Source organism: Streptomyces sp. NPDC041124 (assembly GCF_055592385.1).
This window is the reverse complement of the sequence record NZ_JBVIYR010000009.1, coordinates 1-48,799: the sequence shown is the minus strand read 5'-3', so window position 1 is coordinate 48,799 and position 48,799 is coordinate 1. Positions and strand designations below refer to the sequence as shown.

33 protein-coding genes are annotated in these 48,799 nt (G+C 73.6%); 11 read left to right on the top strand and 22 right to left on the bottom strand.

Annotation, left to right across the window (positions count from 1 at the left end):
* The 6 genes from ACZ6A9_RS23970 to eccD all read right to left on the bottom strand — a co-directional run.
* Nucleotides 1–1,395, bottom strand: a 1,395-nt coding sequence (locus ACZ6A9_RS23970) for an AAWKG family protein (protein WP_468988759.1), incomplete at its 3' end; no start/stop codon positions are given.
* A 12-nt stretch (nt 1,396–1,407) separates the two neighbouring features.
* Nucleotides 1,408–1,854, bottom strand: a complete 447-nt coding sequence (locus ACZ6A9_RS23965; RefSeq protein WP_468988757.1) for a type VII secretion system-associated protein — start codon at nt 1,852–1,854, stop codon at nt 1,408–1,410.
* 28 nt (nt 1,855–1,882) lie between these two features.
* Nucleotides 1,883–2,203, bottom strand: coding sequence for a WXG100 family type VII secretion target (locus ACZ6A9_RS23960; protein WP_228971183.1), 321 nt, complete (start codon nt 2,201–2,203; stop codon nt 1,883–1,885).
* Nucleotides 2,204–2,273: 70 nt separating this feature from the next.
* Entirely contained in the window at nt 2,274–2,624 is a 351-nt protein-coding gene (locus ACZ6A9_RS23955) for a hypothetical protein (RefSeq protein ID WP_159535891.1), read from the bottom strand.
* 360 nt (nt 2,625–2,984) lie between these two features.
* On the bottom strand, nt 2,985–4,457 hold the full coding sequence (eccB, locus tag ACZ6A9_RS23950) for a type VII secretion protein EccB (RefSeq protein ID WP_468988755.1): 1,473 nt from the start codon (nt 4,455–4,457) through the stop codon (nt 2,985–2,987).
* 17 nt (nt 4,458–4,474) lie between these two features.
* Nucleotides 4,475–5,872: a type VII secretion integral membrane protein EccD gene (gene eccD, locus ACZ6A9_RS23945; RefSeq protein ID WP_468988753.1), complete on the bottom strand. Its 1,398-nt coding sequence runs from the start codon at nt 5,870–5,872 to the stop codon at nt 4,475–4,477.
* Between the two features lie 341 nt (nt 5,873–6,213).
* Here eccD and eccCa point away from each other — a divergent pair, with 341 nt between their 5' ends.
* Nucleotides 6,214–10,164, top strand: coding sequence for a type VII secretion protein EccCa (eccCa, locus tag ACZ6A9_RS23940; protein ID WP_468989293.1), 3,951 nt, complete (start codon nt 6,214–6,216; stop codon nt 10,162–10,164).
* Nucleotides 10,165–10,367: 203 nt separating this feature from the next.
* On the opposite strand, the gene ACZ6A9_RS23935 is transcribed toward eccCa, so the two are convergent.
* Entirely contained in the window at nt 10,368–11,570 is a 1,203-nt protein-coding gene (locus ACZ6A9_RS23935; RefSeq protein WP_468988751.1) for a S8 family serine peptidase, read from the bottom strand.
* A gap of 74 nt (nt 11,571–11,644) precedes the next feature.
* Between ACZ6A9_RS23935 and ACZ6A9_RS23930 the strand changes: the two genes are divergently transcribed.
* Nucleotides 11,645–14,980 carry a right-handed parallel beta-helix repeat-containing protein gene (locus ACZ6A9_RS23930; protein ID WP_468988748.1) on the top strand — a complete coding sequence of 1,112 codons (3,336 nt, stop codon included), beginning with the start codon at nt 11,645–11,647 and terminating at the stop codon, nt 14,978–14,980.
* A gap of 54 nt (nt 14,981–15,034) precedes the next feature.
* Here ACZ6A9_RS23930 and ACZ6A9_RS23925 read toward each other — a convergent pair whose 3' ends face one another.
* The 6 genes from ACZ6A9_RS23925 to ACZ6A9_RS23900 all read right to left on the bottom strand — a co-directional run bounded on the left by ACZ6A9_RS23925 (nt 15,035) and on the right by ACZ6A9_RS23900 (nt 22,740).
* Nucleotides 15,035–16,312: a hypothetical protein gene (locus ACZ6A9_RS23925; protein ID WP_468988746.1), complete on the bottom strand. Its 1,278-nt coding sequence runs from the start codon at nt 16,310–16,312 to the stop codon at nt 15,035–15,037.
* Nucleotides 16,313–16,365: 53 nt separating this feature from the next.
* On the bottom strand, nt 16,366–19,884 hold the full coding sequence (locus ACZ6A9_RS23920) for a hypothetical protein (RefSeq protein WP_468988744.1): 3,519 nt from the start codon (nt 19,882–19,884) through the stop codon (nt 16,366–16,368).
* Complete coding sequence (locus tag ACZ6A9_RS23915; RefSeq protein ID WP_468988742.1) at nt 19,881–20,546, bottom strand: type VII secretion system-associated protein; 666 nt, start codon at nt 20,544–20,546, stop codon at nt 19,881–19,883. Before ACZ6A9_RS23915 ends, ACZ6A9_RS23920 begins: the two co-directional genes overlap by 4 nt.
* Nucleotides 20,543–21,595 (bottom strand): sugar-binding transcriptional regulator, encoded by a 1,053-nt coding sequence (locus tag ACZ6A9_RS23910; protein WP_468988736.1) that lies wholly within the window; start codon nt 21,593–21,595, stop codon nt 20,543–20,545. The genes ACZ6A9_RS23915 and ACZ6A9_RS23910 overlap by 4 nt, the downstream gene beginning before the upstream one ends.
* Nucleotides 21,596–21,764: 169 nt before the next feature.
* On the bottom strand, nt 21,765–22,457 hold the full coding sequence (locus ACZ6A9_RS23905) for an NADPH-dependent F420 reductase (RefSeq protein ID WP_468989290.1): 693 nt from the start codon (nt 22,455–22,457) through the stop codon (nt 21,765–21,767).
* Nucleotides 22,458–22,527: 70 nt separating this feature from the next.
* Complete coding sequence (locus tag ACZ6A9_RS23900) at nt 22,528–22,740, bottom strand: EF-hand domain-containing protein (RefSeq protein ID WP_468988732.1); 213 nt, start codon at nt 22,738–22,740, stop codon at nt 22,528–22,530.
* Between the two features lie 178 nt (nt 22,741–22,918).
* Here ACZ6A9_RS23900 and ACZ6A9_RS23895 point away from each other — a divergent pair, with 178 nt between their 5' ends.
* A complete protein-coding gene (locus ACZ6A9_RS23895; protein ID WP_468988730.1) occupies nt 22,919–23,560 on the top strand; it encodes a GNAT family N-acetyltransferase in 642 nt (213 codons plus the stop codon).
* A 21-nt stretch (nt 23,561–23,581) separates the two neighbouring features.
* Here ACZ6A9_RS23895 and ACZ6A9_RS23890 read toward each other — a convergent pair whose 3' ends face one another.
* From ACZ6A9_RS23890 to ACZ6A9_RS23875, 4 genes are all read right to left on the bottom strand, one after another.
* Nucleotides 23,582–24,190, bottom strand: a complete 609-nt coding sequence (locus ACZ6A9_RS23890) for an ATP-binding protein (RefSeq protein ID WP_468988729.1) — start codon at nt 24,188–24,190, stop codon at nt 23,582–23,584.
* A gap of 179 nt (nt 24,191–24,369) precedes the next feature.
* Complete coding sequence (locus ACZ6A9_RS23885) at nt 24,370–25,137, bottom strand: enoyl-CoA hydratase/isomerase family protein (RefSeq protein WP_468988727.1); 768 nt, start codon at nt 25,135–25,137, stop codon at nt 24,370–24,372.
* Nucleotides 25,138–25,237: 100 nt separating this feature from the next.
* Nucleotides 25,238–26,479, bottom strand: a complete 1,242-nt coding sequence (locus ACZ6A9_RS23880; RefSeq protein WP_468988725.1) for a L,D-transpeptidase — start codon at nt 26,477–26,479, stop codon at nt 25,238–25,240.
* A gap of 162 nt (nt 26,480–26,641) precedes the next feature.
* Nucleotides 26,642–27,868: a L,D-transpeptidase gene (locus ACZ6A9_RS23875; RefSeq protein WP_468988721.1), complete on the bottom strand. Its 1,227-nt coding sequence runs from the start codon at nt 27,866–27,868 to the stop codon at nt 26,642–26,644.
* A gap of 191 nt (nt 27,869–28,059) precedes the next feature.
* On the opposite strand from ACZ6A9_RS23875, the gene glgX reads away from it, so the two are divergent.
* A complete protein-coding gene (gene glgX, locus ACZ6A9_RS23870; protein WP_468988718.1) occupies nt 28,060–30,321 on the top strand; it encodes a glycogen debranching protein GlgX in 2,262 nt (753 codons plus the stop codon).
* A 15-nt stretch (nt 30,322–30,336) separates the two neighbouring features.
* On the opposite strand, the gene ACZ6A9_RS23865 is transcribed toward glgX, so the two are convergent.
* From ACZ6A9_RS23865 to ACZ6A9_RS23850, 4 genes are read right to left on the bottom strand one after another with little or no spacing between them, the layout of a single operon-like run.
* Nucleotides 30,337–31,023, bottom strand: coding sequence for a response regulator (locus ACZ6A9_RS23865; protein ID WP_468988716.1), 687 nt, complete (start codon nt 31,021–31,023; stop codon nt 30,337–30,339).
* Nucleotides 31,013–32,266, bottom strand: a complete 1,254-nt coding sequence (locus tag ACZ6A9_RS23860) for a sensor histidine kinase (RefSeq protein ID WP_468988715.1) — start codon at nt 32,264–32,266, stop codon at nt 31,013–31,015. The genes ACZ6A9_RS23865 and ACZ6A9_RS23860 overlap by 11 nt, the downstream gene beginning before the upstream one ends.
* 41 nt (nt 32,267–32,307) lie before the next feature.
* On the bottom strand, nt 32,308–33,057 hold the full coding sequence (locus ACZ6A9_RS23855; RefSeq protein WP_468988713.1) for an ABC transporter permease: 750 nt from the start codon (nt 33,055–33,057) through the stop codon (nt 32,308–32,310).
* The gene (locus ACZ6A9_RS23850) at nt 33,054–33,956 is read right to left on the bottom strand and encodes an ABC transporter ATP-binding protein (protein ID WP_468988711.1); all 903 of its coding nucleotides are present in this window, start codon (nt 33,954–33,956) and stop codon (nt 33,054–33,056) included. The genes ACZ6A9_RS23855 and ACZ6A9_RS23850 overlap by 4 nt, the downstream gene beginning before the upstream one ends.
* Before the next feature lie 244 nt (nt 33,957–34,200).
* Between ACZ6A9_RS23850 and ACZ6A9_RS23845 the strand changes: the two genes are divergently transcribed.
* From ACZ6A9_RS23845 to ACZ6A9_RS23820, 6 genes are all read left to right on the top strand, one after another.
* The gene (locus ACZ6A9_RS23845) at nt 34,201–36,009 is read left to right on the top strand and encodes an ABC transporter ATP-binding protein (protein WP_468988709.1); all 1,809 of its coding nucleotides are present in this window, start codon (nt 34,201–34,203) and stop codon (nt 36,007–36,009) included.
* Nucleotides 36,006–37,856: an ABC transporter ATP-binding protein gene (locus ACZ6A9_RS23840; protein WP_468988705.1), complete on the top strand. Its 1,851-nt coding sequence runs from the start codon at nt 36,006–36,008 to the stop codon at nt 37,854–37,856. Before ACZ6A9_RS23845 ends, ACZ6A9_RS23840 begins: the two co-directional genes overlap by 4 nt.
* Nucleotides 37,857–37,888: 32 nt before the next feature.
* Entirely contained in the window at nt 37,889–39,610 is a 1,722-nt protein-coding gene (locus ACZ6A9_RS23835) for an ABC transporter transmembrane domain-containing protein (RefSeq protein WP_468988702.1), read from the top strand.
* Nucleotides 39,607–41,376 (top strand): ABC transporter ATP-binding protein, encoded by a 1,770-nt coding sequence (locus ACZ6A9_RS23830; protein ID WP_468988699.1) that lies wholly within the window; start codon nt 39,607–39,609, stop codon nt 41,374–41,376. The genes ACZ6A9_RS23835 and ACZ6A9_RS23830 overlap by 4 nt, the downstream gene beginning before the upstream one ends.
* Before the next feature lie 266 nt (nt 41,377–41,642).
* Complete coding sequence (locus ACZ6A9_RS23825) at nt 41,643–43,688, top strand: M4 family metallopeptidase (RefSeq protein WP_468988696.1); 2,046 nt, start codon at nt 41,643–41,645, stop codon at nt 43,686–43,688.
* A gap of 72 nt (nt 43,689–43,760) precedes the next feature.
* Nucleotides 43,761–44,282 (top strand): DUF1990 family protein, encoded by a 522-nt coding sequence (locus tag ACZ6A9_RS23820; RefSeq protein WP_468988693.1) that lies wholly within the window; start codon nt 43,761–43,763, stop codon nt 44,280–44,282.
* A 279-nt stretch (nt 44,283–44,561) separates the two neighbouring features.
* Here the strand turns inward: ACZ6A9_RS23820 and ACZ6A9_RS23815 are convergent, their stop codons facing one another.
* Nucleotides 44,562–47,210 carry a glycosyltransferase family 1 protein gene (locus ACZ6A9_RS23815; RefSeq protein ID WP_468988689.1) on the bottom strand — a complete coding sequence of 883 codons (2,649 nt, stop codon included), beginning with the start codon at nt 47,208–47,210 and terminating at the stop codon, nt 44,562–44,564.
* Nucleotides 47,211–48,082: 872 nt separating this feature from the next.
* On the opposite strand from ACZ6A9_RS23815, the gene ACZ6A9_RS23810 reads away from it, so the two are divergent.
* The coding region (locus ACZ6A9_RS23810; protein ID WP_468988688.1) for a maltotransferase domain-containing protein at nt 48,083–48,799 on the top strand (717 nt) is incomplete at its 3' end.

The following is a 48,799-nucleotide window of genomic DNA, read 5'->3' as shown; positions in this document are numbered from 1 at the left end:
CTTCTCCCTCTCCGCCTCCGCCTTGGCCTCGGCCTTCTCCTTCTCGCCCTGAGCCTTGGCTGCCGCCGCGTCGGCCTCCGCCTTCTTCTTCTCGGCGGCGGCCTCTTCCTTGGCGGAGATGTCGGCGAGGGAGCGGTCGTCCCTGTCGGTGATGCTGGAGTCGAACGCCTTCTCGGCTTCCTTGAACGCCTTGTTGATGGCCACGATGGCCTCGGCGCCCTTCGTGCTGAGCCAGTCCTGCACGGACTGCTCCCACCGCCGCACCGCCTCGTCGGCGATCGCCTTCCACGTGGTCATGTCGCTCGGCTTGCCGTACGACTTCTCCCCGATGACGATCTCGTTCCGGAAGCCGTCGGTCGACACCACGTAGTTGTTCCAGGTGGTGTACGGCCCGGAGCCACTGGACACCGTGTCGATGTCCGTCTTGTCGAACTGGGTGTCGAAGAGCTTCAGCCGGGCGTCCTGCAGCATGTCGTAGAGCCAGCGCTGCGGATTGCTCTCGGCCCTCCACGCCACCCACGCGTCGCGCAGATTCTGCGCCTGCTCGAGGACGACACCCTGGGCCGCGGCCAGCGCCCGGGCCGGCTCGGACCTCACCGTCACCGTGTCGATGGTGACCGCGGAGCCCTCACTGCCCTTGCCGTCGAGCTGGTCGGCGTAGCCTTCGTAGTTCCGGGCCAGCTTGTGGATGAGCTCCTTGAAGATGGCGGCCGAGGTGCCGTCCCAGGCGTCGCTGCCCTCTCCGATGTTCTCGGTGTCCCAGGTGCCGATGGTGACCGCGCTGTCCTCGAAGAACTTGACGACCCGGTCGAACGCCTGGGCCGTCTTCGTGAAGCTGAGCAGGTCGACGTAGGTGTCGTCGCCCACCTTGATGCCGCGGTTCTCGAAGCCGTGGGTGGAGTAGGGCCACATCGTCAGCTGATCGAGGGCGGCCTTGGAGCCGTAGACGTACTGGACCAGGGCGCTGGTGTCCCAGTCGAGCTTCTCGCCCTCGCTGTTCGAGCCGCCCTTGTCCATCAGGACCTTGCTCGTCTTCTCGAACTTCGCGATCACGTCCTCCCCGCTCGGGGGCGCGGCCGAGGGCGTGGCGAGAAAGGTGATGTACACGCGGTACTGGTAGAGGTAGCTGCCTTCGGAGACGTCCGTGCCGTTACCGGCCGGCTGGTAGTACGGGATGGTGTAGTTGGTGTTGTGCGTACCCCAACCGCCCGAGGACAGAAAACCCGATGAATATCCCGGACCGCCCTCGTCCTCCACCCGGACGTGGATCATCGGGATGTCGTCGTTGCCCTTGAGGGTGTCGAACAACGTCTTCCGCTCCGGCAGAACGTAGCCGGTGAGCAGGTCGACTGCTTTCTTCCAGTAGTCGTCGTTGTTGTCCTCGGGGTTGGCCATCGCCGAACTCCGCTACTCTTCCTCTTCGCCGCCACCCGGATTGTCGAGATCACTGTCGACATCTTCGAAGATGTCCATGAACTCGTCCGCGGTGATGTTCTCGAGATTCTTGCCCTGGGCCTTGGCCAGCTCGTCGATCGTGTCCCACAGCGCCTGTTCGAGGTCCTCGAAGAGAACCGTCTGGTCCTCCAGGATGCGCTCGACCTCGCCCGCGCCCTGCCGGATGACCTTGTTCAGGGCTCCCCCGCCGACCACGCTGTTCTCGTCGGCCATGGGGCCGATGACGAGCGGCTTCGAGGACAGGATCGTCGTGGTCGAGATGCTGTCCGCGATGAACGAGATCGCCGGTCCGGCGGTCGGGCTGTCCTTGAGGATGTTCTCCAGGGACGTCCGGAAGCCGTCGATCTGGTGGTTGATGAAATTCTTCAGGAACGTGCTGTCGAGGACCGTGACGGCCATGTGATCACCCTTGCGTCACCGGCCGGCGTCAGCGGCTGCCGATTCTGATGTCGCCCCACCGCTGGGAGAGGTTCTGCTCCGTGTAGCGGTAGTTGGAGGAGATCTCGGTGAGCAGACCGGAGTGGTTGGCGAGCAGCGTCTTGATGTTCTCGACAGCGTTGTCCCATTTCGCCTGGACCTCGCTGTAGACGTCCCTGTCGTCACCGATCCAGCTGTTGCGGAGTTCGGCCAGCTCCATTTCCAGGTTGGCCAGGATGCTCATGATCGCCTGGGACTGGCCGACCATGTCGTCCGCAGCGCCTTCGGCATGGTTGTAGTCGACGTAGATGTAGCCGTCGGAGAAGTCCATCGGAGTCCTCGATTCACCGGGAGAGCGACGAAAGGGGAGGGGAGTCGGTGGCAGGCGGGTGCACCGGGGATCAGTTCGACGACGTGTTGGTGCCGTTGAGCTCGTCGAACACCTGCGTGGAACGCGAGTACTCCGCGTCGATCGCGTCACTGGTGGATCCCTGCACCAGCCCGTGCTCCCGGAGCGTGCCGTTGAGCTCGTCGACCATCCGGTCCAGGTTGATCAGGATGGTGTCGACGTGCTCGTCCCACTGCTCCAGCAGCTTCTTGTACTTTCCGCCGTCCACGCCCCCGTAATTCGAGGCGAGCGTGTGCGATGTCGACTGGACGTCCTGCTGACAGCGCTGAACACCGGTGAAGGCCTGTTCCAGCGCCATGATCCCATTACGGGTGGCGCGTTCCTCGGACTGCTGCATGGCCATGTGGAAACTCCTTTTCGGCGGAACTCACCGGGCGGCGGTCCCATGTCACCCCGCGGGCAGACAGGGTGTTCCCGCGGGCGCAACCGAATCGCGGGGCGATGGGACGGCCCGATGCTATGCAGCCCTCAACTTGTTTGGCAATTGCCACCGGAACCGCGAAGTCCACTACCCGCGGGCTCAGTTGAGCGGAAACCCGGAATTCGCTCCGCTCAGGTGAGCGACGCGGTGAATACGGCCGGACAGAACGGACGTCGGAGACGCGGTGAGAGACGTCGCCGCATTCCCCGATGGACGTGAGGTGACCGTGGGGCGCCGAGAATTTCCCTGCCGGCCGCCGCCCGGTCACCCTGCGCCCGCCCGCTACGGCCCGGGGCACCGCAGCGTCACCCGGGCCCGCCCCTCCGACGCCGCCTCGGGCGTCAGGTCCGGACCGCTGGGCAGCATCGCCAGCATCGGGGCCGGCATCGCGCGCGCCGCGGCGCCCTCGTAGCCCAGCGCCTTCACCGCCTCCTGGGACAGCAGCCGGTACTTCACCCCCTCGTCCGTCACCAGGTACGTGGTGTCGCCCAGCGCGCTGCCGCTCGCGCTCGACGCCCGCACCAGCGCGCCCTTTCCGGCCCGGACGGCGATGGAGTCGACCTTCAGGCAGCCCGGTTCCGTCTCGGGCGCCGGCGGCTGCACGGCGCGGGGCAGGGCGTCCGAAGGGAGCACCGACGTGCCCACGCGCACACCGGAGTCCGTGGAGTCGACCTCCGCGCAGGCCACGGAGCCGGCGGCGACGGTGACCGCTTTCGGCGGCCGTGCGGGGAGCCCCGCCGTCCCCGGGTTCTCCGTGCCGGGCGCGAGGTGCCCGGCCAGGGTGTCCGCGCCGAGCGTGCCGACGGTCGCCGGGCCCCCGCCGTACGCCTTCTCCCGTGTGCGCGGGTCGCCCAGCAGGAGGGCCGTCCCGGTGTCGGTGAGCGGCACCAGACCCGCCCGGGTGAGCAGGTGGTGGCGGGCGTCGGAGCCGGGGACGTCGACCTGGAAGAGCTGCCCGATCCTGGTGCTCCGCCCGGCCAGTTCGGGTCCCTTCCCGCCCCGGCCGGGCACGTCGGCGGGGGCGAGGTCGGGGCCGAGCGGGAAGGCGTCGAGGAACGCCGCGGAGACGGGACGCGGGGTGACGTCGCCGTAGCCGAGGGCCGCGGCCGCCTTCGCCCGCGCGTCCAGGCGCAGCCGGCTGCCCTGCCACAGCAGGTACGTGGCGTCGTCCGGTCCGGCGACCAGCACGCCCTCGTCCTCGCCCAGGCGCCTGCCGCCGGGCACGTCCTGCGGGGCGTCGGCGCCGAGGGCGAGCGTCGTGGTCGCCGTGACGACGCCCGTCGTGCGCGGCGTGACGTCCGAGCACACCAGCCACGGCGTGCGGTCCAGGTCGCCCGTGCCCGGCAGCGCCTCGGGCGCGTCCGGGATACCGACCGGCGTGCCGTGCGGGGTGCCGGCCAGGGAGGACGTGCCCACCGTGGTGACACCGATGTCCCCGCCGCTGACCAGCCGGACCGAGGCGTAGTTGCGCACCGGACGCAGCCGCCCGTCCAGGTACAGGTAGCGCGCACCGGTCTGCTTGTCGACGACCAGGTTCTCCCCCGACCGCCAGGAGTCGTTGCCCCCGGGCCGGAGCAGCCCGAAGACGAACGCCCCGGCGCACACCAGCACGGCGATGATCACGCCGATCGCGGCGCCGCGGTTGGTCCGGCCCAGGGGGCTCTCCGGGGCGTCCGGCTCGGCGCGCAGCATGGCCGAGGCCAGCCGCCCCATGATGAACAGATGCGCCTGTACCTGGTCGCGTTTGCTGTGCATGTCGCCGTTCTCCCGGGTCAGCCGTTGATGCCGCGGAGCCAGCCGTAGACGCCCATCGACCAGAGCGTCAGCGGCAGGATGCTCAGGGCGGCGAGCGAGTGCAGCAGTTCGGCCGCGCGCCCCCAGTACGGGACGAGCCGCCGCCCGGGCACGGTCCACGAGGCGATGGTGATCGCGGCGGCCAGCCCCATCAGACCGGCCGTCAGGGTCAGCCGGTCCACCGGGGCGAGGGAGCGCGCGGAGACGGACAGCAGCAGGACCACGCCCCAGGCCCCGGCGATGGTCAGGGCCAGCCGCTGCCACACGTTGCCCAGGCCCCTGCTGTGCAGCAGCAGCAGGAGGGAGAGGGCGACGACGGTGAGGATCTCCGCGAGTTGCGGGTCGGCCAGGAGGGCCGCCTGGCAGGGCAGGCACACCAGGCCGATGGCGCCGTAGAGGGCGGTCATCCAGCCGTCCGCCAGCGCCGACCGCGCGTCGACGTCGGAGGAGGAGTAGGGGTCGATGCCCTGCTGGAGCTGCTGGACGTTGGTCGGCAGGGGCGGCATCCGCATGCCGGCCAGACGGAACGACAGGGACGGCACGAACCCGCCGAAGAGCACCACCACGACGGCCACCACACCGGCCGCCTGCTGCGGGGCCAGGTCCAGGGTGATCAGGGCGGCGCCGAGCGCGCCCGCCGCCGCGACCGAGGCCGCGCCGATGAAAAGCGCCGGGTACACGCCGACCGCCGCCAGGGCGAGCACCGCGCCCGCGCCGCCGGCCGCGGACGCCGCCAGCAGCCGGGCGCCGAGGACCGCCTCGCCGTCGGCGCCGCCCAGGTCGCCGCCGGGCAGCAGCCAGCCCGCCAGCGCGAAGTAGGGGGCCGCCATCAGGCCGAGCACCGCACCGGCCCCGGCGTCCCCGACGGCGCGGGAGGCGGCGCCCGCCCCGGCGATCAGCAGCAGCCCGGCGGCCGCGGCGGCGACCGCCCGTATCCAGCCCGCCGTCCCCGGCGCGGCCAGCAGCACGAGGCCCAGGGCGAGGGTGGCAGCGGCCAGTCCGCGCAGCAGGCGCCGGCCCGCCTCCGCGCTCCAGCCGTGCGGTCTGCGGTTCATGCCGTCGGAGATGCCGTCGACCAGGTCGTCGATGTGCACCGCGGGCAACTCCTCCGTGCGCGGGCGGAGATGAAGCTCCTCTCCGTCCCGCAGACCGAGGGAGTCCAGGGTACTCTCGGGGTCGAGCGGTGGACCGCCGAGGCGTTGGAGCACCCAACCCCCGTGCTCCAGGCCGGATTCCTCCAGGTCGTCCCCTCCGTACGCGATCACTGTGGGCAGCAGATCGGCGACGGGGACGTCGGAGGGCACGGCCAGGTCGACGGTCCTGGCCGGGGCACGTACGGTGACGCGGCACAGACTTGCCGTCTGCATCTCAGTCATGGGTTCGGGGTTCACACTCTCTGGCGGGCCACGGAATGCGCGGTGGCTGGAAGGTGACAGTGGCACACCGGCCGGTCGCCGAACGCGACGGAAAAGTCGGACGGGGCATGCGCCGACGAGTTTGACCGGACGCCGGGCTTTTCGCAACACCACGCGGTGAGTTCAGCTTCACGGAACCCCGTGGACATTTTCCCGCCGCCGTCGCGCGGCATTCTGACCCTTTACGAGTGACCCGCGACGTTCCCGCGGGGTTTCCCTGCAATTCCTTCCGAAATCATGGAGGAGGACGTTCGTTGAGCGTGATCCTGTTCCGCCGGCCGGCCCGCCGCAAAGGGCCGGAAATGCCGTCGGGGGAACTGAGTCTTCAGGAGCCTCCGACACTTCCGGAAGTCGTGCCGGACAGTTCCGCGGTGTGGACGTATCTGCCGATGGCGCTGATGTCGGTCTCCATGATGCTGATGTTCATGCGGCCGGGGATGAGCCGGGACAGCGGCGGGTTCATCTACATCGCGCTCGGGGTGATGGTGATCGCGTCGGCGGGGATGATGCTGGGGCAGGTCATGCGCCGCAACGGGGAGCGCAAGCAGCGGCTGAAGGGCGAGCGCCGCGACTACCTGCGCTATCTGGCGCAGACCCGGCGTGTGGTGCGGGCGTCCGTCGTGGAGCAGCAGCGCGCCCTCGCCTGGCGCCATCCGGAACCGGAGGCGCTGTCGTCGCTGGTGCGCAGCACCCGGCTGTGGGAACGGCGGGCGTCGGACGAGGACTTCGCCGAGGTGCGCATGGGCGTGGGCGACCAGCGGCTCGCCCTGCGGCTGACGCCGCTGTCGACCAAGCCCGTCGAGGATCTGGAACCGCTGTCGGCGCACGCGCTGCGCAGCTTCACCCGGGCCTACTCCACCGTCCGGGACCAGCCCATCGCCATCTACCTGCGGGCCTGGTCGAAGGTGCTGTTCCGCGGCGACGAGGAGCGCGTACGCGCCCAGGCGCGCGCCCTGATCGCACAGTTGGCGGTGTTCCACTCCCCCGACGACCTGTGGATCGCGCTGTGCGTCTCGGACGAGCGGCGTGCGGAGTGGGAGTGGGCGAAGTGGCTGCCGCACGGTCTGCACCGGCACGAGGAGGACGGCGCCGGACCGGCCCGCATGATCGCCTCGGCCTTCACCGAGCTGGAGAACCTGCTCGGCGCGGAATTCCTGGAGCGGCCGGGCGCCGACCCCGACGCGGTCCCGGGGCGTGAGGAGCCGTACACGGTCGTCGTGATCGACGGCTGCACGGTGCCTGCGGGGCACCGTTTCGACGGGCCCGGCTTCCGCAACGCGGTGGTGCTCGACCTCACCGGCGCGCTCGCCTGGAAGCCCGGCCGGACCACGCTGCGCCTGGAGGTGGACGAGGGCGGGGTCGCGCTGGTGCGCACCGACCGCGACCGCAAGGAGCAGTCGACGGTGCTCGGCCGGCCCGACCGGCTGGGCACGGTGGGCGCGCTGGCACTCGCCCGGCTGCTGGCGCCGTACCGGATGAGCGTCGGCGGCGACGACTCCAAGCCGCTCGCCGACGACGTCGAGCTGACGTCGCTGCTGAACATCCCCGACCTGCACCGGCACGACCCGGCCACGCTGTGGGAGCGCTCCACGGGCAGCGCGCGCCTGCGGGTGCCGATCGCGGTGAGCGGTGAGGGCAGGCCCGTCGAGCTGGACATCAAGGAGTCCGCACAGGGCGGTACCGGACCGCACGGCATGCTCATCGGCGCCACCGGCTCCGGCAAGAGCGAGCTGCTGCGCACGCTGGTGCTGGGGCTGGCGCTGACCAACTCCTCCGAGACGCTGAACTTCGTCCTCGTCGACTTCAAGGGCGGCGCCACCTTCCTGGGCCTCGACGAGCTCCCGCACACCTCCGCGGTCATCACCAACCTCGCCGACGAGGTGGCGCTGGTCGCCCGGATGCAGGACGCCCTGCACGGGGAGCTGATCCGGCGGCAGGAACTGCTGCGCGCCGCCGGGAACTACACCTCCGCGCTGGAGTACGAGAAGGCGCGGCAGTCCGGGACGCCGTTGCAGCCACTGCCGAGCCTGTTCGTGGTGGTCGACGAGTTCAGCGAACTGCTCGCCTCGCACCGCGACTTCATGGAGCTGTTCGTGATGATCGGCCGGCTCGGGCGCAGTCTCGGGGTGCATCTGCTGCTGGCCTCTCAGCGGCTGGACGAGGGCCGCATGCACCAGCTGGAGAGCCACCTGTCCTACCGGATCGGTCTGCGGACGTTCTCCGCGATGGAGAGCCGGGGCGTGCTCGGGGTGCCGGACGCCTACGAGCTGCCCGCGCAGCCGGGCGCCGGATTCCTCAAGAGCGGTGTCGACGCGCTCACCCGGTTCCGGGCCGCGTACGTCTCGGGGCCGTACCAGCGGCGCCGGGCCGTGGCACGGGCGCAGGTGGCGCGGCAGGTGGTGCCGTGGACGGCGGAGTGGGTGGTGCCGCGCGCGCCCGCGGACCCGGACCCTGCGGGCGGACCCGACGAGCCGGAGACGGACCCGGGGGCGGACGGCGAGGGGGACGGCGGCGGCGAGACGCTGCTGTCGGTGGCCCTGGACCGGCTGCGCGGTGCGGGGCCGCCCGCCCACCAGGTGTGGCTGCCGCCGCTGGAGCGGCCGGCCACCCTGGACCAGATCCTGCCCCCGCTGGCACCCGACCCCCGGTACGGCCTGACCACGGCGGACTGGCCGCTGCGGGGGCGGCTCACCGTGCCGGTGGGCGTCGTGGACCGGCCCTTCGACCAGCTGCGCGACCTGCTGACCGTGGACCTGTCGGCGGCCGGCGGCCACGTGGCCATCGCCGGGGGCCCGCAGAGCGGAAAGAGCACGCTGCTGCGGACGCTCATCACGGCGCTGGCACTCACCCACACCCCGCGCGAAGTGCAGTTCTACTGCCTGGACTTCGGCGGCGGCACGCTGGCCTCGCTGGACGAGCTGCCCCATGTGAGCGGGGTCGCGGCCCGCGTGGACACCGAGCGGGTGGGCCGTACGATCGCGGAGGTCACCACGCTGCTCGCCCGGCGGGAGCGGTTCTTCCTGGAGCACGGCATCGACTCCATGGCGACGTACCGCAAGCGGCGCGCGGCGGGCGAGTTCCCCGACGAGCCGCACGGCGACGTCTTCCTGGCCATCGACGGCTGGGCCACCGTGCGCCAGGACTTCGACCGGCACATCCCCACCTTCAACGCGCTGGCCGCCCGCGGGCTCAACTACGGCGTCCACCTGATCGTCACCACCGCCCGCTGGGTGGAGCTGTCGTCCTCGGTGCGCGACCAGACGGGGACCCGGCTGGAACTGCGGATGGGTGATCCGATGGACTCCCAGATCGACTCCCGCAAGGCGGCGACGATCCCGCGCAGCGCGGGGCGGGGGCTGACCCCGGACAAGCTGCACTACCTGTCGGCGCTGCCGCGCGTCGACGGGGTCGAGGACGCCGACGACCTCGCGGACGGGGTGGCGGGACTGGTCGCCGCGATCGCCGAGAACTGGACGGGGCCGACCGCGCCGCGGGTGCGGATGCTGCCCGCGAAACTGCCCGCCGAGGAGCTGCCCCAGGCGGAGGGCGAGCACGGGCTGCGGATCGCGATCGGCCTGGACGAGAACGAACTCGCGCCCGTGTGGCACGACTTCACCGAGAACCCGCACCTGATCGTGGTGGGCGACACGGAGAGCGGCAAGACGAACCTGCTGAAGCTGGTCGCGCGGGGCATCACCGAGCGGTACACGCCCGCCGAGGCGCGGATCATGACGGTGGACTACCGGCGGGAACTGGTGGAGAGCGTTCCCGAGGCCTACCGGCTGGGGCACGCCGTGTCGCTGGACATGCTGCGGGACCTGGTGGACGGGGCGGCGCGGGCGGTCAAGCAGCGGGTTCCGGGAGAGGACATCGCTCCCTCGCGGATGCGGCTGTGCGACTGGTGGCAGGGGCCGCGGCTGTTCATCCTGGTCGACGACTACGACATGGTCGGCGGCGGGCCGATGACGCAGCCGTTCGCTCCGCTCCTCGACCATCTGGCGCTGGGACACGAGGTGGGGCTGCACCTGGTGGTGGCCCGGTCGTCGGCGGGCGCCGGGCGAGGGCTCAACGAGGCGTTGCTGCGGCGGCTGCAGGAGGTGAACACGCCGGGGCTGCTGATGTCGTGCCCGCCGAGCGAGGGATACCTCTTCGGGAGCGTGAAGGGGCGGGAGCTCGTGCCGGGGCGGGCGGTGCGGATCGCCCGGCGCAAGACCCTGCAGGTCCAGACGGGGCTTGTGGAGGGCGCGTGGTGAGGTGTCCGTGTCCGCACCGGGTTCCCGCACCACCGCCGCGATCCGCGGGCAGTCGTGCCGCGGGGCGGCACGGGTGGGCGCGACGGCACCCGGCAGGCGCCGGGTTGCGCAGTCACCCCCCGGCCCACCGCTACGCCGTACGTCCCGGACACCCCGGGCCGGGCGAGTGGGGGCCGGCCCGGGTGGACGCGGTGACGATCTCCTCAGGAGGGTGTCGGGGGGCGCCAGTTGCGGGTGCGGCCTCGGGGGACGACGGCGGCGAGGGCCGCGAGGAGGAGGACCGTGGCCAGGCCGGCGGCCGCGATCGTCAGGGCGCGGTTGCGGGGGCTGGGGTCGGCGGGGGGCGGCATCCGTGCGGCGGCGGGGGCCTGCGCCCGGGGCCTCGTGTCGTCCCGGATCAGCGACAGGGCCGCGTACGGGTCCAGGCGCGGGGTGTCCGACGGATAGGCGGTGTCGAGGAGGCGGCGGGTGACCTCGGCCGCGGTGAGGCCGGGGTGGTAGGCGCGGACGAGGGCGGCGGTGCCCGCGACGCCCGCCGCGGCCAGCGAGGCACCGGAGCCGATGTAGTGGCCGGCGCCCCGGGGGCCGACGCTGACCATCTCGCTGCCCGGCGCGGACAGGTCGGGCTCGTGGGCGGGCGGCGCGTTGTCCTGCCGTACGCCGCCGGGACCGAAGTCGACGACGGCGAGCACGCCGGGCGCGGCGGCCGGCCAGTACGGACCGTCCGGCACCTCACCCCCGGGCCCGAGCTCCTCGCGGGGCACGGCGTCCGGCGCGGCCGGGGCGACGACCAGCGCGTCGCGCCGGGTGGCGTGGGCGACGGCCGCGGTGAGTTCGGCCCTGCCGGTCCGCAGGGCCTGCCCGACGTAGATGACCTGCGCCCCGCGGTCCGCCGCCGTGCGGATGCCGGCGGCCACGCGTGCCACGGAGGGCACCCCGCGGTCGTCGGTGCCCGGCAGGGCGAGGATCTCCGCCCGCGGGGCGACCCCCGTGATGCCGCTGCCCTTCTCCGGTGCGGCGGCGATCAGGCCGGCGGCGAACGTGCCGTGGCCCACGCAGTCCTCGTCCGCCCCGCCCTCGGCCTCCACCCTGCCGGACAGGCTGGGGACGCCGGAGGCGACACCGGTGTCGACCACGGCGACGGTCACCCCGCCGCCCCGGGAGATCCGCTGGGCCCGGGAGAGTCCGAGCGCCGTCTGCGACCAGGCGGCCCCGGTGGCGGTCCGTCCCGAGGCCCCGGTGCACGGATTGTCCTCGCCGAGCCGGACCGGCAGCGGCGGCAGCAGCGTGGCGCCCGGGGCGTCGGCGGCCCGCGGGGCGGCGAGGGCCGGCCCCGAGGTGACCGACAGGAGCACGGCGACCGCCGGCACGAAGCCCGCGCTCCGGCGTCTCATCACATTCCACATGAACCGCATGATAAGCACACGAAATGTACGGCGCACCAACGCCAACGGCACAGCAGCACAAGGAGGTTCGAGGCGTGGCACGTCACATACTCACCGTCGGCCCGGAACGGTCGGACGGCTTCCGGACGATCGGTGAGGCACTGGAGCAGGCACGCACCGGGGCCGTGATCCGGGTCCGTCCCGGCCGCTACGCCGAGAACCTCGTCATCCGGCACCGGGTGACGATCGTCGGCGAGGGCGAGCCCGGCACCGTCGAGCTCTGCCCGCGGGACGGCACCGCCGTGACCCTCATGGCCGACGCCGTGATGCTCGGCTCGCTGACGCTGCGGGGCCGCGACAAGGAGGCCGCGGTCGTCGACGTACCGGCCGGTCAGGCCGCCCTCGACGGCTGCACCGTGACGGGGTCCGGATGGACGGCGCTGCTGGTGCGCGGCAAGGGCTCGCTGGCCGCCCGCGGCTGCCGCGTCAGCAACCCGGGCGGCGCCGGCCTCGTCGACTCCTCGGAGTCCGAAAGCGTCGTCGAGGACTGCGTGTTCGAGAACTTCGGCACCTCGGCCGTGGTCATCGGCGAGACTGCCGGGCCCCTGGTCCGCGACTGCCGCATCCGGGGCGCGCGGGCCAACGGCGTCCTGGCGAACGGCGAGGCCCGGGGCACCGTGCAGGGCTGCGACATCTCCGGCACGGACAAGCCCGCCATCGCCCTGGAGGGCCACAGCTCCACCCGCGTGGTCGGGTGCAGCGTCCACCACACCTCGGTGGGCCTGCTGGTCACCAGCATGTCCCGCCCGGAGATCGTTCAGACGTCGTTCGAGTCCATCGCGCAGAGCGGCGTGGTCGTCTCCGCCGGAGCGGATCCGCACCTGAGCGGGTGCGTCACGCGGCGCACCAAGAAGAGCGGACTGCTCGTCCTTGACCGCTCGCGCGGCACGCTGGAGGGCTGCTCGTTCCACGGCTCGGCCGAGGCCGCCGTGCGCGTCGTGGAGGGCAGTGCCCCGCTGCTGCGGGACACCGTGGTGAGCGACTGCGCCGACACGGCCGGGGCGGTGCAGCTCTGGGACGACTCAACGGCCGAGTTCGAGCGCCTGGAGGTGCTGGACGCGGCCGGCGTCGGCATCTCGGTGCGCTCCGCCGCCGACCCGCTGCTGCGCCACGCCCGGGTCGTCGGCGCCGGCGGTCACGGCATCGAGTTCACCGACGACGGCCGCGGCCGCCTGGAGCACTGCGCGATCGAGTCCGCGGGGGGCTGTGCGCTGAGCATCGACGACGACGCCGACCCCGCGATCAGCGACACCGTGCTGAGTTCGGCCGCCCGCTCGGGCGTCCTCGTCGGCGAACGCGGCCGGGGCACCCTGCGCGACTGCGAGATCGCTGACAGCGCGGACGCCGGGGTCGGGGTGCGGGACGGTGCGGAGATCACCCTGGAACGGGTGCGGGTGCACGGCTCTAGGGCCCACGGCGTCCAGGTGTCACGGGGTGGCAGGGCCGTGCTCGACGCCTGCGAGGTCTCCGGCAGCACCGGCGACGGCGTGCGCGTCGACAGTGCCGAGCCGGTCGGCCTCACCCGGTGCGTCGTGCGCGACAACCGCGGTGCGGGACTGCGCCAGAGCCGCGCGGGCGAACGGCTCACGGTCGAGCTGCTGACCAGCGCGGACAACGGCCTGCCGGACAGCTGGGGCGACTCGGCCGCACCGGCCGGCGAGGACGGCGCCCCGGGCGGGCCCGGCACCGAGCCGGAACCGCAGGGCCCACTGGCCGAACTGGAGGCGCTCGTCGGCCTGGAGAACGTCAAGCACCAGGTGAGCACGCTGGTCAATCTGAACCAGCTCGCGGAGCGCCGGCGCAGGCTCGGCATGCCGGTCCCGTCGATGAGCCGGCACCTGATCTTCGCGGGGCCGCCCGGCACCGGCAAGACCACCGTCGCCCGCCTCTACGGCAGCATCCTCGCCGACCTGGGCGTGCTCAGGAGCGGACACCTGGTCGAGGTCGCCCGCGCCGACCTGGTCGCCCAGGTCATCGGCGGGACGGCCATCAAGACCACCGAGGCGTTCACCAGCGCCCTCGGCGGGGTGCTCTTCATCGACGAGGCCTACACCCTCACCGTCGAGGGGACGTCCAACGACTTCGGCCGCGAGGCCGTCGACACCCTGCTGAAGCTCATGGAGGACCACCGCGACGACGTGGTCGTGGTGGCGGCCGGGTACTCCGAGCAGATGGAGTCGTTCCTGACCGCCAACCCCGGCCTCGCCTCCCGGTTCACCCGCACGATCGAGTTCGGCAACTACGCGGTGGAGGAGCTGGTGACGATCACCGAGAGTCTCTGCCACCGGCACCAGTTCGAGCTCGGGCCCCTGACCCGGGAGGCCCTCGCCGTCCGCTTCGAGCGGATGACGCGCGACGCGACCTTCGGCAACGGCCGTGCGGCCCGGGGCGTGTTCGAGGACATGGTGGACCGGCAGGCGTTCCGTCTCGCGGCCATGACCGACCCGGCGGAGAACGACCTGACGCTGCTCCTGCCGCAGGACGTCGGCGACGCGGAGGCGGCGGCCGTCGGCGGCGGCGGCACGGCCCAGGACGCCGGCGACGCGTCCGACCCGATGGCCGAACTCACCGCCATGGTGGGGCTCGCCGCCGTGAAGCGGGAGGTCGCCGACCTCGTCAGTCTGCTCACCAACGCCCGGCAGCGGGTCGCCGCGGGGCTGCCCGCCCCCCGCATCAGCAACCACCTGGTCTTCAGCGGTCCGCCCGGCACCGGCAAGACGACCGTCGCCCGCCTCTACGCCAGACTCCTGCACTCACTGGGAGTGCTCCCCCGCGACTCGGTGGTGGAGGTGGCGCGGGCTGACCTGGTGGGCCAGTACGTCGGCCACACCGCCCAGCGCACCAAGGACGTCTTCACCAGCGCGCTGGGCGGGGTGCTGTTCATCGACGAGGCCTACACCCTCACCCCCGAGGGCTCCTCCAACGACTTCGGCCGCGAGGCCGTCGACACCCTGCTGAAGCTCATGGAGGACCACCGCGACGAGATCGTGGTCGTCGTCGCCGGGTACACCGGGGAGATGGAGCGCTTCCTCGCCTCCAATCCCGGACTGACCTCCCGCTTCTCCAAGTTCGTGACCTTCGAGGACTACAGCACGGACGAACTGGTCACCATCGTGTCCCGGCACGCCGAGGCCTCCGGGTACGAGTGCGCCGAGGCGACCGTCGAGGCGCTGCGCGCGCATGTGGACGGCATCCCGCGCGACCGGTCCTTCGGCAACGCGCGGCTCGCCCGGCAGCTGCTGGAGTCGATGATGACGAGCCAGGCCCGCCGGCTGGGCGGGCTGCAGTCGCCCAGCCTCACCGACCTGACGACCCTGCTGCCGGAGGACCTGCCCGTCCGGCAGGCCCTGGGGCAGCGGGCCGCCCGGTGACGACGGACGCCCGCCGGCCGGTGCCGGCGGGCGTCCGCTGCGCTGTCGCGCCCCTCAGAGGTTGAACTTGACGCTCTCCAGCCACACGTCCGGCTCCAGCGACCCGCCGAACCTCCAGCCCTGGGACGACTCGCACAGATAGGCGCCCCAGTCGTGCCCGCCGAGCTTGTGGTGGTGGCAGACGTTGCCGTCGTCGACGCCGATGGCGAAGCCGCTGAGGTGGGGCGCGTTCGGGGAGTCGCTGCCCAGCGTCAGGTCGGTCCCGTCGGCCGCGCCCGACCACGCGGTCGTCCATCCGTCCTTCTGGACGTACTCGTTGGCGTTCACCCTCTTGGCGCCGACCACCGCGATGTTGATGGCCGTGATCGGCAGCCCCTTGCCCGACATGGCCCCGTCGCACCTCGGGTTCGTCCAGCCGGCCCCCTTCCGGTGGACCCGGTAGCAGATGTGCCGGCCAGGGTTCGACGCGGCCAGCCGCTGGACGGCGTAGGCGGCGGTGTTCGGCGGGAGCACGGGAGCCTCGCGCTCCGCGACCCGGGTCTCCGCCTTCTCCGTGCTCTTCTTCGCCTTGGGCGACTCGCTGACCGGGGCCGTCGAACTGACCACCGGGGGCGCCTTCTCGACGACGTGTTTCGGCTCGGCGGACGGCTTCTTCGCGGAGGGCTCCGGCGTGGGCTCCGCCGGAGCGTAGTCGCCCTTCGGCACCTCCAGGGACTCCTCCTCCAGCAGCGTGTCGGACCCGGCGGCCACCGCCACGTCGTCCTTCTTCTGCCGCGAGTCGTCCGTGGCCCAGATCAGCAGCGGCACGGCGAGGAGGACGACGCCCGCGATGCCGGCCGCGGCGAGCAGGGGCTTCTTCGGCTTCCCCGACGGCGGTCCGTCCGCACCGGCGGCGGCGGTTCCACCGACCCCGGCGACCCCGCCGGCCGCGTCGGCCGCGTCGGCCGCGGTGTCCGGGGCGGCCCGGACGGCGGTGGCCGGCTCGGCGGCGCTCTCACTTTCCGCCTCCGGCCGCTGGGGAGCGGCGGACGCGCCGGGTGCGGCGGCCGCGGCAGGTGCGGCGGCCGTCACGTCCGGTCCACCGGCCGTACCGCCGGTGGTGGCGGGCCGCTCGGGGGCGGCCTCGCCCCCGGCGGCGTCCGGGGCCGGTCGTGCCGTCTCCGCTCCCTCGGCGCCGCCCTCGTCCGGCTCCGGTGCCGCCGTACGTCGCGCGGCCGGCGCCAGCATCGGGCCGGGGTCGGCCGCCGCCGGCCCGAGGGAGACGGCCCTGCGGACGGACGAACCGCCCGTGCCGTCGGGCCCGTCGGGGGGCGATTGATTACGACGTGCCATCGTTCTCCTTGAGATGTGGGGGTGATGGGTGGTGGTGCCTTCCCCGTCGCTCGCTATCCGTCCTGGCCCACGGGCCCGGAACAGCGTTCCGGCCACTGGGGACCGTCACCGACGCGGAAGCCCTTGGCCAGTGCCTCCTCGAGGTGGGTGAGGGCCTTGAGGTCCAGGCCGCTCAGTTCCTCCGACCCGTCCATGTAGGCGGTCGCGTTCCCGGGGAGTTCACGCAGCAGTACGACGGAGGGGCCCGCGGACGCGGTCCGCACCCCCAGCACCCGGAAGCCGGTCCCCGGCACGAAGACGATCTCCTCGTGCTCCTCCGTGGAGCCGTTCGGCCGGTCGAGCAGTTGCCGTACCTTGCGTCCGGTGACGGACCAGATCGCGTAGCGCACGGGGGACCCGGCGGGGAGCGCCGAGGCCGCGGCCAGGGCGCTGACCGGGGCGGCGTCCTGCAGCAGCGTGCCGGCCGCCGGTTCGGGGCCGTCGGCGTCCCCGCCGCGCAGGGCCACGCCCCGGTAGGAGGGCAGCCGGCGCAGGGCGGACGCCAGACAGCCGGCGTAGGGCAGCAGGCGTCCCTCGCCGGTGTGCAGGTCCCGGATCAGCTCGCGGTGGTGCAGCGGTCCCTCCGCCGCGGTGAGGTAGGCGTGGGCGGCGACGAGATCGGTCCGCGCCGCCTCCAGTTCGTGGCCGCGCAGGACGGGCATCCGCGTGAGCACCCGTGACACGGCGGCGGCGTGCCCCTCCCAGGCGCCGGCCGCGGCGTCCCGGAACGCGGCACGCTCGGCGGCCCCGCTGACGTGCCCGGGCACGAACGGAAGGGCGGCGCGGTCGGGGGCGGGCGCCCCACCGCCGGGCCCGCGCGGTCCCGTCCCCGCCCCGGCACGGCCACCGCCCGGTTCCGGGCCACTGCGCTCACTGGTGGTTCCGGGGCGCGGCCGGGCCGGGGAGGCGGACCGGGGTTCCGCGGCTCCCGGACCCGTACTGCCGTCCGGCGCCGCACCGGATCCGGAAGCCCTCCGCCCGCTCCCGACGCCGTCCCCGGCCTCCGGTGACGCGGCGGTCACCGCCCCCTCCGCGGACCGCCCCTGGGGACCGGACTCCGAGGACGCCGCGGTCACGGACGCCCCGGCCACCGCTCCCTCGGGTCCGGCGGCCCCGCCGGGCGGAAGGGGATCCGGCGACGGTACGACCCCTCCGGCACCGGCGACCGGCCTGCCGGGAGTGTCCGCGTCCACCCGGACGTCCGGGGACGCGACAGGCCCGGCGGCCGGAGGACCGTTCACTGCGGCGGCCCCGCCACCCTGCGGGGCGTCCGGGGACGGGGCAGGCGGCGGCACCGGCGCCCCGGACCCGGGAGCCTGTGGACCGGCGGCGGTCACACCGCCGGGGCGGGCCTGTCCGCCCCCGGGTCCGGTGGCCGACGGGCCCTTCCCCGCGGCACCTGGCCGCCGACGGACCGCTCCGGCGCCGGGTCCGGCGGCCGGGAGGGCGGAGGTCGTACCGTGCCCCTGAACCGCCTCACCGGGCGCCGAAGCCCCACCGGATCCGGTGTCCCGCGGGCCGACGGCAGCCCCGCCGGCCCCCCGGCCCACCCCGGCGCCCGACCCGTCCGCCGGCGAAGCAGCGGCCGCATCCACCCCACCGGGCTCGACAGCCCCCGGGCCACCGGCCCCCGCACCGGGTCCCCGGCCCACCCCGGCCCCGGACCCGGTGGCCGGCGAGGTGGCGGCCGCACCCACTCCACCGGCCGGCGAAACCTCACCTGTCCCACCGGTCGACGGGCCGACGGCAGTTCCCACCGCCCCCCGGTCCGCCCCGGCCCCGGACCCGGTGGCCGGCGAAGCAGCGGCCGCACCTGCCCCACGGGCCACCCCACCGGACGGCGACGACCCACCGGGCCCGACACCCCCCGGACCACCGGCACCCGCACCGGGCCCCCGGCCCGACGCACCGGGCGGCGCAGCACGGCCCGCGCCGGCGCCAGGCCCGGTGGCAGGCGGGGCGGCGGCCGTGCCGGGAGCGCGGGCCACGGTCGGCAGTGCTCGGCCGCCGGGCCCGTGGGCCGCCCGTCCGGACGGCGGGACGCGGCCGGGCTCCGCGGTCGTGCCCGGCCGGCCGGCGGCCGGGCCGGGGCGCGCGGCCCGGCCGGCGGTGACGTAGCGGATGCCCGGTATGCCGTGTTCGGCGGCCAGGCGGCGCAGGCCGCTGTCGCCCGCCAGGAGCCGGCCACGGACCAGCAGGGTGGTGCGCGAGCGGACGTCGGTGCCGAGGCCGCGCACGAGGAGGGACAGCGCGGGCAGCAGGGAGTCGTCCAACGGCTGCCCCGGCATGCCCAGTTCGATGGCGCACACCTCCGGATCGACGGCCGGTCCGAGCGGCCCCGGACGGGGGCCGTCCGGGGTCCACAGGGCGAGGCCGGCCCGGGTCACCGTCGCCTGCCAGCGGTCCGTCAGCCGTACGGTCCCCGGCTCGCCGCCGCCGAGGATCCAGTCGGGCGGGTGGAGCTCCGTCGGCCTGGGTACGGGAGCCCGCCCCGCGGAGTCGACCGGCCCGCAGACCACGGACGACACGAACGGCCGCCAGCTCGGCCTGCCGTCCAGTCCGACCAGCGTCGGCCGGGGAGGCGTTCCGGGGGGTGCGTGGTCGTCGAACAGCGGCAGGCCGGTGAGCACCTCCACCTCGGTGCCCAGCAGATCGGCGACCGACTGCCCGAGCCGCAGCAGGTCGCGCCGGCCGCCGGGCGCGAGCCGGGCGCGGGCGCGCTGCGCCTGCGGCAGTCCCGCGAGGACGGCGGCGACCTCGTCGGCGGCGACGTCCTCCGCCCGCGGGGCGCCGACCAGCACCGTCAGCCGCTCGACGTCGAGGGGCACGGAGAAGCACAGGTCGTCGGGGGCCGGTCCGGGCGCCTCGGCCGGGCGGATCACCACGCCCGCCGGGACACGGTCCACGACACAGCCGCCGGCCGTGCGCGCGGGCACCCCGTCCAGCGCCTCCTCCCAGACGGGCGCCGGGGCACGCCGGCCCGCCTTCCGGGGTTCGGCGCCGGGTGCGAACCGCCACCACGCGCATCCGGGGCGGGAGTCGCCGTGGACGAAGAGCGCTCCCCCGGGTGTGATCAGGACGGCCCCGTCGGGAGCCGTGACCTCCAGCCCCCAGGCGTCGGCGATCCTGCGCGCGACGCTGGGCCGGTCCGGCCGGTCGTCACCGGCGCCGGACATCACGAGCCGGACCCGCTCGGTGCCCCGTGCGCGGAGGGAGTCGAGCAGCGCTCCCAGCCGCGCCCAGTGGTCGGCGTCGGGTCCTGCGCCCCCGGCGGCCGAGCCCACGATCACCGTGACGACGTCCTCCTCCCGCCCGACGGCGCCCGCCACCTCGGCCACGACGTCCAGCGGGAACGAGTCGTCCTCGACCGAGCGCACCAGCAGCACGCCGTCGACGTCCTCGACCGGCGGGCCGCCGACACGCCGGTTCCCGGTGCCGCTCGCGCCGCCGGCCGGGCTCGCCGTGCCGTGGCGGCCCGTACCGGAGCCGGACCTGCGTCCCCGGCCCGGTATCACGGACGACCAGCGGCTCACGCGTCCGTCCCCCGCACCGGGTGGACGGCCTCGGTCAGCAGCCGCGCGGTACGGCCCGGGGGCTCGGCGGCGGAGGGCCGCGCCCCCGCGCCCGCACCGCCTTCGACCGCGTCGCGCACGGCGCCGGGGTCCAGCAGCATGCTCACCGCGGCCGAGGGGTTCAGGTACAGCACGTGTCCTTCGGGGACGCGTCTCACGAGGTCGTCCGCGCCGACGAGTTCGAACGCGAAACGCCCCGCGGTGTGCAGGTACACCGACGAGGTGAACACCGGCACGACCGGCGTCCCGTCCGGGGCGGCCGCGCTCAGCGGGCCGCCGCCCGGCGCGGTCAGCACGGCCACCTCCCGTCCCGCCAGCGCCGCCGGGACCGCCTCGCCGGGCCCGTATCCGGTCGACGCGAGCTGGACGGCGCGGTCCACCTCGTCCTCCGGTTCGGGCCAGCCGAGCGCACGCGGCGACGGCCGGTAGGCGGGGTTGTCCTCCCACTCGGCGATCTCGCCGTCGGGGCCCGACCGCCACCGGCCGGTCATCGCCCAGTCCGGGGGTTTTCCCGGTCCTGACCACATCGGGTCGACCACCCCGAGCCAGTGGTCGGGGGCGAGGCGTCCCGCCTCGCGGATGTCGTCCGGAACGGGCGGAAGCGCCTCGTCCTGCCGGTTCATCGGTGTCCTCGTTCGGTGCGTGGGGACGGCGGCGCCGCGGTCCGCGTGGTGTCTGCCGGGTCGTCGTGCCGCAGGAGACGGCGCACGGTCGCGGCGTCGGTGACGACCGCCGTGAGCAGTCCGGAGCGCAGGGCGGCACGGACCGCCCCGGTGCCGCGTCCGGCGTCCGTGACGCCGATCCGTTCCGGGACGCCGCGGAGCCGGTCGGCGCCGACGGCGATGCTGCGGGTGTCGAGGGTGGTGGGCAGCGTCCGGCCGTCGGCGTCCAGGAGCAGGCCGGCCACGTCGGCGCGGGCACCGGCCTCGCGGAGCGCCTCCCGCTCCCGCTCGGGCAGGGCGTCGTACACCGGGGAGTGGGGCGCGTCCCAGGCGCGGACGCCGACGACGGCCTTGGTGACCAGGCCGAAGCGGTCCAGCGTCTCGGCGGTGGCGGGCTGGCTGCGCAGGACGGCGGCCGTCGCCGCGTCGGGCAGCAGGAAGGGGGTGTGGAGCGGGAACGCCCTGCCGCCGCCCGCCTCGGCCGTGCGGCGGACCGCCGCGATCGCGGTGTCGTGGGCGAGGTCCCGTCCGTGGACCCCGGTCAGCTGGACCACGTCGCACGGCGGGAGCCGGGTGACGGCCTCGCTGAGCGCGTCCGCCGCGTGGCTGCCGTCCAGGCCGATGACGTCGCCCTCCTCGGCGATGTCGGAGAGCAGCCGGGCCGCCGCCGTGGCGAGCCAGCGGACGCCCCGGCCGCGGTCCGCCGTGGGCGGCGTGCCGCCTTCGCTGCGGGCCAGGTCGACGACGATGCCGTGCCGGAGTCCGTACCGCTCGGCGAGCGCCCTCCCGAGCGGTACGTCGATCTCGGCCGGGACGGTGATGTCGATCCGCACGATGTCGTGGGCCACGGCCGCGTCGAGGAGGCGGGCCACTTTGAAGCGGCTGATGCCGAACTCGTCGGCGATCTCCACCTTCGACCGGTTCTCCAGGTAGAAGCGCCGGGCTACGGCGGCGGCGAGGAGCGTGTCGATCGGCGCGGGTAACGCCATCAGCTCGGCCGGTTCGGCCATGTCGTCTCTCCGCGCTCTCACGTGTTCGCCAACTACCGCCACTTCTACGGCTAGTTCATCTGTGCGAAGTGAGCGGAACATGACGGGCAGGCGACGCGGGAGTGACACAAGGGGCCTCAGTGGCGTCCGGGAACGAACTTTCCGGACACCGCCCCTGAACGACGCCTGGTCAGCCCCGGAACTCCGGCTTGCGTTCGGGGGACGCCTCGGCCAGGGCCCTGGTGACCGCCTCGGTGCCCGCGCGCAGGCCGTAGACGGGGGTGTCGGGCTGCTGGCGCCAGGAGTCGTCGATGCCGCCCGCGTCCACCGTGTCGAAGCCGAGCTCGTCGATCAGCGCCCGGACCGTCCGCTTGGCCGCCTCGTCGTCACCGGCGACGGGGAGGGCCATCCGGCCGGGGTCGCCGGCGGGGCGGTGGCGGTCCAGGATGTCCTGGGCGTAGGTGCCGTTGAAGGCCTTGATCACGGCGTGGCCGATCTGGCGTTCGGTCCAGCGGCTCTCGGTGAGGCCGTCGTCCTCGATGCCGGCGATCCGGCCGTCGCGCTGCCGCGGGTAGTAGTTGCCGGTGTCGATGACCGCCACGCCCTCCGCGGCCCCGTCGAGCAGGCCGGACGGCAGGTCCGGGACGGCCTTGAGGGGAACGGTGACGACGACGACCTCCGCGCCGCGCGCCGCTTCCTCGGCCCGTACCGGCGTCGCGCCCGTCTCCTCGGCCAGCTCCTTCAGCGTCTCGGGGCCGCGGGAATTGGCGACGGAGACGTCGTGGCCGAGGGCCGTGAGCCGCCGCGTGAGGTTCCCGCCGATGTTGCCCGCGCCGATGATGCCGATCTTCATGTCGCTCGCCTCGCCCTTCCGGGGGTCGATGTCCGCTTCGGTTCCCTGCGGGAACCGCGTGACCGGCACCAACCACCCGGACGGGCGGGCTATTCCGGACCTACTTGTTCAAGTGGGCCCAGAACTCGTCGAAGGACAGGACCTTGTCACCGTTCAGGTCGCGGGACTTGATCAGGGCCTCCGCGACCGTCTCGGTGACGTTCCAGTCCCCGCCCTGGGCCAGGGCGGTCTTGAACTCGGCAGCGGTGATGAATCCGTCCCCGTCCGTGTCCATCCGATCGAACTGCTTGCGCGCTTCCTCGATGTCCGCCACCGGTCCGCCCCTCGTCTCGTGCTGTGTCTCGTACGGTGTCGTCTTGTTGACGCGGGTCAGATTATCCGGCGGTCCGGAACGGCGGTGCGGCGCCCACCTGATGGGGGGTCCGGTGCCGGCGCCGATCGTCCGGGGAAGTCCGGGCCTTCCGGTGAGTGGAGACGCGAGGAGCACGAGGGTGGCGGACGGGCTGAGGAAGATTCTCGACGGGGCGGCGCGGGGCGTCTTCCCGGCGGCGGACGGGGGGACGACGGTGGTGGCGCAGCCGTCCGCCCGGGACGCGGGGGTGCTGGCGTTCACCGGACATTCCGTGGTGTTCACCGACGAGGACCCCGCGTGGGTGCGGCGGACGCTCGCCGAGGCCGACTGCGACGCCCTGTCCGCCACCCTGAACGTGCGTTTCCTGTCCGCCTTCCTGGAGCGCACGGGGCGGCGGACGGACACCATCGACGTGATGACGGTGGCGCAGCCGCTGCCGGGCGGTCCGCCGCCGGGCCTGGCGGCAATCGGCGACCCGGGCCATCCCCGCGTCGCGGCTGCCCTGGCCCGGCGGGACGAGGTGCGGGTGTGGACGGCGGACGGGGGTGTGCTGGTCCTGGGCCGGGGGATCGCCGGGCGGCTGGAGGTCGCGGTGGAGGTGGCGGAGGAGGCACGGCACCGGGGCCTGGGCCGGCGGCTGGCGCTCGCGGCGCGGCGGCTGGCCGGGGGTGAGCCGGTGTGGGCGCAGATCTCGCCGGGCAACGCGCGCAGCTTGCGGGCGTTCCAGGCGGCGGGGTACCGGCCGGTGGGTTCGGAGGCGTTGTTCCTCCCGGGCCGGTGAACGGCCGGGGCGGGCGGGCTCTCAGCGGTCCGTGACACGCATCTCGAACCAGGTGGTCTTGCCGCGGGGCAGCAGGTCGACGCCCCAGCGGTCGGCGAGCTCGTCGACGAGGAAGAGACCGCGGCCGCTGACGTCCAGTTCCTGGACCGGCATGAGACAGGGCAGGCCGCGGGACGGGTCGCGGACCTCGACGCGGATCCAGCCGCGCCAGTGGCGCATGCGGAGGCCGAAGACGCGGGCTCCGGTGTGGCGTACGGCGTTGCCGACCAGTTCGGAGACGAGCAGGACGGCGTCCTCGGTGGTCTTCGCGGTGAGGCACCACTGGCGCAGGGCGACGACCTGGACGAGCCGGCGGGCGGTGGCGGCGGACTCGGGGCGGGAGGGTAACGGAACTTCCGCCTCCGTGGGGTTGCCGTACAGCTCCAGGGCCCTGACCGCGTGTTCGTCCTCGACCGTCGGCGACCACCGCGACGCGGTCGCACGTCCGTCTCCCCGCGGCTGTTCGCTGCTCTCCAGCCCCGCCATGCCCCCATGATGGCCGTCCGCCGGGGCCCGGGGGGTCGTTCCGGGGGAACGCGCGACCGGCGGACCCCCGCCGGACACCGGGCCTCCGGCATGTGCCACCGGCACTTCGGAATTCCCGAAAGCCCGTTCTGCCTGTGGAAACGGCTCGCTCTCAGGCAATCGACGGGCTCCCTCGACACGGCGGTTCAAGGCTGCCCCAAGGCTCCCACAATCCGCCCCATCGAGGGACCCGGATCAGACATCGCGTCAATTGCAAGACCCCGGAGGGGTTCTTCAGCGGGTCGTCACAGGAACTTCGCCTTACCGGGGCCCTCCTCGACGAAGCTGCGCATCCCGCGCTCGCGGTCCTCGGTGGCGAACAGGCCCGCGAACCAGTTGCGTTCGACGGCGAGACCGGTCTCGATGTCGGTCTCCAGACCGGTGTCGACGGACTCCTTGGCCGCCCGCAGCGCGATCGCCGGGCCCTGGGCCAGCTTCGCCGCCCAGGCGTGCGCCTGCGTGTAGACCTCGTCGGCGGGGACGACGCGGTCGACCAGGCCGAGCGTCAGCGCCTCGCCGGCCCGGACCTGCCGGCCGGTGAAGATGAGGTCCTTAGCCCTGGAGGGGCCGATCAGCCGGGACAGCCGCTGGGTGCCGCCGGCGCCCGGGATGAGGCCGAGCAGGATCTCCGGCTGGCCCAGCTTGGCGTTCTCCCCGGCGATGCGGTAGTCGGCGCAGAGGGCGAGTTCACAGCCCCCGCCGAGCGCGTAACCGGTGACGGCCGCCACGACCGGCTTGGGGATGCGGGCGACGGCGGTGAAGGAGTCCTGGAGCGCGCGGGCCCGCTGGACCATGGCCGCGTGGTCCATGGCCTGCATCTCCTTGATGTCCGCGCCCGCCGCGAACACCTTCTCGCCGCCGTAGATCACCACGGCGCGCACGTCGTCGCGCCGGGTGGCCTCCTCGGCGAGCTCCTTCAACCGGTCCTGCGTGGCGACGTCCAGCGCGTTCATGGGCGGGCGGTCCAGCCGCAGCGTGCCGACGCCTTCGGAGACTTCGAGATGTACGGTCATGCTCCGCAGGTTAGCGGGCGTTCACACGCCGGGACACCGCAGGTGCGCCGCCCGCCGGGTGGGCCCCCGCGCCCCTCGAGGGGCGCGGGGACGCGGCCGGTCACGCCTTCCACTTCTCCCAGGACATGTTCCAGCCGTTGAGGCCGTTGTCCGGGGCGACCACCGCGTCGTTGGAGTTCTTGACGACCACGACGTCACCGATCATGGAGTTCTCGAAGAACCAGGCGCCCGGCGCCTTCTTGTCCCAGCCGCCGCGCACGTCCCGCAGACCGATGCAGCCGTGGCTGGCGTTGTAGTTGCCGAAGGCGCCGCCGCCCCAGTAGTTGCCGTGCAGGAAGGTCCCGGAGGTGGTCAGGCGCATGGCGTGGGGGACGTCCTTGATGTCGTACTCGCCGCCGTAGCCGACCGTCTCGCCGTTCATGCGGGTGACCTTGAGCCGCTCGCTGATGACCATCTGGCCGTTCCAGGTCTCCATGCCGGCCTTGCCGGTGGTGACGGGAATGGTCTTGATGACCTTGCCGTCCCGCTGGACCTCCATGGTGAGCTTCTTGGCGTCGACGACGGAGACCTGCGAGCGGCCGATGGTGAAGGAGACCTTCTTGGACTGCTTCCCGTAGACGCCGTCGCGGCCCTCGACGCCGTCGAGGTTGACGTCGACGGTGACCTTGGTTCCGGCCTTCCAGTACGTCTCCGGGCGGAAGTCGAGGCGGTCGTTGCCGAACCAGTGGCCCTCCACCTCGACGGCCGGCTCGGTGGTGATGCGGATGGCCTTCTCGACGTCCTCCGGGTTGGTGATGCCCCGGGTGAAGCGGAGCGAGAACGGCATGCCGACGCCGACCTTGGAGCCGTCCTCGGGAGTGAAGTGACCGACGAAGGTGTTCTTCGGGGTCAGGGTGGTGAAGCTGGAGTCCTCCGCGGCGGTGCGGCCCTCGGAGTCCTTGGCGACGGCGTGCACCGTGTACTCGGTCGAGGCGGCGAGGTGCGTGGACGGCGTCCAGGTGGCGCCGTCGCCGGATATCTCCCCCTCGACCGGGTCGCCGTCCGGGTTCTTGACGACGACCTCGGTCAGCTTGCCCTTGCTCGCGGTCACCTTCAGCGCGCCGGTGGTCCTGACGGACTCGGCGCCGTCCTCCGGCGCGATCCCGACCACGGCCTCGGACTGCTTGCTCTGCGCCGCGGCTGCGTCCTTGCCCTTGCCGTCGTCCTGGCCGGCTCCCGCGTCCGCTCCCCCGCCGCCGCAGGCGGTGACCGCCAGCGCCAGACCGAGCGCCAGGGCCGCCAGTTTCCTGCCGCCCCGTCGCCGCGCGCCCACCGACGCCCCCGATATCGGCCCCACGTTCACTTGTTTCTCCCCTCGGCGGCCCCGGCAGCTGTCGGCCGGGCCCGCGCCCCCGCGCGCCCCACGCGCGCTCGGCCGCATAGTAACCACAGGCCAGGGGCGTTCTCGGCGGCGGTTTTGTCACCGTTGCGTTCCAACTTCCACGGGCCGCCCGAGGGGTTGCCGTCAGCGCCGCGTCACCGCGCCGCCCGCCGTCCATTCCTTCCAGTTCATGTTCCAGCCGCCGAGGCCGTTGTCGGGCGCCACCTGCTTGTCCTTGCTGTTGACGACCTCGACGACGTCGCCGACGAGGCTGCGGTCGAAGAACCAGCCGGCCGGGGTGTCCGCGCCCCCGCCCTTGTCGTCGCGCAGCCCGACGCAGCCGTGGCTGACGTTGCTGCTGCCGAACACCCCCGGCTCCGCCCAGTAGTTGCCGTGCAGGAAGGTGCCGGAGCTGGTCAGGCGGATGGCGTGCGGCACGTCGGGGATGTCGTACTCGCCGCCGAACCCGACCGTGCGGCTGTTCATGCGGGTGACCTCGAGCATCTCGGTGATCACCATCTTGCCGTTGTAGGTGGGCGTCTTCGCCGCCCCCGCCGTGATGGGCACGGTGGTGAGCAGTTCCCCGTCCCGCCGCACCCGCATGGTGTGCCGGGAGGCGTCCACCACCGACACCTGGCTGCGGCCGACGGTGAAGGTGAAGGTGCGGCGCTGGAGGCCGTACACGCCGGGCGCGCCCTCGACGTCGCGCAGGTTCAGGTCGACGGTGACCCTGGTGCCGGGTTTCCAGTAGTGCTCGGGCCGGAAGTCCAGGCGGGAGTCGCCGAACCAGTGCGGGCGGATCTCCACGGCCGGGCGGGCGGTGACGCGGACGGCGCGTTCGACGGCCGCGCGGCGGGTGATCTTCCGGTTGAACTCCAGGGAGACGATCATCCCGGTGCCGACGGTGGCGCGGTCCTCCGGGGCCACGTAGCCGATGAAGCGTTCCTCCGGGACGAAGGTGGTGAACGTGGTGTGCCGGGCGGAGCGGCGGCCCTCGCCGTCCACGGCCACCGCGTCGACGGTGTACTTCGCCGCGAGTGCCAGCCGGTCGTCGTCGGGCTTCCAGGTCAGCCCGTCGGCGGAGACGCGTCCCGGGACCGGCGACTCCCGCGCGTCCTGGGACGCGACGACCTTCACCGACTCCAGCCGTCCGTCGGGCACCCGTACCCGCAGCGGGGAGTCGGGCCGTACGTCCTCGCTGCCGTCGCCGGGAACCACCCGGATGGCGTCGCCCCCGCCCGGGGGCCCGAACGCCCCCCGGACGGGGCCGTCCGCGGTACATCCGGCGGTTGCGGTCAAGAGTCCTGCCCATGTCACTACGACGGCCAGTGCGGCCCTCGCGCGCCGTGCGCGCCCAGTTACGTGCCTCACGGGGTACCCAACGACGGGCCTCGCCTCCGGAAACGACCCTGCCGCCCTCCGGGGAAACGTGAGTGCGAGCCGCGCCCTGGGCAGAACAGTGGGAGGACGACGCGCCGGGGAGCCGCGGACGGAGCCGATGGGACGGGCCGTCGCGCACCCCTGTCCGCCGTCGTCCCCCACGAGCCGCGGGAGGCTGACAGGTGTCCAGCGCAGCCGAGCAGGAGGCGGTGGCCGGAGAACGGGCCACCGGGGACGGGCGCCCGGCCGTCGTCGTGAACGGGGCACGGCCGGCGCCGCCCGTGCCGGCGGTGCCGGTCCGGCCGGGGCGGCCGACGCCGCTGGGCGCCCGGTTCCGGACCGGCCCGGACGGGGTGGCGGGGACCAACTTCGCGCTGTGGGCGGGCGGTGCGGAGGGGGTCGAGCTGTCCCTGTTCGACGAACGCGGCCGGGAGAGCCGCGCCCGGCTCACCGAGCTGACGCACGGCATCTGGCACGGCTTCGTGCCGGGCGTGCGGCCGGGGCAGCGGTACGGGTACCGGGTGCACGGCCGCTGGGACCCGTGGACCGGCGCCCGCTGGAACCCGGCGAAGCTGCTGCTCGACCCGTACGCCCGCGCGGTGGACGGGGACTTCCTGCTGCCGCCCGAGGTGTACGGGCACGTCCGCGACTGGCCGGAGCAGCACGTCGCGGACACCGTGCGCGACGACCGGGACTCGGCGCCGTACGTCCCCAAGGGAGTGGTGGTCCACGACGACGGACCCGACGACGAATGGGCGTACGACCGCCGGCCGAAGACGCCGTGGGCGGACTCGGTCATCTACGAGCTGCACGTCAAGGGCTTCACCCAGCGGCATCCGGGGGTCCCCGAGGAGCTGCGCGGCACGTACGCCGGTCTCGCGCACCCGGCGGCGGTCGAGCACCTGGTGAAGCTGGGCGTGACGGCCGTCGAGCTGCTTCCGGTGCACCAGTTCGCCCACGAGGACCACCTGCTGCGGCGGGGCCTGCGCAACTACTGGGGCTACAACTCCATCGGCTACTTCGCCCCGCACGCCGGCTACGCGGCGTCGGGGTCGACGGGACAGCAGGTGGGCGAGTTCAAGCGGATGGTGCGCGCCCTGCACGCGGCGGGGATCGAGGTGATCCTCGACGTGGTCTACAACCACACCGCCGAGGCGGGCGAGCTGGGCCCCACGCTCTCCCTGAAGGGCGTCGACAACCGGGGCTACTACCGGCTCCAGCACGACGCGCGCCGGTACGCCGACTACACGGGCTGCGGCAACACCCTGCACGTCGTCCAGCCGCACGTGCTGCGCCTGATCACCGACTCGCTGCGCTACTGGGTGACGGAGATGGGCGTGGACGGCTTCCGCTTCGACCTGGCGGCGGCGCTGGCCCGTTCCATGCACGACGTCGACATGCTGTCGCCGTTCCTCGCGGTGATCGCGCAGGACCCGGTGCTGCGCCGGGTGAAGCTGATCGCGGAACCGTGGGACGTCGGCTCCGGGGGCTACCAGGTGGGCGCCTTCCCGCCGTTGTGGACGGAGTGGAACGACCGGTACCGCGACACGGTACGGGACTTCTGGCGGCACGCCCTGCCGGACGTGCGGGAGATGGGCTACCGGCTGTCCGGGTCGAGCGACCTGTACGCGTGGGGCGGCCGGCGGCCGTACGCCTCGGTCAACTTCGTCACCGCGCACGACGGTTTCACCCTGCGGGACCTGGTGTCCTACGACCGCAAGCACAACGAGGCGAACGGCGAGGGCAACCGGGACGGCACGGACGACAACCGCTCCTGGAACTGCGGCGCGGAGGGCGAGACGGACGACGAGGACGTACGGGCCCTGCGCCGGCGGCAGGCGCGGAACCTGCTGACCACGCTGCTGCTGTCGACGGGTGTGCCGATGCTGGTCGCCGGTGACGAGATGGGCCGCACCCAGCGCGGCAACAACAACGCCTACTGCCAGGACAACGAGATCGGCTGGGTGGACTGGTCCCTGCTGGACGATCCCGGCTGGCGGCCCCTGTTCGAGCTGACGTCCCGGCTGACCGCCCTGCGCCACCAACACCCGGTGCTGCGCCGCCGGGCGTTCTTCTCCGGGCGCCCGCACTCCGCGGACGGGCTGCGCGACCTGGCCTGGTTCACCCCGTGGGGCACGGAGATGACGGAGGACGACTGGTACGCGCCGGCCGCCACGCTCGGCATGTACCTCTCCGGGCGGGACATCCCGGGGCGCGACGAGCGGGGGGCGCCGGTCCTCGACGACAGCTTCCTCGCGGTGCTGCACGCGGGGCACGCTCCGGTGGAGTTCGAGCTGCCGGGGCCGCCGTGGGCCGGGCGGTACGAGGTGGTGGTGGACACCGCCCGGGAGGAACAGGACCGGGCGCCGGACACGGAGCACCGCGCGGGGACCCGGATCACGGTGCCGGGGCGGTCGGTCCTGCTGCTGCGGGTGCGGTCCTGACGGTCGGGGGCGTGCTCAGCCGAGGATGCCCCGGTCGTAGCCCACCGCCACCGCAGCGGCGCGGTCCTTGGCGCCGAGCTTGCCGAAGATGTGGGTGAGGTGGGTCTTCACGGTCGCCTCGCTGATGAACAGTTCGCGGGCGATCTCCCGGTTGGAGGTGCCCTTGGCGACCAGGGCCAGTACCTCGCGCTCGCGGGCGGAGAGCGGCTCGTTGCCGGGGGCCGCGGGGGTGCGGACGGCGGAGACGAGGCGGGAGGCGACGGCCGGGGAGAGCACCGTACGGCCCTGGGCCGCGGCGCGGACGGCGGTGAACAGTTCCTCGCGGGGCGCGTCCTTGAGCAGGTAGCCGGTGGCGCCCGCCTCGATGGCGGGCAGGGTGTCGGAGTCGGTGTCGTACGTGGTCAGCACCAGGACCCGGGCGCGGGCGCCCCGGCGGGACAGTTCCCGGATGGCGTCGACCCCGCCCCCGCCCGGCATCCGCAGGTCCATGAGGATCACGTCGGGGTCCAGGGCGGCGGCCCGTTCCAGCGCCTCGGCGCCGTTCGCGGCCTCGCCGAGGACGTGGAAGCCGGGCGCGGAGTCGAACATGCCGCGCAGGCCGTCGCGTACGACGGGGTGGTCGTCGACGACGAGGAGGGAGATCACGGCGTCGCCGGTCACGGCGTCGCGGGTCACGGCGTCGGTCGGGGCGTCATCGGTCATGGCGGACCAACGGTACGCGAGCCGAGACCGCCGTGCCGCCGCCGGGTTCGGACTCGATCGTGAGCGCCCCGGCGACGCGTTCGGCGCGGGCCCGCATCCCGTCGAGGCCGAAGCCGCCGGTGCCGGTGCGCGCGGGGACGGCGAGCGGGTCGAAGCCCCGGCCGTCGTCGCGGATGTCGAGGGTGATCTCGTCGCCCATGTAGGACAGGGTGACGCCGACGCGTCCCGCGGCGGCGTGGCGGGCGGCGTTGGACAGGGCCTCCTGGGCGATGCGCAGCAGGGTGGCCGCCACCTCGTCGTGCAGCGGCTCGGCGGTGCCGGTGACCGTGAACCCGGCGCGGGCGCCGGTGCGTTCGCCCCATGCGGTGACGGTCCTCTGCAGTGCCCCGGGCAGCCCGCCGTCGGCGAGCGCGACCGGGGAGAGGTTGTGCACGGAGCGGCGGGCCTCGCCGAGGCTCTCGCGGGCCAGGGCGAGGGCCCGGTCCCGGTGGGTGCGGGCCACGGCCGGGTCCGGGACGCTTCCCGCCACCTGGAGCTGGGTGATGATGCCGGTCAGTCCCTGGGCGATGGTGTCGTGGATCTCGGCGGCCAGCCGCCGGCGCTCGTCGGCGACCCCGGCCTCCCGTGCCTGGACGAGGAGCTGGGTGTGCAGGGCGGCGTTCTCGTCGAGCGCCAGCTGCAACGCGGTGTTGGTGCGTTCCAGTTCGGCGATGGTCTCCACCCGGGCCCGGCTGCGGGCCTCCTCCAGTTCGGCGAAGTGGCCGAAGAGGAGGGCCAGCACGCTGTTGGCCGCGAGGAGGGAGCCGAAGAGCACCCAGCCGAGGCCGTCGCCCGGCGGCAGCCCTCCCGACTGGGAGCCCGCCATGGTCACGGCGGTGGCGAACAGACCGGCCTTGCGCAGACGGGGCGGAAGCAGCCGCTCGGTGCTGAAGTAGCCGAGGGCGGCGTAGAAGGCGAACAGCGGGTGCAGCAGGGTGAGGGCGAAGGCGAGCGCCCAGCGCAGGGCGTACTGGCGGGCGCCCGCCGCGGACGGTCCCGCACGCCCGTCGGCCACCCCGTTCCACCGCAGTTCCACGGCGACGGCCGCGACGATCAGGAGGCCGCACGCGAGTCGTTCACCGGTGCTCATGCCGAGGGCGTCGGCGGTCGCCCAGGCGATCAGCGTGCTCAGGAGCAGCAGTCCGTACGGGCCCCAGCGGTCGAACACCGCCCACCGCCGGTCCAGTTGTGTCGCCTCTGCCATGGCGTCATTGTCGGTCACGTCCGCGCGTCCGCTCCCGGTCGTCATTCCCAGCGGAACCAGCGCGTGGCCGCCGCCGTGAGCAGGACCGTCCACCCCGCCAGGACCGCGAGGTGGAGACCCCCGGGCCAGTCGCCGGCCGCGGCCTCGTTCAGGGCCTGTGCGGCGGCGCCGAACGGGGTCCAGCCGACGATGTCGGCCAGCAGGTCCGGCATGGCCTCGACCGGGAGCCACACGCCCGCGGTGAACATGGCGGGGAAGAGCGCGGTCGAGCCGATCGCGGTGGCGATCTTCGTGGTGCGTGAGACGGCGCAGAGCACGGCCCCCAGGGCGAGGGAGGCGAGCAGGGCGAGCGACAGGGCGAGCAGGTAGCCGAGGGGCTGTTCCGGCAGGGCCACCCGGAAGGCGAGCCGGCCGACGGCGAGGGCGGCCAGGGCGGAGAGCAGCGCGGCGGCGCCGAACACCACCATCTGCGCGGTGAGCAGGGCGGCGGGACGCACCGGGGTGGTGGACATCCGGCGCAGGATGCCGGTCTCCCGGTAGCCGGTGAGCGTGGGCGGCATGCCCTGGAGCCCTCCGACGATCAGCCCGAGGAGGACGGCGACGGGCACGTAGGCGTCGACCGGGCGCAGACCGCCGAGGCTCGGGTCGGCTTCACGGAAGGAGGGGATGGAGCCGAGGATCGCCAGCAGCACGGTCGGGAAGAGCATGACCCAGAAGATGCCTCCGGGCTCGCGCCGGAAGAGGCGGAACTCGGTCCTGAGGACCGCGGTGTCGAGGACGTCGGTGCTCATGCCGTGGCCTCCGTGAGGTCGAGGAAGGCGTCGTCCAGCGTGGCGTCGGTGACGCGCAGCTGGTGGGCGGTGACGCGGGAGCGGGCGAGGAGGGTGATGACGGCGTTGACCGTGTCGTCGGTGCCGGACAGGGTGACCCGGCCGTCCTTGTGCTGGACGGAGGTGAGCCCGGGCAGCGCGTTCAGGTCGGCGTCGTCCAGCGGGGCGGACGGGGTGAAGCTGATGACGGTGGCGCCCGCCGAGCGGCGGATCAGTCCGGCGGGGGTGTCCAGCGCGGCGACCCGGCCCTGGTCGATCACCGCGATGCGGTCGCAGAGGCGCTGGGCCTCCTCCATGAAGTGGGTGACGAGCAGGACCGTGACGCCGCCCGCGCGGACGTCCTCGATGAGCTCCCAGGTGTCGCGCCGGGCGCGCGGGTCGAGGCCGGTGGTGAGCTCGTCCAGGACGACGATCCGCGGGGTGCCGATCAGGGCGAGCGCGATGAACAGCCGCTGTTTCTGGCCGCCGGACAGTTTGCCGAACCGGGTGGTCAGCTTCCCGGTGAGACCGAGCCGTTCGGCGAGCGGGCGCCAGTCGGCGGGCCGCGGGTAGAAGGAGGCGTACAGCTCCAGGGCCTCGCGGACGGTGAGTTTGGGCTGGAGTTCGCTCTGCTGGAGCTGGGCTCCGAGGACGCGGGTGACCTCCTCGTGGTCGGTGACGGGGTCGAGGCCGGTGACGCGGACGCGGCCTGCGTCGGGGACGCGCAGGCCCTCGACACATTCCACGGTGGTGGTCTTGCCGGAGCCGTTGGGGCCGAGGATCCCGAAGATCTCGCCCTCCTCGACGGTGAAGGAGACACCGTCGACGGCCGCGCGGCCTCCGTAGGACTTGCGCAGATCGGTGACGTCGATGACGGACATGGCTCCAGCGTCGCGGTGCGGGCACCGCCGGGACATCGGGCGATGCGCTCGAACCGGCATCGGCCGATCGGTTGATACGCGGTACGACCTTCCCGCGGCCCGGGCCGCGGACGGACCGTGGGCGCGGGCCGTGGACCAGGTCGTAGGACCAGGTCGCGGGCCCAGGTCGTAGGACCAGCGGTGGAGGCCGCTCCGGCCGAAACTCGGTGGGCAGCGTCAGTGGCGAACCGTAGGCTCGCTGCTGATGCCCACTACACCTTCTCCCCCGGAGTCCCGTTCCGCCGTGCGCACGCTGCTGCGGCTGTGGCCGTACGTGCGGCCGGTGCGGGCGCGGTTGTCCACCGCCGCTCTCATCGCGATCCTGGCCTCCTGCATCGGTCTGGTCATCCCGCTCGTCCTGAAGTGGATGGTGGACGGCCCGATCGCCGACCGGGACCCGGCCGGGGTGTGGCTCGGTGCGCTGTACCTGCTGCTGCTCGGGCTCGCGGAGGCGCTGCTGTTCGGGTTCCGCCGGTGGCTGGTGGCGCGTCCGCTGTCGCACGTGGAGGCGGAGATGCGGGCGGACCTGTACCGGCATCTGCAGCGGCTGCCGGTCGCCTTCCACGACCGGTGGCCGTCGGGGCAGTTGCTGTCGCGGGCCACCACGGACCTGATGCTGCTGCGGATGTTCCTCGCCTTCCCGTTGACGTTTCTGCTGGTCAACGGCGTGACCATCCTGGTCGGTGTGATCATCATGCTGGTACAGGACTGGACGCTGGGGCTGGTCATCCTGGTGCCGGCCGTGCCGGTGCTGATCACGTGCGTGGTCTTCGAGAAGCGGTACTCGGGGGCCGCGCGGCGGGCGCAGGACCAGGTGGGCGACCTGACGACGGTCGTCGAGGAGAGCGTGCTCGGCATCCGGATCATCAAGGGTTTCGGACGGCACCGCAGCCAGGCCGTGGCGTTCCGGAAGCTGTCGGGCGACCTGCGCGGGACGGAACTGCACAAGGCGCGGCTGCTGGCGACGATCCTCGGCGTCATCGTGACGCTCCCGGAGCTGGCGATCGGCGCGGCGCTGGTGCTGGGTGCCGTGCGGGTGGCGGACGGCTCGCTGTCGGCGGGCACGCTGGTGGCGTTCCTGTCCACCGCCCTGGCCCTGCGGTGGCCGGTGGACTCCATCGGCTTCCTGCTGGCCATGAGCCAGGAGGCGGCGACGGCCACGGAGCGCTACTTCGAGGTGATGGACGCCGAACCCGAGTCCTCCGCGGCCGGGCCGCGGTCCGCCGCGACCGCGGGCAGCCGCGCCCGCCCGCGGGACGGCGAAGGCGGCCTGGTCTTCCACTCCGTCAGCTTCCGCTACCCCGACGCACCCGACGGCTCGGCTCCCGTCCTGCACGGCATCGACCTGCACATCCGCCCCGGCGAATCCCTCGCCCTGGTCGGCGCCACCGGCAGCGGCAAGACGACGCTCACCGCCCTCGTCCCCCGCCTCCACGAGGTCACCGAGGGCCGCATCACCCTCGACGGGACGGACATCAGGGCGATGTCCCGCGAGGAACTGCGCGCCCGCGTCGCCGTGGCCTTCGAGGAACCCACCCTCTTCTCCGCGACGGTGGGAGAGAACGTGCTGATGGGCGGCGGCACCGGCGAGGAGGACCTCGCCCGCGCCCTGGCCGTCGCGCAGGCCGACTTCGCGCACGCGCTGCCCCGGGGCACCGACACCCAGGTCGGCGAGCAGGGCCTCAGCCTCTCCGGCGGCCAGCGCCAGCGCCTCGCCCTGGCCCGCGCCGTCGTCGGCCGCCCGGACTTCCTCGTCCTGGACGACCCCCTCTCCGCACTCGACGTGCACACCGAGGCCGCCGTCGAGGCCGCCCTGCGCCGTGTGCTGGCGGACACCACCGCCCTCATCGTCGCGCACCGCCCCTCCACGGTCCTGCTCGCCGACCGTGTCGCGCTGCTCTCCGGCGGCCGGATCACCGCCGTCGGCACGCACCACGAACTGCTGCGCGGCAACCCCGAGTACGCCCACCTCATGGCCGGTGCCCCGGCAGGGGAACAGGAGGTCCAGCGATGACGGCGGCCGCCACCGCACCGGTCAGGGACGAGGACGACGACCGGACCCCGAAGACGGGGGACCCCTTCGACCACGACCAGCTGCCCGCTCCCCCGGGCGCCACCGGCATCCTGCTGCGTTCCCTGCTCTCGCCCCTGCGGGGCAGGGTCGCCGTCACGGCCGTGCTGCTGCTGCTCCAGCAGGCCGCGGTGCAGGCCGGCCCGCTGCTGGTGGCGTACGCGATCGACCGGGCGGTGCCGGCGTTCCGCGGCGACGACCACGGGCCGCTGATCGCGGTGGCGGTGGCCTACCTGCTGTGCGCGACGGCGTCCGGCACGCTCCAGTACGCGTTCGTCAAGGCCTCAGCCCGGGTCAGCCAGGACGTACTGCTCGACCTGCGCGGCCGGATCTTCCGCCACGCGCAGGAGCTGAGCGTCGACTTCCACGAGCGGTACACCTCGGGCCGCCTCATCTCCCGCTCCACCACCGACGTGGAGTCCCTGCGGGAGCTGCTGGAGGAGGGCCTGCAGGAACTGGTGATGGTCGTCCTCTCGGCCGTCTACATCTCGGTGCTGCTGCTCTGGCTCGACCTGGGTCTCGGTGCCGTGGCGGTGGCGTCGTTCGTGCCGCTGTACCTGCTGGTGCGGTCGTACCGGCGACGGGCCGGACGGGTGTACCGGAAGCGGTCGACGGCCATCGCCGCGGTGATCGTGAAGTTCGTCGAGACGATGAACGGCATCCGCCCGGTGCGCGCCTTCCGCCGGGAGGCGGCGAACGACGCGGAGTTCGCGGTGCTGAACCGCCGGCACGAGCGGACCAACGGTGACGCGCTGCTGGAGATGGCCCGCTATGTGGTCGGCTCCCGGGTCACCGCCAACACCACGGTCGCGCTGATCGTGCTGTGGGGCGCCTACCGTGTGGCGGACGGGTCGCTGGCGCTCGGCGTCCTGGCGGCGGCGGTCCTGTACCTGCGCCGGCTGTACGACCCGATCGACCGGCTCGGCATGTTCCTCAACTCCTACCAGTCGGCGGCGGCCTCCCTGGAGAAGATCGCCGGCCTGCTGGCCCAGACCCCGTCCGTGCCCGAGCCGGTGTCCCCCCGGGAGCTTCCCGGGCGGCGCCCGGGCCTCCCCGGCCGCGAGGTCGTCTTCGACGACGTCCGCTTCGCGTACCGCACCGGCGGCGAGGTGCTGCCCCGCTTCCGCCTCACCCTGCCGGCCGGGCAGACCGTGGCCGTCGTGGGCTCGACCGGAGCGGGCAAGTCGACGCTGGCCAAGCTGCTCGCCCGGTTCTACGACCCCACCGACGGCCGGGTGCTGCTCGACGGCGTGGACCTGGGCGACCTGACGGGACGTGACCTGCGGCGCGAGGTGGTGATGGTGACGCAGGAGGCGTTCCTGTTCTCCGGGACGGTCGCGGAGAACATCGCCATCGGCCGGCCGGACGCCACCCGGGAGGAGATCGAGCGGGCGGCCAAGGAGATCGGCGCGCACGACTTCATCGCCGCCCTCCCCGACGGCTACGACACCGACGTGCGCAAGCGGGGCGGCCGCATCTCGGCCGGCCAGCGCCAGCTCGTCTCCTTCGCCCGCGCGTTGCTGGCCGACCCGGCGGTCCTCATCCTGGACGAGGCGACCAGCTCCCTGGACATCCCCGGCGAGCGGGCGGTGCAGCGGGCCATGGCGACGGTGCTGAAGGGACGCACGGCGGTGGTGATCGCCCACCGCCTGTCGACGGTGGAGATCGCGGACCGGGTCCTGGTGATGGAGCACGGGCGGATCGTCGAGGATGGCAGCCCGGCCGAACTCATCGGCGGCACAGGCAGGTTCGCGGACCTGCACCGGGCGTGGCGGGACAGTCTGGCGTAGGCGGGCGGGCCTGGACGGGGGAGGGTGACCACATGATCGACGCGTACGAGGATCCCGGCACGCCGGACTGCCGCGGCGGTGCCCGCTATCTGTGGTGGCTGGTGCTGCGGCAGCCGGGGCGGTGCGCGGCGGGTGCCGTGTTCGGCAGTGTGTGGATGGTGCTGCTGGCGGCGACGCCGTACGCGATGTCGCGGGCGGTGGACGACGGGCTGACGGCGGGTGACATGGGGGTGCTGGCGCTGTGGACCGGCGCCCTGCTCGGGGTGAACGCCTTCAACGCGTGGCTGAGCATCATGCGGCACCGGATCATGACGCGGGTGCGGATGGACGCCAACTTCCGCACGGTGAAGGTGGTCGTGGGACACACGGTGCGGCTCGGCGCCTCGCTGGAGCGGCGCGCCGGTGCCGGGGAGGTCGTCACCATCGGGGTGGGCGACGTGCAGATGATCGCGCAGTCGCTCACGGCCGTCGGGCCGGGGGTCGGCGCGGTCGTGGCGTACGCGGTGGTGGCGGGGCTGCTGCTGTCGGTGTCGCCGTTGCTGGCGGTGGTGGTGCTGCTGGGGGTGCCGGTCATCGGACTGACCGTGGGGCCGCTGACGGGGCGGCTGCGGGGCACGGAGGCGGAGTACCGGGAGCGGCAGGGGGTGCTGACCGCGCGGATCGGCGACCTCGCCGGCGGGCTGCGGGTGCTCAGCGGGCTCGGCGGCAAGCACCTGGTCTCCGACGCGTTCCACCGGGACTCGGGGCGGCTGCGGGAGCAGGGGTACCGGGTCGGGGCGGTGACCAGCTGGATCCAGGCGCTCTCCGCGGGGCTGCCGGCGCTGTTCCTGGCGGGGGTGACCTGGATCGCGGCGCGGCTGGCCGCGCAGGGCGAGATCACGGTGGGCGAGCTGGTGTCGGTGTACGGCTACGTGGCCGTGCTGGTGTGGCCGGTGATGTTCCTCATCGAGTGCGGCTACCAGCTCAGCCGGGGCGTGGTGGCGGGCAGGCGGGTCGCGGCGCTGTTGCGGCTCGAGCCGCCCGCCGACGCGGCCACCGCCGACCCGCCGGCCGGGCCGTCCGAGCTGCACGACCCGGAGTCGGGGGTGCGGGTGCCGCCGGGCCGGCTGACCGCGCTCGTCTCGGCGCGTCCCGCCGACGCGCTCGCGGTGGTGGACCGCCTCGGCCGGTACGCGCCGTCGGGGGCCACGTGGGGCGGGATCCGGCTGGACGCGATCGCGCTCGCCCGGGTGCGGGAGCGGATCCTGGTCGCCGACCCGGAGGCCGACCTGTTCGCCGGTCCGCTGCGGGAGGTCGTGGCCGGGCCCCGGGACGCGTCCGACGAGGACGTGCTGCGGGCACTGCACGCGGCCGCCGCCGACGACATCGTGCAGGGGCTGCCCGGCGGGCTCTCCTCGGCGGTGTCCGCACAGGGACGGAGTCTGTCCGGCGGGCAGCGGCAGCGCCTGCGAATGGCGCGGGCGCTGCTGGTCGATCCGGAGGTCCTGCTGGCGGTGGAGCCGACCTCGGCGCTCGACGCGCACACCGAGGCCACGGCCGCCGACCGGCTGCGCGCGGCGCGCACGGGCCGTACGACGGTGCTGGTGACCAGCTCGCCGCTGGTCCTCGACCGGGTCGACCGGGTGCTCTTCCTGGCCGACGGCAAGGTGGTGGCGGACGGCAGCCACCGCGAGCTGCTGGACGGCGAGCCGGGCTACCGGGCGCTGGTGGCCAGGGACGCCGAGGAGAACGCCCCCGAGGAGGTACGAGGATGAGCGGGGAGCGGCTTCCCCTCGCCGGGCCCGCCGATGTGCGGCGGGCCGCCGCGGGACTGGTCCGGGCCGACCGGCGGGCCTTCGCGGGCGTCCTGGCCCTCAACGGGCTGGCGGCCCTGGCGGGGCTGGCCGGGCCCTGGCTGCTGGGGCGGATCGTCGACGAGGTGCGCGCCGGGGGCGGGACGGCGGTGGTGGACCGGCTGGCGCCGGTCATCCTGCTGTGCGCCGTCGCGCAGTTGCTGCTGTCCCGCTGGGCCCGCTACGTCGGGCACCGCTTCGGGGAGCGGACACTGGCGCGGGTGCGGGAGCGGTTCGTGGACCGCGCGCTGGCGCTGCCGTCGTCGGTGGTGGAGCGGGCCGGTACGGGGGACCTGACGGCGCGGGGCACGGCGGACGTGACCACGGTGGGGACGACCCTGCGCGACGCGGGGCCCGCGCTCCTGGTCAACGCCGTCCAGGCCCTGTTCCTGATGAGCGCGGTGCTCGTGGTGGATCCGGTGCTGGGTGCTCTCGGGCTGCTCGGGCTGACCCCGATCTGGCTGGTGCTGCGGTGGTACCTGCGGCGGGCCCGTGACGGCTACCTCGCGGAGGGGGCGGCCAACTCGGACGTGGCGGAGATCGTCGCGGCGACGGCGTCGGGCGCCCGCACGGTGGAGGCGTTCCGGCTGGAGGAGCGGCGGGTGCGGGCCAGTCGCGAGGCGCTGGAGGTCTCCCGGCGCACCCGGTTGCACACGCTGTTCCTGCGTTCGGTGTTCTTCCCGGTGGTCGAGCTGTCGTACACCGTGCCGATGGCCGGGGTGCTGCTGCTCGGCGGGTGGCTGCACCAGGGGGGCTCGGTGAGCGTGGGAGCCGTGGTGAGCGTGTCGCTGTACCTGCTCCAGCTGACCGGGCCGCTGGACGAGGTGCTGATGCGGCTGGAGCAACTCCAGTCCGGCGGCGCCTCCTTCGCCCGGGTGGAGGGTCTGGCCCGGGCTCCGCGCGCGGCGGGGCGGGGTGAGGGCCCCGACCCGGCCGGCGACCGCATCGACGCGACGGGGGTGCACTACGCGTACGACGGGGGCGTCGAGGTGCTGCGCGGCGTCGACCTGACGGTGACGCCGGGCGAACGGCTCGCCGTGGTGGGGCCGTCCGGCGCGGGCAAGACGACGCTGAGCCGGCTGCTGGCGGGCGTCGACGCGCCGACGTCGGGCACGGTGACGGTGGGCGGGGTGCCGGTGTCCGCTCTCGACCCGGAGCGGCTGCGCCGGCAGGTGGTGCTGGTCACCCAGGAGCACCACGTCTTCCTCGGGTCGGTGCGCGACAACCTGCGGATCGCCGAGCCGGAGGCGGACGACGCGCAGGTGTGGGCGGCGCTGAGCACGGTGGGCGCGGAGACGTGGGTGCGGGAGCTGCCGGAAGGACTCGACACCGTGCTCGGCGAGGGCGGCCACCCCACCGACGGCTCGCAGGCGCAGCAACTGGCCCTGGCCCGGGTGGTGCTGGCCGATCCGCACACCCTGATCCTCGACGAGGCGACCGCCCTGCTCGACCCGACGACCGCCCGGCACACCGAGCGGGCGCTGGCCGCCGTCCTTCAGGGCCGTACGGTCATCGCCGTCGCCCACCGGCTGCACACCGCGCACGACGCGGACCGGGTGGCGGTGATGCGGGACGGCCGCCTCACCGAACTGGGCACCCACGAGGCCCTCGTGGCGTCCGGCGGGGTGTACGCCTCCCTCTGGCACTCCTGGCACGGAGACCGCAAGGCCGACGTGTCCGCGACTTGACCGTTCGTATACCGAACCTTAACTCCCGGACAACGGACGATTTCCGGCCAATGTATTGACGCGCTCCTGACAGCAACCGCGATCCCCTGCCACTCTTCCCACGGCCGCTCCACAGCAACCCCACAGCTCCACCCCACGGCTCCACCCCACCGCTGGGCGGCGGCCACGGCTCAGAGCACCTCGCACTTCCGTTCTGCCCGGACGGCTCACCCGCCGGCCGGTCTCCCCAGGCCGCGCGACCCGCGGCCACGCAGAAGGAGTCAGCGTTGAGAACCAGGTCGTCCCACAGACGCACCCCCCACACCACGCACCGCCGTGCCGCCGCCGTCGCCCTCGCCGGGGTGGCCGCGCTGATCGCCACGGCCGTGCAGTCCGGCTCCGCCACCGCCGCCCCGGAGCGGGCACCGGCGGCCGAGAGCAAGGCGAAGCCGGGCTCGGAGTCGGTCAGGCTCACCCCCGCCGAGCGCGCCGCGCTGCTCCGCGAGGCCGACGCCGCCAAGGCACGGACCGCGAAGGACCTCGGCCTGGGCGCCAAGGAGAAGCTCGTCGTCCGTGACGTCCTCAAGGACCGCGACGGCACCGTGCACGTGCGCTACGAGCGCACCTACGACGGCCTTCCCGTCCTCGGCGGCGACCTGGTCGTCCAGGGCGACGCGGCCGGCCGGGCCGAGTCCGTCGTCAAGGCCACCCGCGCCGCGGTGAAGCCCGCGACCACCACCGCCACGGTGCCGGCCGCGAAGGCCGAGCAGCAGGCGCTGTCCGCGGCGAAGGCCGAGAAGGCCGAGAGCCCGGACGTCGACCGCGCCCCCCGCAAGGTGATCTGGGCGGCCGGCGGCAGCCCGGTCGTGGCGTACGAGACGGTCGTCGGCGGGCTCCAGCACGACGGCACCCCGCAGGAGCTGCACGTCGTCACCGACGCCACCACGGGCGAGAAGCTGTACGAGTGGCAGGCCGTCCACAACGGGACCGGCCACACCGTCTACAGCGGCACCGTCGACCTGACCACCACGCAGTCCGGGTCGACGTACAACCTCACCGACGGCGCGCGCGGCGGACACAAGACGTACAACCTCAACCGCGGCACCTCGGGCACCGGCACCCTGTTCTCCGGCTCCGACGACGTGTGGGGCAACGGCACCCCGTCCAACCTGGAGTCGGCCGCCGCCGACGCCCACTACGGGGCCGCCCTGACCTGGGACTACTACAAGAACGTGCACGGCCGCAGCGGCATCCGCGGTGACGGCGTGGGCGCCTACTCCCGGGTCCACTACGGCAACAACTACGTCAACGCCTTCTGGTCCGACAGCTGCTTCTGCATGACCTACGGCGACGGCTCGGGCAACGCCAACCCGCTGACCTCGATCGACGTGGCCGCGCACGAGATGACCCACGGCCTCACCTCGAACACCGCGGGCCTGATCTACAGCGGCGAGTCCGGCGGCCTGAACGAGGCGACCAGCGACATCTTCGGCGCGACCGTCGAGTTCTACGCCAACAACTCCTCCGACGTCGGTGACTACCTCATCGGCGAGGAGATCGACATCAACGGCGACGGCACCCCGCTGCGCTACATGGACAAGCCCAGCAAGGACGGCGCGTCCAAGGACTACTGGTACTCGGGCATCGGCAGCGTCGACGTCCACTACTCGTCCGGCCCCGCCAACCACTTCTTCTACCTGCTGAGCGAGGGCAGCGGCACCAAGACCATCAACGGTGTCACCTACAACTCGGCCACCTCCGACGGCCTCCCGGTCACCGGCATCGGCCGCGCCAAGGCGGAGAAGATCTGGTTCCGCGCGCTCACCACGAAGTTCACCTCCACCACCAACTACGCGGGCGCCCGCACCGGCACCCTGGCGGCCGCCGGTGAGCTGTACGGCACGACCAGCGCCGAGTACAAGGCCGTGCAGGACGCCTGGGCGGGCGTCAGCGTCGGCTCACGCCCCGGTGACGGCGGCGGTGGCGGTACGTCCTTCGAGAACACCGCCGACGTGTCGATCCCGGACTACGGCTCCGCGGTGACGTCCTCCGTCACCGTCACCGGACGGACGGGCAACGCGCCGTCCAACCTCCAGGTCGCGGTCGACATCGTGCACACCTACAGCGGTGACCTGATCGTCGACCTGGTCGCCCCGGACGGCACGGTGTACAACCTGCGCAACCGCACCGGCGGCTCCGCGGACAACATCAGCCAGACCTTCACGGTCAACGCCTCCGCCGAGACCGCCAACGGCACCTGGCAGCTGCGCGTGCAGGACCGGGCACGCTACGACACCGGCTACATCAACAGCTGGAAGCTCACCTTCCCGTAAACCGGGGACGCGTCACACGAGCGGCGCCCCGCCTTTCTCCACGGCGTGGGCGCCGCCCTACTCTTGGGTCCCATGTCTTCGGCGGACTTCACCTACGACCACGTCGGCGCGACCCGGGATCCCGGTTTCTGCCCTCCCGGCTTCCACCCCCTGCGGGTGCGCACCCGCCTAGGCGAGGGGGAAGCGGTCTTCCGGCAGGCCGCGCAGGCGCTGCTCACCTGGGAGCTGCACCGGGAGCTCGGCGTCGGCATCGAGACCGGCGCCGACCGGGCGGCCCCCGGCGTCGACGTCACCGTCACCCTCGCCGGAGTGGTCAGGGCGCCGTGCCGGGTGGTGTGGACGGTGGAGGAGTACCGCAGGGCGGGCTGGGCGTACGGCACCCTGGCCGGCCACCCGGAAAGCGGCGAGGAGGCCTTCGTGGTGGACCGCACCGGCGACGGGACGGTGTGGCTGACCGTCTCGGCGTTCAGCAGGCCGGCCCGCTGGTACTCCCGCGCGGGCGGCCCGGCCACCCGCGGCCTCCAGCACGCCTACGCCCGCCGCTGCGGCAAGGTCCTCCGCCGCCTCGCCACCCAAGGCCTCGAAGAGTCCTGACCCCGAACCCGCCGTCAGCCGCCCCTCGTCCCCCGACCCCAGCCCGCGGGCAGTCACCCGCCACCCTCCCACCCCCCAGCCCGCGGGCAGTCACCCGCCACCCCTCCCACCCCCCAGCTAGCCTGCGGGCAGCCGCCCCTCACCCCTCCCCACCCCCTAGCCTGCGGGCAGCCGCCCCTCACCCCTCCCCACCCCTAGCCTGCGGGCAGTCGTGCCGCTGGGGCGGCACGGGTGGGCGCAGGCGGCACCCAGCGCACCCACCCGCACCCACACCCACCCTCACCGCATCAACAACCCCGCCCCCTCCACCACGTCCTCCGACGGCACCGCCAGCAACCCCAGCTCCGCCCCCGAAGCCAGCAGCCGATGACTCGGCAGAATCCGCACCGTGTACCCGAACGGCCCCGTACGGTCGAGCGTCAGCGGCCCCTCGTACACCCAGCGCCCCTCCTCGTCCGCCGCCCCCACCGGCTTGAGCGGCACAGCCGCCGCGCCGGCGATCCGGTCCTCCTCGTCCACCCGCCCGGACACCGCCTGCACCTCGACGTCCTCCGGCTTCAGCCCGCCGAGCGCCACCCGCACCCGCAGCCCGAGCGTGCTCCCGAGCTCCGCCATGGCCGTCGTCACGGTCGTCTCGACGTGGTCGACGGCCACCCCGTGCCAGCCGGCCCGCACCTTCGCCTTCCACCCGGCCAGCGCCCGCGCGGACTCCGGGTCCATCGCACGGTGAGCGTGGGCCGCGGGCGCGTACAGCCGCTCGACGTACTCCCGGACCATGCGACCGGCCAGCACCTTCGGGCCCAGCAGGCTCAGCGTCCGCCGCACCATCTCGATCCAGCGGTCCGGCAGCCCGCTGCGTCCGCGCTCGTAGAAGGACCGCGTCACCCGCTGCTCCAGCAGGTCGTACAGCGCCGCGGCCTCTATGTCGTCGCGCCGCTCCGGATCCTCCCCCCCTGCCGGAAGCGTGGAGGTGCCCCCTTCCGCGCCGTCCGCGGTGGGGATGGCCCAGCCGAAGTCGGGCTGGAACCACTCGTCCCACCAGCCGTCCAGCACCGACAGGTTGAGGCAGCCGTTCAGCGCGGCCTTCATGCCGCTGGTGCCGCACGCCTCCAGCGGCCTGAGCGGGTTGTTCAGCCAGATGTCGCAGCCGGGGTAGAGCTTCTGCGCCATGGCCATGCCGTAGTCGGGCAGGAACACGATCCGGTGGCGCACGCGCGGATCGTCGGCGAAGCGGACCAGTTCCTGGATGAGCCGCTTGCCGCCGTCGTCCGCCGGGTGCGCCTTGCCGGCGATGACGATCTGCACCGGCCGCTCGGGGTGCAGCAGCAGGTCCGTCAGCCGGTCCCGGTCGCGCAGCATCAGCGTCAGCCGCTTGTACGACGGGACGCGCCGGGCGAACCCGATGGTGAGCACGTCCGGGTCGAGCACCCCGTCGATCCAGCCCAGTTCGGCGGTCCCGGCGCCGCGCTGCCGCCAGGAGGCGCGCAGCCGTTCGCGGACCTCCAGCACCAGCAGTTCCCGCAGGGAGCGGCGCAGCTCCCAGATGTCCTCGTCGGGGATGTCCGCGACGGAGTCCCAGCGGTCGGAGTCGCCGATGCTCAGCGCCTCCTCGGCGCGCTGGGTGCCGATCCGGCGGGCGCCGAGCCGGAAGACCTCGGGGGCGACCCAGGTGGGCGCGTGCACCCCGTTGGTCACGGAGGTGATGGGCACCTCCTCGGGGTCGAAGCCGGGCCACAGGCCGGAGAACATCTCCCGGCTGACCTGGCCGTGCAGCAGGGACACCCCGTTGGCGCGCTGGGCCAGCCGCAGCCCCATCACGGCCATGTTGAACAGGTCGGGCTCGCCGCCCGGGTAGGTCTCCCTGCCGAGCCTGAGGATGCGGTCGGCCTCCATGCCGGGCAGTTCGGCGTGCGGGCCGAAGTGCCGGGCGACCAGCTCGCGGTCGAAGCGGTCGATGCCGGCCGGGACGGGCGTGTGGGTGGTGAACACGGTCCCGGCGCGGACCGCCTCGAGTGCGGCGTCGAAGTCCAGCCCGCCGGCGCACAGTTCGGCGATGCGTTCCAGGCCGAGGAAGCCGGCGTGGCCCTCGTTGGTGTGGAACACCTCGGGTTCGGGGTGCCCGGTGAGCCGGCAGTACGTGCGGACCGCGCGGACACCTCCTATGCCGAGCAGCATCTCCTGGAGCAGCCGGTGCTCGCTGCCGCCGCCGTAGAGCCGGTCGGTCACCCCGCGCTCGCCGAGGTCGTTCTCCTCGACGTCGGAGTCCAGCAGCAGCAGCGGGATCCTGCCCACCTGGGCCAGCCAGATCCGGGCGTGCAGGGAGCGGTCGCCCGGGAGGGCGAGGGTGATCCGGGCGGCGGTGCCGTCGGGCTCCTTGAGCTGGTCCAGGGGCAGCTCGTTGGGGTCGAGGACGGGGTAGTGCTCCTGCTGCCAGCCGTCCCGGGACAGGGACTGGCGGAAGTAGCCGTGCCGGTAGAGCAGCCCGACGCCGATGAGGGGGGCGCCGAGGTCGCTGGCGGCCTTGAGATGGTCGCCGGCCAGGATGCCGAGACCGCCGGAGTACTGCGGCAGCGCGGCCGTGATGCCGAACTCCGGGGAGAAGTAGGCGACGGCGGCGGGCAGCCGGCCGGGCTGCGCCTGGTACCAGCGGTCGCCGGTCATGTAGGAGCGCAGGTCGTCCGCGACCGTGTCGAGGCGGTTCAGGAAGTCGCGGTCCCCGGCCAGTTCGGTGAGCCGCTCGGTCGCCGTGCTGCCGAGCAGCCGCAGGGGGTCGCCGCCGGTGGCGGCCCAGCGCTCGGGGTCGACGGAGCGGAACAGGTCGCGGGTCCCGGCGTGCCAGGACCAGCGCAGATTGCGGGCCAGCTCGCTCAGGGGCCGGAGGGGTTCGGGGAGCACGGGTCGGACGGTGAATCGACGGATCGCCTTCACAAGCCACCTCGGCGCGTTCGTGAGAGACGCGGTGTGCGTCCGGGCATCGCCACCGACAGTACCGGCGCGGGCACGGTCCGCGCGGGAGGCCGGAGGGACACGGGTACCTCCTCAGCACTGTCCAAACGATTCACCTCCGGCGGACATGGCCGATTCCGCCCTCATGGGTGCCCTTGTCGCGCTTCGCCCCGCACCGTGCGCCGTCCTCCCCCGCCTCCGGCGTCACGCAACGGTCGCCGCAGGCAACGAGGAGGGGCCGCCGTCCGGTACCCGCCGACGGGAACGGGCGGGACCGTCACCGTCCGCGCGGACGGCCGGCAGGGCAAGAATCCGGCCTTTTCCCACCGCGGTCCGCGCCGGATTCGTGCGGTCCGGGGGCGGCGATCACCTCGGTGCGGTTCCGGGCGCCACCGCGCGCGCCGCCCGCTCCGGTACGGCGACGGCACGCCCGCCCCGCACCGGCGCCCCACCTCGCCGCGCACCGTCGGCCGACCCCGGGCCAGGAGGCGAAAGCGCTGCTCAGGGAGGCGCCGACCGGGAAGGCGCCGGGGTGCGGGCCCGTCTCGCGGGACCGGCTCCTGCGGGCCCCGCCCCCGTGACGGTGCCCGCGCGCACACCTCGCGCCGGTGATCCCTGCGTGACCCTCGCGCCAGTGGGAACGAGCCCACGATGGGCCCGTCGGGCACCGCCTCCGACCCGTGCGGACGAGGCCGGTCTTGTGTGTCGACATACGCGTGAGTAGTTAACAAAGTGCCGGATTGCCCACCCGAACAGTGTGGGAAGGCTCCTGCGGGTACACCCCACAGAGACCCCGCAGGACCCACCTCCCCACAGTCATCAGCCCACCGACGTTGACGCGGACAGGAGCGGTCATGCCCGCCAAGCACCACTCGTCCTCACCCCCGGCGCACGGCGCCCCGGCACCCGTGGAGACAGCCGCCGGTACGTCCCCCGGCCGCCGTGCCGGGACCGGTCCCCCACCCGTCACCGCCCCGGCCCCCGCACCACCGTCCGGAGCCGCTCCGGCGACCGCCGTGGGACGGATACCCGTGCTGGACGTCCGCCCGATGGTCCGGCAGGGGCGCCGCCCGGCCAAGGCCGTCACCGGCGAGTCGTTCGAGATCTCGGCCACGGTGTTCCGGGAGGGGCACGACGCGGTGGCCGCCAACGTGGTGCTGAAGGATCCCGAGGGGCGTCCGGGGCCGTTCACGCCGATGCGGGAGCTGGCGCCGGGCACGGACCGGTGGGGGGCGACCGTCACCGCCGGCGAGCCCGGAGCGTGGACGTACACCGTGGAGGCATGGAGCGACCCGGTCACCACCTGGCGCCACCACGCACGCATCAAGATCCCGGCGGGCATGGACACGGAGGTCGTCCTGGAGGAGGGCGCCCGGCTGCACGAACGGGCCGCGGCCGCCGTGCCCGACCCCGCGTCGTCAGACGTGCTGCTCGCGGCCGTGGGAGCGCTGCGGGACGAGAGCCGTCCGGCGGCGTCCCGGCTGGCGGCGGCGTTGACGCCGGAGGTGGAGGCGGTGCTGGCGGGGTATCCGCTGCGGGAGCTGGTCACCAGCAGTGACCCGCTGCCGCTG

Bases quoted from the DNA above. Each gene is read 5' to 3' on its own strand.
- ACZ6A9_RS23860 (WP_468988715.1), bottom strand. From the start codon at position 32,266: ATGGCAGAGGCGACACAACTGGACCGGCGGTGGGCGGTGTTCGACCGC.
- ACZ6A9_RS23855 (WP_468988713.1), bottom strand. From the start codon at position 33,057: ATGAGCACCGACGTCCTCGACACCGCGGTCCTCAGGACCGAGTTCCGC.
- eccB (WP_468988755.1), bottom strand. From the start codon at position 4,457: ATGCACAGCAAACGCGACCAGGTACAGGCGCATCTGTTCATCATGGGG.
- ACZ6A9_RS23820 (WP_468988693.1), top strand. From the start codon at position 43,761: ATGTCTTCGGCGGACTTCACCTACGACCACGTCGGCGCGACCCGGGAT.
- eccD (WP_468988753.1), bottom strand. From the start codon at position 5,872: ATGACTGAGATGCAGACGGCAAGTCTGTGCCGCGTCACCGTACGTGCC.
- ACZ6A9_RS23830 (WP_468988699.1), top strand. From the start codon at position 39,607: ATGAGCGGGGAGCGGCTTCCCCTCGCCGGGCCCGCCGATGTGCGGCGG.
- ACZ6A9_RS23850 (WP_468988711.1), bottom strand. From the start codon at position 33,956: ATGTCCGTCATCGACGTCACCGATCTGCGCAAGTCCTACGGAGGCCGC.
- ACZ6A9_RS23835 (WP_468988702.1), top strand. From the start codon at position 37,889: ATGATCGACGCGTACGAGGATCCCGGCACGCCGGACTGCCGCGGCGGT.
- ACZ6A9_RS23885 (WP_468988727.1), bottom strand. From the start codon at position 25,137: ATGACCGTACATCTCGAAGTCTCCGAAGGCGTCGGCACGCTGCGGCTG.
- ACZ6A9_RS23965 (WP_468988757.1), bottom strand. From the start codon at position 1,854: ATGGCCGTCACGGTCCTCGACAGCACGTTCCTGAAGAATTTCATCAAC.
- ACZ6A9_RS23865 (WP_468988716.1), bottom strand. From the start codon at position 31,023: ATGACCGATGACGCCCCGACCGACGCCGTGACCCGCGACGCCGTGACC.
- ACZ6A9_RS23960 (WP_228971183.1), bottom strand. From the start codon at position 2,203: ATGGACTTCTCCGACGGCTACATCTACGTCGACTACAACCATGCCGAA.
- ACZ6A9_RS23915 (WP_468988742.1), bottom strand. From the start codon at position 20,546: ATGAACCGGCAGGACGAGGCGCTTCCGCCCGTTCCGGACGACATCCGC.
- ACZ6A9_RS23935 (WP_468988751.1), bottom strand. From the start codon at position 11,570: ATGTGGAATGTGATGAGACGCCGGAGCGCGGGCTTCGTGCCGGCGGTC.
- ACZ6A9_RS23925 (WP_468988746.1), bottom strand. From the start codon at position 16,312: ATGGCACGTCGTAATCAATCGCCCCCCGACGGGCCCGACGGCACGGGC.
- ACZ6A9_RS23840 (WP_468988705.1), top strand. From the start codon at position 36,006: ATGACGGCGGCCGCCACCGCACCGGTCAGGGACGAGGACGACGACCGG.
- eccCa (WP_468989293.1), top strand. From the start codon at position 6,214: ATGCCGTCGGGGGAACTGAGTCTTCAGGAGCCTCCGACACTTCCGGAA.
- ACZ6A9_RS23845 (WP_468988709.1), top strand. From the start codon at position 34,201: ATGCCCACTACACCTTCTCCCCCGGAGTCCCGTTCCGCCGTGCGCACG.
- ACZ6A9_RS23955 (WP_159535891.1), bottom strand. From the start codon at position 2,624: ATGGCCATGCAGCAGTCCGAGGAACGCGCCACCCGTAATGGGATCATG.
- ACZ6A9_RS23910 (WP_468988736.1), bottom strand. From the start codon at position 21,595: ATGGCCGAACCGGCCGAGCTGATGGCGTTACCCGCGCCGATCGACACG.